Below are 54,720 nucleotides of genomic sequence, written 5' to 3'. Positions count from 1 at the left end.
CCGGGAGAGGACGACGAGCCGGTCTTCCAGGGCTACGAGGTGCCGCTGATGACCGACTGGGCCGTGCTGGACGGGCTCAACTACATCAAGGACCAGCTCGACGGCAGCCTGTCCTACCGCTGGTCGTGCCGGATGGGCGTGTGCGGCTCGTGCGGCATGACGGTCAACGGCGAGGCCCGGCTGACCTGCGGCACCTTCCTCGGCGAGTACGGCGGGGGCCCGGTCAGGATCGAGCCGCTGAAGGGATTCCCGGTCATCAGGGACCTGGTCGTGGACATCGACGGCTTCCTGGCCAAGCTGTCGTCGGTGCGGCCGTGGCTGATCAGGGAGGGCGAGGAACTGCCGCTGACCACGGAGTACGCCCAGACGCCCGAGCAGTTGGAGGCGTACAAGCAGTACAGCATGTGCATCAACTGCCTGCTGTGCTACTCGGCCTGCCCGGTGTACGTGCTCGACCCCGACTTCCTCGGCCCGGCGGCCATCGCGCTGGCCCAGCGCTACAACCTGGACTCGCGCGACATGGGCGACCGCTTCGACGTGCTGAGCCAGGACGACGCGGTGTGGGGGTGCACGTTCGTCGGCGAGTGCACCAAGGTCTGCCCCAAGCACGTGGACCCGGCCGAGGCCATCCAGCGTTACAAGCTGACCGCCGCGCTGCGCTCGGTGCTGCCATGGAGCACACGGTGAAAGCCCAGACCGTGTACCAGCCGCGCCGGGACCCCCTGTGGTTCGCCCGCACCCGCAACTACACCGTCTTCGTGCTGCGCGAGCTGACCAGCGTCTTCGTCGCCTGGACGATCGTCTACCTGCTGATGCTCATCGACGCGGTGCTGGGCGGGAGCCTGGACGCCTTCGTGGCGCTGGCCGCCCGGCCCTGGATGATCGCGATCAACGTGGTCGCCCTGGCCGCGACCGCCTTCCACGCGCTCACCTTCCTGAACCTGGCCCCCAAGGCGGCGGTCGTCCGGCTGGACGGCTACCGGCTGCCCGCCTGGATGATCCAGGGCGGCAACCACTCGCTCTGGCTGGCGGTCTCGGCGGTCATCGCCTTCTTCGTCCTGAGGGGGTTCCAGTGAAGACCCGACGAAGCCCCGAGCCGTACCTGTGGCTGATGTTCAGCGGCGGGGGAGTGGTGGCGGCGCTCGTGCTGCCCGTGCTGGTGCTGCTGTTCGGGGTGCTCATGCCGCTCGGCATCCTGGACTGGCCGGACGCCGCGCACCTGCGCGGGCTGCTGGACAACGTGCTCGTACGGCTCGCGCTCCTCGCGGTGGTCGTGTTGTGCCTCTTCCACGCCGCGCACCGGATCCGGCACACCAGCGAGGAACTGCTCGGCATCGCCAGATTCGACCTGCTGATAGCGCTGCTCTGTTACGGAGGGGCCATCGCGGGCGGAGTCGTCGCCGGAAGTTTGATGTTCTGAATGTCGTAGTTTGATCACGTTTCAACAACGTACTTTACGACCGGTTGAGGCACCATCTAGCGTCCGGCATTGCATACCTCATGGCCATGCGCCCGGCGATCCCGGGCAGAGAGGGTTCCTGGTGCCCAGCACAAAGCGTTTGTTAGCAACGTTCCCGGCGGTGGCCCTTCTCGGCGCCGCCCTGTCCGTGCCGGCCGCGTCCGCGTCCTCGGTCGCGAACTACCAGCCCACGGCCGCCGACTACTACATCAACTACGCTCCGCCGCAGGTCCAGAGGGACGGCAAGGAGCCGACGCTGGTCAACGACAATGCGCGCTCGCTCACCCCCGCGCAGAAGTTCGACCGCAAGTTCAACAGCGGAAACCCGACGGCCGGCCGTGTTCTCGCCGCACGCGAGAACCAGGCCATCAAGACCGGCCGCAACCCCGCTGAATGGATCTTCAAGAATTCCAAGCAGGTCCGCACGGCCAAGCTCCTCACCGTCCTGGTCGAGTTCAACGAGCAGGCCAACGACGACTTCTCCGGCTACAACCGGCTGCGCACCGTCAACAGCGGGCCGGACGACTGCGTGGTCGAGCCGGCGGGCACGCTGCTGAACGGCCCGCTGCACAACAACATCCCCGACCCCGCCAAGCTGCCCGCCAAGGACAACAACTCCTTCTGGGTCAAGGACTTCAGCACCGAGCACTTCAACAAGATGCTCTACACCGACAAGGGCATCACCGAGCGCGTGCGCCCGGACCTGAAGGACCCGCGCGACGGCAAGCCCGGCATCGACATCTCCGGCTTCACGATGAAGAAGATGTACGAGGAGATGTCCAAGGGCGCCTACTCCGTCACCGGCTCGGCGGTCGGCTGGATCAAGGTCCCGCACTCCGAGGCCTGGTACGGCGCCGCCAAGTGCGGCGGAGCGCCCCAGGACATGTCCGGCCACCCCGACAACCCGCTCGGCGCCCAGCAGCTTCCCATCGACACGGTCGAGGCGCTGGCCAAGGCACAACCCGACTTCCCGTGGGCCGACTACGACGTCGAGGACGTCTCCGACGCCGACGGTGACGGCAACCACGCCGAGCCCGACGGCGTGATCGACCACCTGGTGCTGGTGCACGCCGGCAAGGACAAGTCCTCCGACGGCGGCGCCGAGGGCACGTACGCGATCTGGGCGCACTCCAGCGCCGTCGCGGGCGGCTACAAGGTCCCCGGCACCGACAAGAAGATCTCCAACTACATCGTGCAGCCGGAGGACTCCGGCGTCGGTGTCTTCGCCCACGAGTACGGCCACGACCTGGGTCTGCCCGACCTGTACGACACCTCGGGCGCGGCCAGCTCCGCGGTGGACTTCTGGGACCTGATGTCCAGCGGCTCCCACTCCGGGCCGATCTTCCAGTCCATGCCGTCCCACATGGGACTGTGGGACAAGTGGGTGCTCGGCTGGGCCAACCCGAAGACGTTCGACCCGGGCGACGCCGCCAAGATCGTCACGGTCGGCCAGTCCTCGCGCACGCCCAAGCTCACCCAGGACGGCATCCGCGTCAACCTGGCCTCGCAGCCGGTCAAGATGATCGACGTGCACAGCGGCTCGAACGCCTGGTGGAGCGGCCTGGACCAGGACTGGGCCAACCTCACGCTCACCCGTGACGTGCCCGTGCCCGCCGGATCCGACGTGCGGTTCTGGATGTGGAACAACTACGTGATCGAGCAGGACTGGGACTTCGGCTTCGTCGAGATCTCCACCGACGGCGGCGAGACCTGGGCCCAGCAGAAGGTCCACGACGAGGCCGGCAACGAGGTCAGCACCCCTGACGACTACCCGGACCCGAACAACAACCTCGCCGCGTTCGGCAACAAGAAGTACGGGCTCACCGGCGACAGCGGCGGCTGGCGGCACGACTACGTCAACCTGACGCCGTTCGCCGGGCAGACCGTCAAGCTGCGGCTCGCCTTCAACACCGACGCCGCCTTCCAGGAGCGCGGCTGGCATGCCGACGACTTCGAGCTCACCAGCGACGGCACGTCGGTGTGGAGCGACGACGTCGAGGGCGGGGACAACGGCTGGAAGCCCGTCGGCGGCACCTTCACCAACACCAGCGGCGCCGGCTGGACCCGCAACAACGGCGAGCGCGAGATCTCCCGCTTCTACCTCGCCGAGTGGCGCAACTTCGACGGCTTCGACAAGGGCCTGCAGTACACCTACGACACCGACTACATGCGCGAAGGCGCGTGGAAGGTGCAGAAGGTGAAGTACAACGCGCCGGGGCTGCTCGTCTGGTACCGCGACTCGACGTACGTCAACAACAACATCGCCTCCACCATCACCCAGGCGCCGAGCATCGGCCCCAAGGGCAGCCTGCTGGTCGTGGACTCCCACTACGAGCCGCTGCGCAGGACCGGCGCCGCGGCCGAGAAGGACCCGACCGTGCAGAAGAACCTGCAGGGACGCGTCCAGACCTCCAACGCCGCGTTCGGGTTCGGTAGGACCTATCCGTTCAAGGAGTGCCTGGAGGCGGCGGACGAGCCGTACAGCGAGTACTGCACGGACTTCCCCGCGCAGAAGGGCGTGTCCACCTTCACCGACGCCAAGACCTGGTACCCGGGCATCGAGCTGATCGGCAGCAGCCTGTACTACCGGGACGCCGACGCCTCGGTGGTCGTGCCGTCGAAGGGTGATCAGCGTTACACCACCCGCGCGGTCAACCAGGACGGCACCCCGGCCACGCAGCTCTACGGCCAGGTGGTCCAGGGCTCGACGCTCGGCACCGGCAACCCCGGTGACGAGGGCAAGGCGCTGGGCGTGCAGCTCAAGCTTCTCAGCCCGCTGCCGGGCAACCTGGGTGCGATCGTGCACGTGGTCCCGCCCAAGAAGTGACCTCGGGATGACATCTCGATGACTGCTTTTCGCCTGGGGTCGGCCGCCTTTCGCGATCGACTCCAGGCCCCCCTCTTTGCACCTACGATTGATGACCATGAGCGAACTGCGCACCAAGGATGAGCACACCGAGGCGATCCGGCGGGATCGCCGGGTGGCGGTGGTGGTGAACACTCGCTCGCGCCGCGGCCGCCGCCACTACTTCGAGGTGATCGAGCAGATCCACAACCTCGGTTTCGAGCCGCTGGCGGAGTTGTCGGTCTACAACCCCAAACGGCTGCGCGAACTGCTCGACACGGCCCTGGCCACCGACCCCGACCTGCTCATCGTCGGCGGCGGCGACGGCACGCTGTCCTCGGCCGTACGGCACGTCGCCCACCGCGACGTGGCCCTGGGCGTGCTGCCGCTCGGCACCACCAACAACTTCGCGCGCAGCCTGGGCCTGCCGCTCGACCTGGCGGGGGCGATCAGGGTGTTCGCCACCGGCAAGGTGGCCGACATCGACCTCGGCATGGCCGACGACCGGCCGTTCGCCAACCTGGCCAGCTTCGGGGTGTCGGTCGAGGTGGCGGGCAAGGTCAAGCCGTGGCTCAAGCGGGTCGTGGGCCGCCCCGCCTACCCGCTCACCGCGCTGACGATCCTGCCGGGCCACCGGCCCTTCCGCGCGTACATCACGGTGGAGGGGGAGCGCCACGAACTGCTCACCCACCAGCTCAACATCGCCAACGGCCGCTTCCACGGCGGCTGGCAGGTGGCCAGGGACATCAGCATCGACAACGGCATGCTGGTGGCCTACCAGCTCGGCTCCGGCAAGAAACTGCGCCTGCTCGGGGAGACCCTGCTCAGGGCGACGACCGGCCGCTGGCGCAGCCTGGCAGGGGGGCCTTTCGTGATGGGCCGGGAGATGTTGCTGGAGACCGACCCGCCGATGGCCGCCGACGTGGACGGCGAAGTCCGGCTACGCACCCCGATCAGGCTCCGCGTGGTTCCGAACGGGGTGCGTGTCATGGTGCCCGCGGCCTTCGAGGACCGCTGAGCTCAACGGTTCAAGTCCAGGAAAATCCCATGCTCCCACCCTTTCCGTGCGTTACAACTCCTCCTACTTAAGGTAATCGAGCAATCGCTGTACGTCACGGGCAGGGAAAGTGCAACAGGGGCGTGATTACGCGTCCGCGAACTTCTCGTACGCCGGGGTGAGCGCCTGCCCGAGGTCGCCGGGCGGCGGAAACACCCGCAGGAGCAGGTCGGGAGCGGCGGCCGGGTGGCGGCGTTCCGGGCGGTGCGCGGTGGCGCCCGGGGCGTAGAAGTCGGCCAGCCGGTCGGCGAACGGCACGTCCGCCACGGCCAGCGGATCCGCCGCCGCCTCCGTGGCCAGCGAGCCGAGCAGTTGCTCGCGGGTGCGCCCGCGCCAGGCCAGCACCAGGAACGGGTCGTCGTCGAACGACTCGGCCAGCAGGTACAACACCGCCGACAGGTGCTTGCAGGGAAATCCCCAGTCGGGGCACGAGCAGTCCATGTCCAGGTCGCGCGGGAACAGGTCGATCCCCATCGAGGCGAACAACTCCTCGATCTCGGCCGGCATCTCGCCCGCCAGGAGCTTGGCCCGGTAGACGGCCTGCGCCGCGATCGACTCCTCGATGGCCTCCCAGAGGGCGTCGCCGTACACCTCGATGTTGATCGTGATCTTGTACGGGGTGCTGCGCGACCCCTGCACGGCGGCCCTGACCCGGCCGGCGGCCAGGTCGATGGACAGCACCTGACCCTGGCGGGCGTAGGCCCGGCCGCGCGTGAGGCGGCCCTTGTCGCAGATGCGCTCCAGGATGTCGATGAAGCGGCGCGACCACCAGGTGGAGCCGATGCTGCCGCGCTGCGAGCGGGCCCTGAGCCCGCCCTCCACCTTGATCGGCTGGGGCCGGTCGTACCACCAGTCGGCCATGGCTCAGCTCACCCTCTCGTCCAGTGGCCGCACCCCTTCGGCCGTCAGTTTGAACACCTCACGCAACTCCTCGGTGGACAGGTCGGTCAGCCAGTCCTCGCCGGTGCCCACGACGCGCTCGGCCAGCGCCTTCTTGCGCTCGATCATCTGGTCCACGCGCTCTTCCAGGGTGCCCGCGCAGATGAGCTTGCGCACCTGCACGTTCCTGCGCTGCCCGATGCGGAACGCGCGGTCGGTGGCCTGGTCCTCGACGGCCGGGTTCCACCAGCGGTCCACGTGGATGACGTGGTTGGCGGCCGTCAGGTTCAGCCCCACGCCGGCGGCCTTGAGCGAGAGTACGAACAGGGTCGGCTCGGAGTCGTTCTGGAACCTGTCCACCAGGCGGTCGCGGGTCTTCTTCGGCAGGCCGCCGTGCAGCCACAGGACCGGGCGGTCGAGGCGCTGGGCGAGGTAGGGCTGCAGCAGCGTGCCGAACTCCGCGTACTGGGTGAACAGCAGCGCCTTCTCACCCTCGGCCAGGATCTCCTCGCAGAGTTGCTCCAGGCGGGTCAGCTTGCCGGACCTGCCCGTCAGGCGGGAGCCGTCCTTCAGCAGGTGGGCGGGGTGGTTGCAGACCTGCTTGAGCTTGGCCATGGCCGCCAGCACCAGGCCGCGCCGCTCGATGCCCTCACTGTCGTTGATCTTGGACAGCATGTCGTCCACGACCGCCTGGTAGAGCGTGGCCTGCTCGGTCGTGAGCTGGCACCACTCCTTGACCTCCAGCTTCTCCGGCAGGTCGGAGATGATGGACTTGTCGGTCTTGAGGCGGCGCAGGATGAACGGGCCCGTCGCCCGTTTCAGCGCGCCGGCCGCCTGCTCGTCCTGGCGGGCCTCGATCGGCTCCTGGAAGCGAGTCCTGAACCGCGAGCGCGGCCCCAGCAGGCCCGGGTTGGCGAACTCCATGATCGACCAGAGCTCGGCCAGGTGGTTCTCCACCGGCGTGCCCGTCAGCGCGAGCCTGGTGCCCGTGGGGATCGACCGTACGGCCCGGGCCTGCAGCGTGCCGCTGTTCTTGATCGCCTGGGCCTCGTCGCACACGACCCTGCGCCAGTCGAAGCGCTTGAGGGTCTCCAGGTCGCGGTGGGCGGTGCCGTACGTGGTGATCACCAGGTCGGCCTCCTCGATCCCGGCGGCGTCGCGCCCGCTGCCGTGGTGCACGTACACCCGCAGCCCCGGCGCGAACCTGGCAGACTCGCGCTGCCAGTTGCCGATCAGCGACATCGGGCACACCAGCAGGGTCGGCCTCTCGGCGCGCTCGTGCACCAGCAGCGCCAGCGTGGTGATCGTCTTGCCCAGCCCCATGTCGTCGGCCAGCACCCCGCCCAGCCCGAGCTCCGACAGGAAGCTCAGCCACGCCAGCCCCCGCTCCTGGTACGGCCGCAGCGTGGCGTCCAGGCCCACCGGCGTCGTCAGCGGGGTCAGCCGCCGCTCGGCCTGACCGGACAGCAGGTCGCCGAGCACGCCGTCCGCGTCGATCCTCAGCAGCGGCAGCTCGTCGTCGCCCTGCACGACCTGCCGCAGGATGTCGGCGGCGCTCGCCTCGCCCGCGCGGCCGTCCTCCACCGCCCGCAGCGCCGCCTTGAGCTGCCGGTCGTCCAGCTCCACCCACTGGCCCCGCACCCTGACCAGCGGCACCTTGAGCCTGGCCAGCTCGGCCAGCTCCTCCTCGCTGATCGTCTCCTCGCCCACCGCCAGGTCCACCCGGAAGTCGACCAGCTCCCGCATGCCGAACCCCTGGCTCGCGGCCGCCGACTGCTGCGGCTTCGTGCGCGTGGTCAGCTTCAGGCCCAGTTTGGTACGGCCCGCCCAGCGCGGCAGCTGCACCCCGAACCCGGCCGCCTGCAGCAGCGGCGCGGCCTGCCGCAGGAAGCCGAACGCGCCGGCCGTGTCCAGCGCCAGCTCGCTCGGCTCCGGCACGCGCAGGGCGTGGTCCAACTCGGGATACAGCCTCACCGCCCGGCCGAGGCCGGTGAGCAGCTCCCGCTCCGGCGTGCCCGGCAGACCCGTCGCGCCGGCCCAGACGTGCGTGGCCGGGACGTACAGGCTGGGGTCGTCGGCGGCCTGCAGCGCCAGCTCCACCCGCCAGTCGTCGGTGTCGGCGGGCTCCAGCAGGCGGAAGCACACGCGCGTCGCGCCGCCCTCGGAGGCCGCCACCGTGTCGTGCCACTTCTCCAGCTCGCCCCTGAGCTCCGGGGCGTCGGGGCAGGCCGGGTCGTCGCCGGTGAGGGCGGCCAGCCAGCGTTCCCGCTCATTCTTGGGCCGCGTGGTGCTCAGCGGCTCGGTAAGGGTGCGGCGGACCAGGGCGTCGGCGAACGCTTCGAGCGCCTCGCGCAGGACGCCGGCGGAGGGGCGTTCGGTGCGGGAGGTGCGGCAGGCGGGCGGCATGGCCAGGGCCAGGTCCCTGAAGTACGCGGCGTCGGCCCCGGTCAGGATCGGCCGCCACACGGCCCGCGCCCCGTCCCCGTTTGGCGTCAGTTGCGGGATGAGGCGGCCACGGCGTACCAGGTCGCGGGCGAAGGCGGCGACGGCGGCCCAGTGGCGCATCGTCGCGGTGCCGGTGTGCCGGGGCAGCACCGGCAGCGCGTCGGCGGTGGCCGGGAGGATGGCGGGCACCTGCCACAGGCGCAGCCGGGGGCGGGCCACCTCCGCCAGCCGGCCGGTCTCGGGGGAGGGCAGCGGCTCCTTGGCCGAGCCGGGCAGCAGCAGGGCCAGCGTGGGTGATGGCGGTGGGGCCGGGGCGTCGAGGCCGAGCGCGGCGGCGACGGCGGGCGCCGGAGCGGCGAACGGATGAGGGCGCTCTCCCGCGGACGTGGCACGGCGAGAGGACATCTTGGAGGTGGAGCCGGGATCGGTGTCGGTGGTCTCCGCCCAGAATGCGAGCCCGTCCGCCGTCCAAACCCCGTGTACCAGCACTCCGGCAGATTACCTCCGCAGGCCGGAAGATCGGGCCGCCTGGCTGAGCCCGCGAGGAGGCCGCCGCTTAGGATCATGGCATGAGGTTCTCGGGCGCGGAGGGCAAGTGGCGTGCGGGGCTGGGCAGGTTGCGGGACGTCGTACGGCAGGAGCTGGTCACCCGCCAGCTCGCCGAGCACGTCCCCGCCACGCCCTGCCGCATCCTCGACGTCGGCTCGGGCCAGGGCACCCAGTCGCTCAGGATGGCGGCCAGGGGCCACCACGTCACCGCGCTCGACGCCTCCCGCGAACTGCTCGACCTCCTTGAGGCGGGCATCCAGCCGGGCATGCGCGTCAGGACCGTGCGGTCGCCGGCCGAGCGGCTGGATGAGCTGTTCGGGCCGGGCAACTTCGACGTGGTGCTCTGCCACGGCGTGCTCATGTACTTCGACGACCCCGACCCGCTCCTCGCCGCGCTGGCCCGCATGCTCGCCCCCGGCGGCCTGCTGTCGCTGCTCGTGCGCAACGGCGACGCGCTGGCCATGCGGCCCGGGCTGCTGGGCGACTGGGAGGGGGCGCTGCGCGCGTTCGATGGGGTGGGCTACGTCAACCGGCTCGGCGTTGCGGCCAGGGCCGACCGGCTGGGCGAGCTGACGCGACGGCTGGGCGCACAGGGGCTGGAGGTACGGCAGTGGTACGGCGTGCGCGTGCTCAGCGACGCCGCGCCCAACGACGCGCCCATCCCCGATGACCTGGACGAACTGCTGGCGGCCGAGGAGCAGGCGGGCAGGACGGATCCCTACCGTGCGCTTGGTGCATTGACCCACCTCATTTGCCATCGGAAGACGTAGACTGAGGCTATGAACACTCCCGGATCGTGGTGTGAGCGGCCGAAGCCGCAGGCTCCCTCGTGCGAGCTCCCATCCCCGTGGAGCAAGCCGAAGAAGCCCGACAACTGGTGCGAAGTTCAGAAGGACCCCGTGGTCAACGTCCTGGGGTTCCTGCTCAGGGCTGCCAAGCGGCGATAAGCCCGCGAAGCGGCCAAAACGGGTGATAGAAGGCTATTTGTTCGGGTAGTCGCCTTCCTCAGCGGAGGAGGCGACAGTCGTGACAGACACCCAAAAACTGGTCAGCGACCTCTCCGAGCAGGTCTCCCGGCTCGTCAAGGATGAGCTGCGCCTGGCGCGGATGGAGCTGACCGAGAAGGGCAAGCGCGCCGGATTCGGTGCGGGCCTGTTCGGCGCGGCGGGAATCGCCGCGTTCTTCGGCGGTGCGGCCCTGGTGGCCGCCGTCGTCATGCTCCTCGCCCTGGTGATGCCCGGCTGGGCGGCCGCCGCCATCGTGGCGGGAGCGCTGTTCGTTGTCGCCGCGCTCCTCGGGCTTTTCGGCAAGAACGAGGTCAAGCGGGCCACGCCGCCGGTCCCCAGCGAGACCATCGCGAGCGTCAAGGCCGATATCGACGCGGTCAAGGACAGCGCCAAGGAGAGGACACGGCGATGAGTGAGACCGATCCGGGACGCAGCGAGCAGCACGCAGGCGACGTCGGCGCCCACCGGGCGACGGTGGGCACGCCGACGGAGCGCGAGTCCATCAACGTGCCGCCGACCAGGCAGGGCGCGGCGGACAACGCGCGGCGGGCCGAGCGGGCCCGCCAGGAGCACGAGACGTTCATCCCCGAGGCCCCCGTACCGGATGAGCGGTCGGAAGCGGCCGCGCATCAGCGGACGGAAGAGGAGTCCATGCGCGGGGAGCGCGGGGAAGGCGACGACGAGGAGGAAGAGGACGACGTGCGCAGGGACATCAAGGAAACCCGACGACAGATGGGCGAGACCGTCAGCGAGCTGGCGGGCAAGGCGGACGTGAAGGGCCGGGCGAGCCACGCGGCCGAGACGGCCAGGGACAAGGCCGGTCACGCCGCGGAGAGCGCCAGGGACAAGGCCGGTCACGCGGCCGAGAGCGCCAAGGAGATGGCGAGCCACGCGGCGGAGACCGCCAGGGACAAGGCGGCCGACGCGGCCGAGGTCGTCAGGCACAAGGCGTCCGAGGTGGCGGTCAAGGTCCGCGAGGGCACGCCGGAGCAGGTCAAGGACGCCACGGCCGAGGCGAGGAAGCGGCCCGTGATGCTCATCATGGTCGCCGGCGCGGTAACCGCCTTCGTGGTACGCCGGATGATGCGGCGGCGCAGGGCCAGGTAAGTGCCCGTGCCCGCGTGGTGAGGTGGCGCAGGACCAGGTGAACGGTGAGGAGGGGGCGCCGAGCCCGGTAAGTGTCCGTGCTTGGGGATAACCTGCCAGGGTGATGCGTCGAACGGCCGCCGTTGGCCTGCACGCCCTGCTCGTCCTGCTCGTGGCGGGATGTGCCGCCGGATCGGCGGTGAGCGACTACGGCAAGGTGACCAAGGGGGCCAAGGGCGCGACCGTGCGGGTCGAGGTGGGCCCGGGGCAGCGGTTCTCGCTGGCCGTCGCCGACAACCCGTCGGAGGGCGACGGCTGGGACCTGGTGGAGGTGCCGGACACGAAGGTGGCCTCGTACATCAGCGAGGAGCACGAGAGCGACGGCGGCGGGCCGGGCTCCGGCGGCACCACCTACTTCGTCTTCAACGGCAAGCAGCCGGGCACGACCGAGATCAGGCTGCGCAACTGCTGGCGGTGCGGGCAGGCCAGGACGCCGTCCACCGAGGAGAGCAGGCGGCTGTCCGGCGAAGCGATCTTCGCCGTGACCGTCGCCGGCCGGCCGGCCGCTGGTTAGGCTGGCAGATCATGGACTTCATCCGGGTGCGCGCCTCCTCCGACGGCGCGGAGACGATCTCGTACTGGACCGGCGACGTCTACGGCTGGCAGGACGACGACGGGCCGCATCACCTGTTCGGGTTCGAGGGGCTCAACGCGGCCAGGGCGGTCGAGTCGCCCGACGGCGGGTGGCGACTGCTGACCAGGGAGGCCGCCCTCTACCTCGATCCGGCGAGCCGGGAGGTGCTCGACACCTGGCACAACCCGCTCACCGGGCGCGAGGTCGAGGTGCAGCACGTCTTCAACGACCCGGTCAACCAGCGGCTGGGCGGATATCCGGTGCCGCGGACGCGGCTCGGCGGCCAGGTCGTGTTCAACGTGGACGTGCGGCTGGCCTACCCGTCGCCGCTGAAGGTGGCCGACTATCCGGACAACTCCGCCAGTGACACCTACCGGGCGATGGAGTTGTTCCAGTTCTTCGTCTCGGCCGCCGATCTGGACTCGGGGGTGCCGGACGTGAGTTGCGTGTTCTCCTGGTGCCGGGTCTCGCCGTGGTTGCCGTGGATGGCGATGGCGCAGCGCGGGGGCGGGCTGGTCTACCACTGCCGGGGCGCGAAGGTGCCGGTCGGCGAGGTGCCGGAGCGGCTGCGCGAGCGGGTGGGCGAGCACTTCCTGCACGCGCCCGCCGAGTTCTCCGCGCCCAACATGTCGAGCTGGACGGCCTTCGCCGGCAAGGCCGCCCGATGAGCACCGACCTGTTCTGCGAGATCATCGCCGGTGAGCGGCCCGCCCATGTCGTGGGCTCCGACGAGGTGGCGTTCTCCTTCCTCGACACCCGGCCGGTGTTCAAGGGCCACGTGCTGGTCGTGCCGCGCGTGCACGTGGAGACGCTGGCCGACCTGGGCGACGTGGGGCCGTTCTTCGAGCGCGTACAGGCCATGGCGCGGGCCGTGGAGCAGGGGCTGCAGGCCGGCGGCACGTTCGTGGCGATGAACAACCGCATCAGCCAGAGCGTCGCCCACCTGCACGTGCACGTGGTGCCGCGCAACAAGAAGGACGGGCTGCGCGGCTTCTTCTGGCCGCGCACGAAGTACGAGTCCGCCGAGGAGGCCCAGTCGTACGCCGACCTCATCTCCAAGGCGCTCCCCTGAACGGCTAGGCTCTGGCCGCGTGGAGTACCTGGTCGGCGCGGCCGTCGTGGCGGTGGTCGTCGGTGTGCCCTCGATCGTGCTGTGGCGGGTCATGCGGGGCCGCCGCGAGCTGGGCACCAGCCCGGCGGAGCGGGCCACGTTCGAGACCCTGCACACCGCCTCGCTGGCCGGGCCGCCGCTGCGGGCCGGCCTGACCGCCGACGGCGCCCAGCGCGCCTCGCGGCACCTGCGCGCCCTGCTCGGCTCGGCGGCCCTGGCCGTCACCGACGGCGAACGGCTGCTCGTCTACGACGGGGCCGGCGACGACCACCACGCCGAGCAGGCGTTCGAGCACGCGGCGGCGACCCTCAAGGACGGCCGCACACAGGTCCTGACCATCCACTGCGACCTGCTGGAATGCCCCATCAGGCACGCCGTGGTGGTGCCGCTGACGACCGACGACCGGGTGGTCGGGGCGCTGGCCGCCTACGGGCAGAACGCCTCCGCCGGGCTGGTCAGGGCCGCGCAGGAGGTGGCCGGCTGGGTGGACTCACAGCTGGAGCTGGCGGAGCTGGACCGCTCGCGCACGCTGCTCATGGAGGCCGAGGTGCGGGCGCTGCGCGCGCAGATCTCGCCGCACTTCATCTACAACTCGCTGACCACCATCGCCTCGTTCGTGCGCACCGACCCGGAGCGGGCCAGGGAACTGCTGCTGGAGTTCGCCGACTTCACCCGCTACTCCTTCAGGCGGCACGGCGAGTTCACCACGCTGGCCGAGGAGCTGCGCTCCATCGACCGCTACCTGATCCTGGAGCGGGCCAGGTTCGGCGACCAGCTTCAGGTCACGCTGCGCATCGCGCCCGAGGTGCTGCCGGTCGCGGTGCCGTTCCTGTGCCTGCAACCGCTGGTCGAGAACGCCGTACGGCACGGGCTTGAGAGCAAGGACGGCGTCGGCCGCATCACGATCATCGCCGAGGACGCGGGCGCGGAGTGCCGCATCAGCGTCGAGGACGACGGGCTCGGCATGGACCCCGAGCGGCTGCGCCGCATCCTCGCAGGTGACATCGCTCCAGCGGGCGGCGTCGGGCTGGCGAACGTGGACGAGCGGCTGCGTCAGGTGTACGGCGACGAGTACGGCCTCGTCGTCGAGACGGCCCGCGGCGCGGGCACCAAGGTCAACATCAGGTTGCCGAAATATCACCCTGGTGTCTCCGCCCGTTGACCTCGATCTTTGTTGTCGGTTTCATCACTGTCTATGGCACAACTCCGGGTCCTCGCCGTCGATGATGAGTTGCCCGCCCTCGAAGACCTGTCCTACCTCCTGCGCGCCGACCCCCGCATCGGCGAGGTGGCCACGGCCAGGGACGGCGCGGCGGCGCTGCGGCTGCTGGACCGCGCCATCGCCGACGGCCGGCCCATCGACGCCGTCTTCCTCGACATCAGGATGCGCGGGCTCGACGGCGTCGTGCTCGGGCGGCTGCTGTCGCAGTTCGCCAACCCGCCCCGGGTGGTGTTCGTGACCGCGTACGAGGAGCACGCGGTGGACGCGTTCGAGATCAAGGCCGAGGACTACCTGCTCAAGCCGGTACGGCCGGAGCGGCTGGCGGAGGCGATCCGGCGGGTCGCCGTCTCGGCGGACGTTCCGGCGGAGGGCGGCGAGAGCGACACGATCCCGGTCGAGCTCGGCGGGGTGACCCGGTTCGTCTCCAGCGCCGACGTCATTTACGTGGAGGCGCACGGCGACTACGCTCGCCTGCACACCGCGGCCGGCAGCCATCTCGTGCGCATCCCGCTGGCCACCCTGGAGGAGCGGTGGTCGTCGGCGGGGTTCGTCCGGGTGCACCGCAGCCATCTGGTGGCCGTCAAGCACATCGAGGAGCTGCACATCGATTCCGGCAAGTGCACGGTCAGGGTCGGCGACACCGAGATCCCGGTGAGCCGGCGGCACACGCGCGAACTCCGGGACCTGCTGGTACGGCGGGCCAGGAAGGGCAGGAACGAATGAGTCCGGAACCGGAGCAAGGCCCCAAACCGCCGCCGCGTCCCGGCCGCCGCGCGTCCCTGCCACGCTCCGACGCCTCCCGCCGGAGCGACGTCCCCCGGCGGGTCACCGTCACCAGCCCGCGCACCGCCGCCGCCCGCCGGCCCCGCTACCCCGCCACCCGGGAGATCGACGAGCAGACCCGGCTCGGCGAGGTCTACATGCACTCGCTGCTGCGCACCCAGTTCCGGCTGGCGTTGTTCGTCTGCACGGCGCTGGCCTGCGTGATCGGCGGGCTGCCGCTGCTGTTCCTGCTCATCCCCGAACTGCGCGAGGTGCACCTGCTCGGCGTGCCGCTGCCGTGGGCGGTGCTGGCCGGGCTCATCTACCCGGCCTTCGTCATCGGCGCCTGGCTCTACGTCCGCCAGGCCGAGCGCAACGAACGCCACTTCGCCGAACTGGTCGACCGCCGATGAGGCGGCACCCGTGAGGCCCCCGATGAGGTGGCACCCGTGAGGCCGCCGATGAGGTGGCACCGGTGAGGCCGCCGATGAGGTGGCACCGGTGAGGGCGCCGATGAGGTGGCACCGGTGAGCCTGACCGCCGTGCTGGTCGTGGTGGTGGCGGCCGTGCTCATCGGGGCGTTCGGGATCCGCTTCTCGCGTACCACCTCCGACTTCTACGTCGCCTCCCGCACGGTCAGCCCGCTCTGGAACGCCTCGGCCATCGGCGGCGAGTACCTGTCGGCGGCCTCGTTCCTGGGCATCGCCGGGCTCATCCTGTCCTTCGGCGTGGACATGCTCTGGCTGCCCGTCGGCTGGACCGGCGGGTACCTGGTGCTGCTGGTGCTGGTGTCGGCGCCGCTGCGGCGCTCGGGGGCGTACACGCTGCCGGACTTCGCCGAGGCCCGGCTGGAGTCGATGGCCGTGCGCCGCACCGCGAGCGTGCTCGTCGTGCTGATCGGCTGGCTCTACCTCATGCCGCAGTTCCAGAGCGCGGGGCTGGTGCTGCGCACGATCACCGGCGCGCCCGTGTGGGTGGGCGGGCTGCTGGTCGCGGTGGTCGTGGCGGTGAACGTGTTGTCGGGGGGCATGCGGTCGATCACGTTCGTGCAGGCGTTCCAGTACTGGCTCAAGCTGACCGCGCTGGCCGTGCCGCTGGTGTTCCTGCTGCTGGCCTGGCAGGCCGACGGCGCGCCCGGCGTGAGCGCCGCGGACCGGGCCGTCTGGCAGGTGCCGCTGGCCGGGGCCAAGGAGTACGGGCTGTACTCGACGTACTCGCTGATCCTGGCCACGTTCCTGGGCACGATGGGGCTGCCGCACGTGCTCGTGCGCTTCTACACCAACCCGGACGGGCGGGCCGCGCGCCGTACGACGCTGGTGGTGTTGTCCCTGCTCGGGGCCTTCTACCTGCTGCCCGCCGTGTACGGCTGGCTCGGCCGCCTGTACGTCCCCGGCCTCGTGCGCACGGACACGGTGGTGCTCACGCTGCCCTCGCTCATGATCGGCGGCACCCTCGGCGACCTGCTGACCGCGTTCGTCACGGCGGGCGCGTTCGCCGCGTTCCTGTCCACCTCCTCCGGCCTGACCGTGTCCGTGGCGGGGGTGATCGCCCAGGACCTGCTCAAGGGCGGGGTGCGCTCGTTCAGGATCGCCACGCTGATGGCGGTGGCGGTGCCGCTGGCCCTGGCGTTGTGGGCGCGGGCGCTGCCGGTGGCGGACGTGGTGGGGCTGGCGTTCGCGGTGGCGGCCTCGTCGTTCTGCCCGCTGCTGGTGCTGGGCATCTGGTGGCGGAGGTTGTCCACGACGGGCGCGCTGGCCGGGCTGTTCGTGGGCGGCGGGCTGGCCTGCGCGGCCGTGCTGGTGACGATCGTGGGCGGGCCGAGGGACGGCCTGGCGGGGGCGCTGCTGGCCCAGCCGGCGGCGTGGACGGTGCCGATCGCGTTCGCGGTGATGGTGTCGGCGTCGTTCCTTACCCCGCACCGGGTCCCGGCCGGGGTGGCCAGGACCATGGTCAGGCTGCACGCCCCGGAGAACCTGGACCTGGACCGCGGCGACTGGCGGCCCCGCTCGTCATGACCCGCCGGTCATGACCCGCTCGTACGCCGCCACCAGGTCGTCCATGGGCAGCACGGGACCCTCGGGGTCCTTGGCGTCGTCGTCCCAGCGGCGCAGCGCGACGGCGTCCTGCGACCAGTCGTGCGACTCGAACGCGGCCACCTCCTCCGGCGACATCGGCCCGCCCTGGACCCGCAGCGAGCGCACCGAGACCGGGCTCAGCGTGTCGTGGTAGGCGGGGTCCACGGCCACCAGGTACCGCTTGGCGGCGACGTGCTGCTCGATGGCCCAGGCGGAGCGCTCGGTGAGGTGGTCGCGGGCGAAGGCGGCCCCGGCCTGCTCGTGCGGCATCCCGCGGTGCAGGGTGGCGACCTGGCGGGCGCGGCCCACGTCGTGGAAGGCGGCGGCCAGGATCAGTTCGTCGTCCGCGCCGGCGGCCCGGGCGTGCGCGGCGGTCTGGAGGGCGTGGGTGCGCTGGTCCACGACCTCGCCGCCGTACGGGAGGCCGGCGAGACCCTCGAAAAGGTCGTGAAGTTCGTCCCTTGAAAGCATTATGCGTCCTCTTTCAGGCGATTTATCTAAGGAATCAGAAACCGCTCAGATGACCCGGCGACGACGACACGGTGGACGGACACCGGCGGACGAGTGACGGGCGGGTTGCGGCGGGGCGGGTTCGCCGGGAGTTAACCCCCCGGTTCGTGCACAGTCAGGCGCGTCTGGCCTGCTCATCACCGTCGGCGGCGACTGTGACGAAAAACAACCGCCCACCTGCGACAAGTCCGGAGACCTGACTGTGAAACGTACCCTGACCGCCCTGGCCATGATCGGCGCGCTCGCGGCGGCGGGCTGCTCATCCTCCGCCGGCGGTGCCGCGGAGGACGGCGAGGTGTTGCGCTTCGCCGCCGTCCCGACCGAGCAGAACATCGATCCCACGGCCTCCTACAAGGACATCATCGCGCTCATCGAGAAGAACACCGGCAAGAAGGTGGAGTTCGTGCGCTCGACCGACTACAACGCGGTCATCGAGGGCATGGTGTCGGGCAAGATCGACCTGGCCGAGTTCGGGCCGTTGTCGTATGTGCTGGCCAAGAGCAACGGCGCGAAGATCACGCCGATCGCGTCCATGGTCGAGAAGGGCGGCAAGCCCACGTACGAGAGCTACGGCATCGTCCCCGCGAACAGCAAGATCACCGACATCAACGGGTTCAAGGGCGCCAAGGTGTGCTTCGTCGACCCCGGCTCCACCTCGGGCTTCCTGTTCCCGAGCCAGGGGCTGATGGGTGCGGGCATCGACCCGAAGACCGGCGTTCAGGCGGTCATGGCGGGCGGGCACGACAACTCCGTGTTGTCGGTCGTGGACGGCAAGTGCGAGGCCGGCTTCTCCGAGAGCGGCATGGTCGACCACATCCTCATCGACAAGGGCAAGCTCAAGGAGGGCCAGGTCAAGGTGGTCTGGAAGTCCGAGCCGATCCCCATGTCGCCGGTCGCCATGCGTGACGACCTGCCGGCCGACGTCAAGACCGCGCTCCAGCAGACCTACACCAAGGACGCGAACAAGGACCGCATGGTGCAACTCGGCATCTGCAAGGACACCGAGAACTGCGCGGTGACCAACGACGCCGCCGTCTGGAGCTTCCAGGCCGTCACCGACGCGACCTTCGACTCCGTACGCGAGGTGTGCACCGCCACCAAGAACGAACAGTGCGGCAAGGCATGACGGCGGTCGTCAGGACGCAGGGCCTGGTCAAGGCGTTCGGCGAGGTCACCGCGTGCGCGGGCATCGACCTGACCGTGGAGCGCGGCGAGATCGTCGCCCTGCTGGGGCCCTCGGGATCGGGCAAGTCGACGCTGCTGCGCCATCTCAACGGGCTGGCCAGGCCGGACTCGGGCCGGGTCGAGGTGCTGGGCGTGGACGTGGCCGCCGCCAGGACGGCCGAGCTGCGCGCGTTGCGGCGCCGGGTCGGCGTCGTCTTCCAGCAGTTCAACCTCGTCGGCCGGCTCACTGTGATGGAGAACGTGCTGCACGGCGCACTCGGCCGGGTACGCGGGCCGCGCTACGGCATCATCACCTGGCCGAAGTCCGTACGCGCCGAGGCGTTCGAGCACCTGGACCGGGTCGGCCTGGCCGACCGGGCCTACCAGCGGGCCGGCAGCCTGTCGGGCGGGCAGCAGCAGCGCGTGGCCATCGCGCGGGCGCTGCTCCAGCGGCCCGAGCTGATGCTCGCCGACGAGCCCGTCGCCTCCCTCGACCCCGAGACCGCCTCCTCCGTGATGGACCTGCTGGTGCGCGTCTGCCGCGAGGACGGCCTGACCATGGTGTGCACGCTGCACCAGATCGAGCTGGCGCTGGAGTGGACGCGGCGGGTGGTCGGGCTGCGGCTCGGCGAGGTGCGCCTGGACGAGCCCACCGAACTGCTGGACGCCGTACGGCTGCGCGGGCTGTACCTGTCCAACCCCGTGACGGTGCCATGACGGCGCCAGGCATCCGCCTCGCCCCCGAGAACGAGACCGTGGTCGCGACCCGCGGGGGAGGCGGGCCCGCGACCGCCGGCGAGCAGGCGCACCGGGCCTCCTCCGCGGTGGGAGGCGGGTCGGCGAACGGCGGCGGGGGTGGTGGGCGGCGACGGTACGGCGGCGGTGGCGGCGGCGCGGTGGGCGGGGACTGGCCCGGCCCGCCGCGCACCGCCCGCCGGGTGGCCGCGTGGACGTTCCCCATCGTGTCCGTGGCACTCGGCATCATCGCGCTCAACTACCTCGGCGTCGGGATCGGCGGCCTCGTCGCCGGGTTCGGCGAGGTCGTCGCCCTGCTGGTCAGAGCCTGGCCTCCGACGCTGAGCGACCCCGCCACGACGTTCGCGCACGTGCTCGACACGCTCTGGATGGCCGTCGCGGGCACCGCGCTGGCCACGGTCCTGGCCGCCGTGCTCGGCGTGCTGGCCGCGGGCGGGCAGGAAACCGGCTCGTCGCGCAAGGCCGTAAGGTCGGGCGCGCTGGCCGTGATCGTGGCCTGCCGCGCCATCCCCGACGTCGTGTTCGCCGTCTTCTTCGTGGCCGCCATCGGCATCGGCCCGCTGCCCGGCGTGCTGGCCCTCGGCCTGCACTCCGTCGGCATGCTGGGCAAGCTGTTCGCCGAGGCGGTCGAGGGGGCCGACACGGGCGTGCGCGAGGCCGTGGCCGGCACCGGCGCGGGACGCGTGCAACGGCTGCTGGCCGGGGTGCTGCCGCAGGTGGCGCCCGCCTGGGTGGCCGCCATCCTGTACCGGCTCGACATCAACTTCCGTGGCTCTGTGCTGCTGGGCGCCGTCGGCGCGGGCGGCATCGGGCTGGACCTGAAGACCGCGTTCGGGTTCACCGACTACCAGGAGGCCACCGGCATCGCGCTGGTCACCGTGACCGTCGTGCTGCTGGTGGAGGCCGTCTCCGTGGCGCTGCGCGGGCAACTGCTCGGCGCGGGCCGCGGCCGGGGCGTCCCGCCCGTGCGGGGCGTCAGGGTGCCGTGGACGCGCGGCCGGGTCGCGGCCCACCTCGCGGGATGGGGCGGGCTGGTGCTGGCCGCGGTCGCGTTCTGGCGGGTCGGGGCGAGCCCGGCGGCGCTGGGCGAGGCCGCCGCCGGTTCCGCGCAGGCGCTCGGCGAGTTCCTGCCGCCCGACTTCGAGCCGGTCGCCGACCTGCTCGGCGAGGGGCTGCTGGAGACGGCCGCGATCGCGCTCGGCGCCACCTTCCTCGGCACGCTCGCCGGCATCCCCCTCGGATTGACCGCCGCCCGCGCGGTCGCGCCGAACAACGGGGTGCGCCTGGCCGCCCGGGGGCTGCTCGTCGGCCTGCGTTCCATTCCCGACCTGCTGCTGGTGCTGATGTTCGTGGCGGCGTTCGGGCTCATGGACGGGCCCGTCGCCGGCACCCTGGCGCTGGCCGTGTTCACCGCGGCCCTGGTCGCCAAGCTCGTCGCCGACGACGCCGAGGAACTGCGCGCCGGGCCCCGCGAGGCCGTGCTGTCGGCCGGGGCGGGGCCCGTACAGGAGCTGAGCGTGGCCGTGCTCGGCCAGCTCACGCCGCGCCTGACGGGCACCGCCCTGTACGCGCTCGACGTCAACCTGCGGGCCTTCTTCATCCTGGGCATCGTGGGCGCGGGAGAACTCGGCTACGCGCTCAGTCAGAACATCAGGGCGCTGGAGTACGACGTGGTGACCGCCATCGTGCTGCCGGTGTTCGTGCTGGTCCTGGCCGTGGAGGCGATCTCGTCCCGGCTCAGATCCGTCCTTCGTTGATGACCTGTGCGCTCGTGCGGCGTCGCCCGCCGTTCACCTCCCGGTCAGATGGAGCGCCGAGGCTGCTTGTCATGACAAGCACGCAGCGCTACCTGGAGATGGCCGACATCCTGGAGGCGGAGCTGGCCCACGTGCCCGTGGGCGCGCAGGTCCCCAGCGAACACGTGCTGGCCCATCGCTTCGCCGTCAGCAGGCCCGCCGCCCGCGCGGCCCTGCAGGAGCTGGAGCGGCGGCTGCTGGTGCGCCGCGTCCAGGGTGTCGGCACCTTCAGGCGGGGGCGGGTGGAGTACCTCATCTCGGCGCACTTCCCGCCCTCGTTCAGCGAGACCGTGCGCATGGCGGGCGCCGAGCCCGGTGCGCGGCTGGTGAGCTGCGGCGTGCGCCGGGCGGTCGAACAGGAACGCACCAGGCTCGGGCTGGCCGCCGGCGCGGCCGTGTGGACGGTCGAGCGGGTGTTCAGCGTGAACGGCGAGATCGCCGCGTACGCCACCAGCGTCCTGCCCCGCCGCCCCCTGCTGAACCTGGACAGGGAACTCGGCGACGAGGTCTCCCTGCACCAGGTGCTGCGCCGCCGCTACGGCCTCAGCGTCGTCCGGGCCCGCTACCGGATCAGCCTCGACGTGCCGCCGCCCGGCATCGCCGACCACCTGACCGGCGGCAGCCGCGGGCCCGTCTGGCTGGCCGAGAGCGTCAACCGCGCCGCGAACGGCGGCCCGTACATCGAGTACGCCCGCACCTACCTGCGGCCCGACGTGCTCGACGTCACCTTCGAGATCGAAGAGGAACCACATTGACCGACGTGATCACCAGGGAGGCGCGCGCCGAGTTGCTGGCCGCCGCGACTCCCGACGAACTGCTGCCCCTGGCCGAGCGGCTGCTCCAGTCCGGCGACCTGGGTGAGCCGACCGTGTTGCACCCGCCCGAGACCGGCATGGTGATGCTCACCGTGCGCGAGCCGGTCGCCGAGGAGCGCTTCCACCTCGGGGAGGTGCTGGTCACCTCGTGCACCGTCGAGGTGGCGGGCACGGCCGGCTGGTGCATGCGCGGCGGCGTCGACCGCGTGGCCACCCTGGCCGCCGCCCTCCTGGACGCCGCCGCGGCGGCCGGGCTGCCCGCCGCCGGTGACGTGCACGCCCTGTGCGCGGCCGTGGCCGAGCGGCGCGAGCGGGAGGACGCCGCCGAGTGGGCCGAGGTGTCGATGACCCGCGTGGCTTTCGAGGAGCTGACATGACCACCGTTGTAGAGGGGATCGGCGTCCACGTCAGGGCGGTCACGCCGACCGCGGCGCGGGCGCAGGCCGACTTCCGCGCGCTGCTGAACGTGTTGTCCAGGCCCGGCGAGCTGGACACCGTCGGGCGCGGGGACGGCTCGGGAAACGGCCGCGCCCGCGGGGACGGTCCCGCCGTGCTGGCCGTGGCGGCCGGGCTGGCGGACGTCGAGGTGCCGACGGCCGTACTGACCGCGCCGGGGGATGAGCACTGGGAGCGCGCCCTGCACCTGGGCACCTCCGCGCCGCCCGCGCCGCCGCACGAGGCCCGCATGGTGGTCGCGCTGCGCCCGCCGGCGGCCGCCGAGATCGCGGCCCTGACCAAGGGGGACGCCCTGCACCCCGAGCACGGGACGCGGCTCCTGATCGCCGTCGAGGGTCTGTCGCGGGCGGATGGGAACGTTCCCGGCGAGGTCGTCCTGACGCTCAGCGGGCCCGGCGTGCCGGGGACGCGGCGGCTGCGCGTCGGCGGGCTGCCCCGCGAGGTCTTCGAGGCCCTCGTCGAGGCCAACGACGGCTTCCCCGCGGGCATCGACACCTTCCTCGTCACCGCGGACGGGACCGTCGCCGGGCTGCCGCGCAGCACCCGCATCGAGATCGAGAACGGAGAGCACTGATGGGGTACTCAGGTGCCAGCGGCGGCCATGAGGCCATCCTGGCGGCCGAGAAGCTCGTCGAACGCCGCCGCTACGGCGGGGCCAGCGACTGGCTCGGCATCGACCAGATCACCGACCGGCTGCGGCTGGCCGTGGACCGGATCATGGGCGAGGGCGGCCTGTGGGCTCCCGAGCTGGCGGCCAGGGCGCTGCGCCAGTCCGAGGGTGACGTGCAGGAGGCGGCGCAGCTCATCAGGGCGCACCGCTCGACGCTGCCCAGGGTCGCCTACTCCGAGCCGGTGCACGCCGACGAGCTGAAGGTCTCGCGCCGCATCTCGCCCGCCTTCCGCAACCCGCCCGGCAGCCAGCTCCTCGGCAGGACCCTCGACTACGTGGGCCGCCTGCTGGACCTCATGCCCGAGGAGCAGGCCAAGGCCCGTCTCCAGGAGGAGCCGGAGCCCGCGGTCAACGGCCACGGGCACGGCCACGGACATGGTCACGGCCATGGGCACGATGGGGAGGACCCCAGGAGGCCGCCGCGCCTGCTCGGCCTGCTCCGCTCGATGGACATGCTGGTCGACAGGCGGCAGGACGGCGACGCGGAGCCGTACGACATCACCCGGTCGCCCGTCCGCCCGGGGATCCCGCGTTCGGCCCGCCTGACCGCGATGGCCAGGGCGGAGACCGGCGCGCTGGTGCACCTGTGGTACTCCAACACCTTCCAGCCGGGCCGCCACAACCACGAGTTCCCCGGCGAGGTGCGCCACGGCACCCTCCCGGTCCGCGTCCGCCACCCCCTGACCGGCAACCCGGTCACGGTCGCCGACGTACGGGTCACCGAGGTGGAGACGATCGACGACCTCGACCGCGCCGAGGAGGACCGTACCCGGCTCGACCTGGGCTACGGCATGTGCTTCGGGCACAACGAGCGCAAGGCCATCGCCATGGCCGGGCTCGACCTGCTCGTCCACCGCGAGGCCGGGCGCGGCGACCTGGAGCAGGAGGTGCTGCTGACCCTCGACGGCATCGAGGCCTCCGGCTTCCTTGAGCACCTCAAGCTGCCCCACTACGTCGACTTCCGCTCGGTGCTCGACCGCAAGCGAGCGGTACGCGCGGCGGCGGAGAAGGAGGCCGTCCGATGAGGACGATCACGGACCTGGCCGGCGACGGTGGCCCCAGGGGCATCTTCGACGAGTTGTCCAAGCGCGAGGTGCGCAGGGCCGCGCTCACCGCCGTGGCCGTGCCCGGCTACCAGGTGCCGTTCGGCTCCCGCGAGATGCCGGTCGCGCGCGGCTGGGGCTCCGGCGGCCTGCAGGTGACGCTGGCCCTCGTCGGCCCCGCCGACAAGCTCAAGGTCATCGACCAGGGCGAGGACGGCGGCGTGAACGCCTCCAACCTGCGCCGCCTGGTCGTCGGCCACGTCGGCTGCGAGGAGGAGAGCGACACCCGCGAGGCGAGCCTCATCCAGTCCAGGCACCGCATCCCCGAGACGCCGCTGCGCGCCGACCAGACGCTGGTGCTGCAGGTGCCGGTGCCGGAGCCGCTGCGCGCCGTCGAGCACGACGTGCGCGAGCAGCGCAGGATGCACGCCGAGACCGACTACTCGCGCATGTGGGTCGGCCTGTACGAGGACCTCGTGCGCAACGGCGTCGTCACCAAGAGCGCCGGCTACCCCTGCATGGTGGGCGGCCGGTACCTGATCTCGCCCACCCCGATCCCCAGGTTCGACGTGCCGAAGCTGAACCAGGCCGAGCACCTGACCCTGTTCGGGGCGGGACGGGAGAAGCGGATCTACGCGGTGCCGCCGCACACCGAGGTGGAGCCGCTGGTCTTCGAGGACATTCCGTTCGAGGTCGAGCACACCCCGGGCGCGGCCTGCCGGCACTGCGGCTCGCGGGAGTCGTACCTGGTGGAGGTGCCCGCCACGGACGGGTCCGTGACCTGGGTGTGCAGCGACACGGACTTCTGCGTACGCAACAGGGAGAAAGAGCAATGAGCTGGGCGTTGAAGGTGGAAGGGCTCGGCAGGGTCTACGGCGACCCGGGTCCGCGGTCGCTGACCGGCACCGGGCCCGAGCACGGCACCTCGGTCTCGCCCGCGACGGGGGCCGTGGTGGCCGCCTGGGACGTCGGGTTCGAGGTGGCGCCGGGCGAGGCGCTGGGCATCGTCGGCGAGTCGGGTTCTGGCAAGTCCACGGTCATGCGCTGCGTGGCCGGTGACGAACGCTCCGACCGGGGCAGCGCCTACCTGCGCGGTTACGACGACGGCCAGACCGACGTGCTGGCGCTCGACGACAGCGCACGCAGGCGGCTGCGCGTCGACCGCGTGTCCGTCGTCTACCAGGACCCGGCCTACGGGCTCGACCTGGACACGAGCGCGGGCGGCAACATCGCCGAGCGGCTCACCGCCGCGGGTGGCCGGCACTTCGGCCGCATCCGCGAGCGGGCCACGGAGCTGCTGGAGCTGACCGAGGTGCCGCTGTCGCGGATGGACGATCCCGTACGCACGTTCTCCGGCGGCATGCGCCAGCGCGTGCAGATCGCCAAGGCGCTGGCCAACCGCCCGCCCGTGCTGCTGCTCGACGAGCCCACCACCGGCCTGGACGCCTCCGTCGCGGCCGGCGTGCTCGACCTGCTGCGCAACCTGCTCGAACGGCTCGGCGTCGCCGCCGTGGTCGTCTCCCACGATTTCGGCGTCATCGAGATGCTGACCAGGAGGGTGATGGTGATGCAACACGGCCGCGTCGTGGAGACGGGCCTGACCGACCAGTTGCTGGAGGACCCGCAGCACCCCTACAGCCAGCGACTCGTGGCGGCGGCGCGCGGATGAACGTTCTACGGGTCAGGGGACTGGTCAAGTCGTTCACCCTGCACACCATCGACGGCCGTACCGTGGGGGCCCTGCGCGGCGTGGACCTGGACGTGGCCGCCGGCGAGCACGTCGCGCTGGCCGGCTCGTCCGGGGCGGGCAAGTCGTCGCTGCTGCGCTGCGTCTACCGCACCTACGTCCCGTCGGCCGGGCAGATCCTGCTGCGCACCTCCTCCGGCTCGCTCGTGGACCTGGCCGGGCTGCCCGACGCGCAGGTCGCCGACCTGCGGGGCAGGGAGCTGGGCTACGTCTCGCAGTTCCTGCGGGCCGAGCCGCGCCGCGCCGTGCTGGACGTGGTGGCGCGCGCCGGGGCCGCCCGCGGCCTGGACACCGACGCCTCCCGCGACGCCGCCGCGGCCGCGCTGCGCAGGCTCGGCATCGACGAGCGCCTGTGGGCCATGCACACCACCGTCCTGTCCGGCGGCCAGAAGCAGCGCGTGAACCTGGCCGCCGGCACCATCTCGCCGCCCAGGCTGCTGCTGCTCGACGAGCCGGTCTCCGCGCTCGACCCGGTCAACAGGGAGGCCGTGCTGTCCATGATCGCCGACCTGACCGGCGACGGCGTGGCCGTCCTGTCGGTCTTCCACGACCTGGACGCCATCGAACGGCTGGCCACCCGCGTGGTCGTGCTGGAGGACGGGGTGGTGGCCGCCGACGGCTCACCCGCCGACGTGCTGCGTGAATCGAACCTGGAGGTTGCCCGATGAAGGTGCTCGCCCACGCCCGCGCCGTACTGCCCGACCGCGTCATCGACGACGCGCTCGTCGTCACCGAGCACGGCCTGATCACCCACGTCGGCCCGGTCCGTCCCGGCGCGGTGCCCGCCGAGGCCGTGGACGTGCGCGGCGCGCTGCTGCTGCCCGGCATCGTGGACACCCACTCCGACGGCCTGGAGACCGAGCTGCGGCCACGGCCCGGCGCGGAGTTCGAGGTGGCGTTCGGGGTGTCCAGCTTCGAGGGCCGGGTACGCGCCGCCGGGATCACCACCGTGTTCCACGGGGTCGCCTTCGAGTCGCACAACCGCAAGGGCCGTACCGTGGATCGGGCGCGCCGCCTCGACGCCGCGCTCCGCGACCGCGCCGCCTCCGGCCACGCGCTGGTCGACCACCGCCTCCTCTACCGCCTCGACGCCCGCGACGCCGAGGGCCTGGCGGCCCTGGAATCCTGCCTGGCCGGTACGCCGGAGCCGCCGCCGCTGGTCTCCTTCGAGGACCACACGCCGGGGCAGGGACAGTACCGGGACTCGGCCGTCTACCGTCGCTGGCTGGAGGGCACCGAGGGGATCTCCGCCGAGGAGGCGCAGCGGCGGGTGGAGACGCTGGTGGCCGAGCGCGACACACGCATCGGGCACCGGGAGATCGCGCTGGGACGGCTGGCCACGTTCGCCGCCGAGGGCCGGGCGCGGCTGCTCGCGCACGACCCGGTGACCGCCGACGAGGTCGATGTGGCGGTGGCCAACGGGGTCGCGGTCGCGGAGTTCCCGACCACGCCGGAAGCCGCGAAGGCCGCTCGCGAACGCGGGCTGAAGGTGGTGGCAGGAGCGCCGAACATCCTGCGCGGCGGCTCCCACTCGGGCAACGTCTCGGCGGCGGAACTGGTCGCGGCGGACCTGGTGGACGGGCTGTCCAGCGACTACCTGCCCTCCGCCCCGCTGGCGTCGGCGCTGCTGCTGGCCGAGCGCGGGGTCGTCCCGCTGCCGCGCGCCGTCGCGCTGGTCACCTCCGGGCCCGCCTCCGTGGCGGGGCTGACGGATCGGGGCGGGCTGGTCGAGGGGCAGCGCGGGGACCTGGCCGTGGTGACCATGGACCGGGGGTGGCCGACCGTGCGCATGACCGTCACGGCGGGTGACTCCGCGCTGCTGATGGGGGTAGGACGATGACGCGGGCGCTCGGCGGAGAGGGGACTGCGATGAAGGGGTGGGGCTCCGGGATTCCCGCGCAGGCGCATCCGGCCCTCGCCGCGGCCGCCTCGGCGGCGCTGGACGCCTACACCGCCGCCACCACCGAACACGACCGCGCCAGCCTGGCCGCCGTCGTGGCGGACGGCGCGGACGGCACGCCCACCATGCGCATCGACGTGCTCGTCGAGAACGCGATCCTGGCCGCCCTGTCCCGGCACCCGGTCAACGTCCTCAGCGAGGAGACCGGCTGGGTGGACACCGGCTCGGCGCTGACCCTGGTCATGGACCCGGTGGACGGCTCGGCCAACGCCGCCGCCGGCGTCCCGCTGTCCGCCTTCTCGGCGGCCGTGGCCGAGGACGGCGTCTTCACCGAGGCGCTGACCGTCTGGCTGGAGACGGGCCGTAGCTGGTGGGCGCGGCGGGGAACGCCGTCCCCGCTGCGTACGAGCGGCCGCCGTGAACTGGCGGGCGCCGCCGTCTCCCTCCTGCGCCCGCACCCCGCCAACCCGGGTGCGGCGTCGGCTTGGTGGGAGGTGGCGCGGCGGGCGGCCCGGGTGCGGATCCTGTCCACGAGCTGCCTGGAGGGCGCACTCGTGTCCCAGGGCGCGACGGACGCCTTCGCCGACGCCGCCACCGACACCCACCGCCTGGTGGACATCGCCGCGTCCGTGGTGCTGGCGGAGGTGGGGGGTGGAGCGGTCAGGGACGTGTTCGGGCGCGACATCGGGCTGGACACCGACCTGACCAAGCGCTGGAGCGGGGTCGTGGCGGCCACCCCGGACCTGGCCGACGAACTGGCCTCGGTCCTGCGTGACGCCTACGAGGCCGGACGCGCCGGCTAGGGGAGTGGTTCGTCGGGGCCGGCGGAGTCTGCGGGCTCTTTGGGCTGCGTGGGGTCGGCGAGTTTGGCGGCTACGCGGAAGTCGATGCGGATGTCCCGGTAGGTGACGCCCGCCACCACCTGGTCGGGCAGGTTCGTCCGGGCGCTGCCCGAGACGCACTCGCCGCCCGGCTCCGCCTCGGCGTGCACCGTCACCTCCGGCCGCTCACGGAAGCGCAGTTCCCTGGCCGTGACGGAGGCGCTGATCTGCACGTCGGCGTCGTGCGGGTGTTCCGGTTTCGGCATGGTGCCCGCTCAATCCTCGCGCGGTTCCTGGCGACGCGGCCGGTGGTGGCGGTGGGTCGATCGGGCGATCCGGGGCCGTCGCTTGCGCGGCGGCTCGTCGGCATCGCGGCCATCCTCCGGCCGCTCATCCTCGGGCCGCTCATCCTCGGGCCCGCGCTCCTCGGGCTCGCCGTCCAGGGAAGCGGCTCCCGAGCCCACATCCCGTACGACACCGCCGGCATCCACCACGGCGTCACCGGCGCCCGCTCCGACGTCTCGCACCGCACCTCCGGCCCCGGCGCCCACGTCCCGTACCGCGCCCCCGGCTCCCGCGCCCACATCGCGCACGGCACCTCCGGCCCCGGCGCCCACGTCCCGCACCGCGCCCCCGGCTCCCGCGCCGACATCGCGCACGGCGCCCCCGGCCCCGGCGCCCACGTCCCGTACGGCGCCCCCGGCCCCGGCGCCCACGTCCCGTACGGCGCCTCCGGCTCCCGCGCCGACGTCCCGCACCGCGTGCCCGGCCCCGGTGCCGACGTCTTCGACGGCAGAGCCGAGGCCACGGGTGATGTTCGCCAGGATCTGCGGGTTGGTGTCGATCGTCTGCAGTACCCGGTCGATGATGCGCGCCACGTTGTCCAGCCGCACCTGAAGCACCGCCTGCGCCTCCACGCCCTTGATCGTGAGGCTGACGCTCCCCAGGAACACGTCGGCCCCCACGTTCAGCCTGAGCAGGTCGAGCACCTCCGCCTGCAGCGACACCTTGGCCCGCAGGTCGTGCACGTCCAGGTCGATCTCCTCGACCTTGAGCAGGGGCACGTCGAGGTAGACGTCCGGATCGGCGGCATCGCTCTCGGACATGATCTTCTCCTTGAGCCGGCCCCGAGTCGTACAGGCGTGTGGTTACCCCGCGCCGCCCCGGCTCAGTCGCGGCCATATGGAGACCTGAACCCCTCTTGGGGCAATCAGGCGGGCGGCAGCTCGCCCGAGCCGCGCGCCACCAGCTCCACCGGCACCTTCATCCTGCGCGCCGCCCGCGAGGGGTTCAGCAGCAGGTCCACCGCGGCGCGGGCCAGGCGGGCGGTGTCGTAGCGGACCACCGTCACCCCGGGGCTGAACACGTCCGCCAGCGCGAAGTCGTCGAACCCCACATAGGCGGGCCGCTCGGGACGTTCCCGCAGGGCCTGCAAGATCCCGATCGCGGCCCGGTTGTTGGTCGCGAAGAAGGCGGTGGGCGGCGCGGGCAGGTCCAGCAGCCTGGAGACCTCGTGGGCCGCCCGCCGCGGCTCGAACACCCCCCGCACCACCAGGGACTCGTCGGCCGCCACCCCGGCCCCGGCCAGCGCCGTACGGTAGCCGGTAGCCCGGTCGTGCACCGAGCTGACCCCGTCGTCGTCGGAGATCAGCGCGATCCGGCGGTGGCCGTGCGACAGCAGGTGCTCGGTGGCGAGCCTGCCGCCCCACACGTCGTCGAGCAGCACCACGTCGGCCGCCTCCAGGCCCGGCGGCACCCGGTCCACGAAGACCGTGGTCAGGCCGGCGTGGGCGGCCAGCCAGCCGTGGTCGGCCGCCGACGGGACGATGATCATGGAGTCCACGCCGCGCGCGTACATGGACTCGATCAGCATGCGCTCCTTCTCGGCGCTCTCCTCGTAGGAGCCGAACACCACCAGCGCCTCGTGCTCGGCCGTGGCCGACTCGACGGCGGCGGCCAGGCGCGAGTAGAACTCGTTGGAGATGTTCTCCATCACCAGCCCCAGCGTGAGCACGGACGCGCCCCTGGCCAGCCGGGCGGCGGCCTCGTTGCGGCGGTAGCCGAGCGCGTTGATCGCGGACTGGACCCGCTGCTGCAACGAGGCCCTGACGTGGGGCTCCTGGTTGACGACCCGGGAGACGGTCTTGAGGCTCACACCCGCGTGCCTGGCCACGTCCGCCATGGTCGGCTTGCGCGTGCTCAAAGCCTCCTGGCTGCCGGGTTGCCGCACTGTCATATGGTGCCCCCATGGAAGACGAATGGATCTGTGGCCGGTTTGGCGAGGACGAGCCCTGGGCGCTGGGCGCGGTCAACCCGCCGGTGTTCGAGAACTCGGTGTTCACGTTCGCGACGGCGGAGGAACTCGGGGAGGCCATCAGGAACGAGGACGAGCGGTACGTCTACTGGCGGGGGACCAACCCGACGGTCGATCTCGCCCAGCGTAAGCTTGCCGCCCTGGAGCGGGGAGAGCGAGCCAAGTGTTTCGGCTCGGGGATGGGTGCGATCTCGGCGACCATCTCCTCGCTGGTGTCGGCGGGCGACCACGTGCTGGTGCTCGGCGCGGTGTACGGGCCCACCACCCAGTTCCTGCGCTACCTGGAGAAGTTCGGGGTCACGCATACGCATGTCGGGGACCTCGCGGCAGGTGACAGCGCTATCAGGCCGAACACCCGCCTACTCTACTTCGAGTCCCCCTCCTACATGGCCTACCAGGTGGTGGACATCGCCGAGGTGACCGGGTGGGCGCGGGAGCGCGGGCTGACGACCGTGATGGACAACACGTGGTCCACGCCGCTGTTCCAGAAGCCGCTGACCATGGGCGTGGACCTGGTGGTGCACTCGTTGTCGAAGTACATCGGCGGGCACAGCGACCTGGTGGGCGGGGTGGTCGTGGGGCCTTCGCGGCTGATCAGGCCGCTGGCGCTGAAGGAGTACCAGCTCTACGGGGCCGCCATGTCGCCGCACGACGCGGCCAAGGTGATCAAGGGGCTGCGCACGCTGCCGGTGCGGATGGCGGCGCACCAGGAGCGCGGGCTGGCCGTGGCCGCCTTCCTGAGCGATCATCCGGCGGTGCGGGCGGTGAACCATCCGGGGCTGCCGTCGCATCCCGGGCACGCGACCGCGCTGCGGCAGATGTCGGGCTTCTCCAGCCTGTTCAGTTTGGTGCTGGACACGGAGTCGCGGAAGGAGGTCGGCGCCTTCCTCGACAAGTTGCGACATTTCAGGATTGGGGTGTCCTGGGGTGGGTTCGAGAGCCTGGTGAACGCGCCCGCGTTGTCCACCGAGGAGAGCGTGCGGGCCACGATGGGCATTCCCGTCGGCCTCGTACGCCTGTCGGTCGGCCTGGAGCCCGCGGACACATTGATCAAGGATCTCGGTCTGGCGCTGGAGGAGTTGCGCGCCTAACGTGATTGACAGCGCTGTCTGAACCGCTGTCCGAACATCGCGGGAGGCTCGTCATGAGCGTCATGAGAAAGCCCTTCCTGGCCGTCACGGCCGCGACCGTGCTGGTGCTGGTGCTGGCCGGCTGCGGCTCCCAGGAGGGCTCCTCCGGGGAGATCCGGCTGCGGATGATCGAGAGCCTGACCGGGCCGGAACGCACGAAGCTCATCAAGTCCCTGATCGCCGACTTCGAGAAGGCCAACCCGGGCGTCACCGTCGAGCTCATCTCCCCGCCGCTCGACAGCGCCGACCAGAAGATCACCCAGATCCTGCAGACCAAGAAGGACCTGGACGTGCTGGAAGTACGCGACCACACGGCCAAGTCCTTCTCCAACAACGGCTGGCTGGCCGAACTGCCCACCACGGACTGGGCGGGCTGGCCGGCCCTGACCGAGCTGGCGCAGAAGAAGGCGGTGGAGGTCGGGGGGAAGGCGTACCTGTATCCGTACGGGTTCTACCAGCGGACGCTGTTCTACCGTACGGACTTCGGCCTGGCCAAGCCCCCGGCCACCTGGCAGGAGTTGTACGAGGCCGGCAAGGGGATGACCTCCGGCGACCGCTTCGGCTACTCTTTCCGTGGCGGCAAGGGCGGCGCCGACTACGCGGTGATGATGATCAGCGCGTACAACGGCGAGGCGCTGAACCCCGAGAAGTCCTTCTACCTCAAGGACAAGCGCACGATCTTCGCCACCCCCGAGGCGGCGCAGGCCCTCGACCTCTTCGTCAAGATCTTCAAGGAGGCGTCGCCGCCCGACTCCGTCTCCTGGGGCTACCCCGAGATGGTCCAGGGCTTCACCTCCGGCGTCACCGGCATGCTGATCCAGGACCCCGAGGTGATCAAGACCGTCGAGGAGAGCGGCGTGACCGCCTGGTCCACCGCCCCGATCCCCAAGGGCCCCACCGGGTACGCCTTCCAGCCCGTCGGCTACGCCGGCTGGGGCGTGACCTCCTTCACCAGGCACAAGCAGGAGGCGCTGAAGCTGGTGCAGTTCCTGTCGGAGGCCAAGCAGAGCATCGCCTTCGCCAAGGGCAACTCGCTCATCCCCATCTCCAAGGAGGCCCAGAACGATCCGCAGTTCTCGCAGGGGGCGTGGAAGGCGTACCTGCAGGCCCAGGAGGACCCGAAGCAGGTGATCACGATCAGGCCGGTGGACTATCCGGGCTGGAGCCAGTTCATCGTGGACTCCGACCGTGACATCCAGGCCCTGATCACCGGCAAGAAGAGCACGGCGGAGGTGCTCAAGTCGTGGGACGCCTTCTGGGTGGACCAGGCCGGGAAGGTGTCGTGAAGCCTGCCTTCACCCTGCGCAGGGCCAGGTTCATCGCGCTGTGCCTGCTGCCGGGCGTGGTGTTCGTGGCGTTGTTCACGTACTTCCCGATGATCCGTGGCGCGGTGATCGCCTTCCAGCGCTACAACCTGTTCGACCTCACCTCCACCCCCTTCGTCGGCCTGGAGAACTTCCGCGCCGTGCTGGCCGAGGACCGGTTCTGGACCGCGCTGCGCAACACCGGCACGTGGGTGGCCGTCTCGCTGTTCTTCCAGTTCTTCCTCGGCTTCGGGCTGGCGCTGCTGCTGCGGCGGCACTTCCGGGGCCGGGGCCTCTACCAGGCGTGGGTGTTCTTCCCGTGGGCCATGTCGGGGTTCCTGATCGGGTTGTTGTGGCGGTGGATGTTCAACGGGCAGTTCGGCGTGATCAACGACCTGCTGCTCAAGGTGGGCCTGATTGATGAGCGCATCGGGTTCCTGGCCACCCCGGGCTGGGCGATGACCTCGGTGATCGTGGCGAACATCTGGTACGGCGTCACGTTCTTCGCCATCATGATCATGGCCGCGCTGCAGTCGGTCCCCAAGGAGTTGTACGAGGCGGCGGCCGTGGACGGGGCCTCCCGGCTGCGCCAGTTCTGGCACGTGACGCTGCCGCACATCCGGCCCACCCTGGCGCTCATCGTGCTGCTGCGGATCATCTGGATCCTGAACTTCCCCGACCTGATCTACTCGATGACCGGCGGCGGCCCGGCCGGCAGCACCGACATCATCACCACGTTCCTCATCCAGCAGGTCATCGGCGGCGACTACGGCCGGGCGGGCGCGGTGGGGCTGCTCATCCTCGGGCTGCTGCTGTCGTTCAGCGTCTTCTACCTCAACGCCACGAGATTCGAGAAGGCACGATGAAGCGACTCGCGCTCGCGCTCAAGGTGCTCGTGCTGGGCGTCTGGCTGCTGATCACCCTGTTCCCGCTGTACTGGATCGTCGTCACCTCACTCAAGCCCAAGTCCGAGATCTTCGCGGTGCCGCTGCGCTACTGGCCGGCGAACGTCACCTTCGAGCACTACGCGGAGTTGTTCGAGTTCGCCGACTTCGGCGCGTACCTGCTCAACTCCCTGCTCGTCTCCCTCGTGGCCGCCGCCGCGGTGACCGCGATCGGCGTGCTGGGCGGCTACACCCTGGCCCGCTTCGCCTTCCCCGGGCGCGCGGCGCTGATGCTGGCGTTCCTGGTCACCCAGATGATCCCGCTGTTCATCGCGCTCGGGCCGCTCTACCTGCTGATGTCCGACCTCGACCTGCTCAACCGGCTGGCCGGGCTGATGCTGGTGTACGTGGCGATGCTGGTGCCGTTCGCCACGATCATCATGCGCGGCTTCTACGAACGGGTCCCGGTGGCGCTGGAGGAGGCCGCGCAGGTGGACGGGGCCTCGCGGCTGACGGCCATGGTGCGGGTGGTGATCCCGGTCATGCTGCCGGGGATCGCGGCGACGTTCATCTTCGCGTTCGTGCAGTGCTGGAACGAGTTGTTCCTGGCGATCACGTTCATCGACAGCGAGGACGCCAAGACCATCCCGGTGGCCATGAATTCCTTCATCACCCAGTACGACATCGACTGGGGCTCGATGGCGGCGGCCACGGTCGTCTCGGTGGTGCCCACGCTCATCCTGTTCGCCGCCATCCGCCGGTACATCGTCGAAGGGCTGACTGCGGGGGCCGTAAAGGGGTGAAAGGGATAGCCGACCGCTCATCGCGCGATAAGGACCTTTCACCGCAGGCCATTCCCAACTAATCGCCGGACGGCAGCGGCTCGGCGAACAACCCTCCTGGGGATCTCCACGAAGGGTAGGTTGCCCTCTTACGTTGGGCGTGATCCGCATCACAGTGGAGGTCTCGTGACTACAAGAGAACATGACGCATCGGTCTATGAAGAGGTACAGAGCAGCAGTGAGTTCCAGGAGCTGAAACGGGCGTTCCGCCGCTGGACGTTCCCCATGACCGTGGCGTTCCTCGCGTGGTACCTGCTCTACGTGGTGCTGTCCGGATGGGCGCGCGGCTTCATGGCGATCAAGCTGCTCGGTGAGATCAACGTCGGCCTGGTCCTCGGTCTGCTGCAGTTCGTCTCGACCTTCCTCATCGCGTGGGCCTACTCCAGGCACGCGGAGAAGAAGCTCGACCCGATCGCCGACAAGCTGCGCCACGAGGTTGAGGAGAAGACTCAGTGAGCTCGACAACTCTGGGGATGATCCTCTTCCTCACCTTCGTGGCCGCCACCCTGGGGATCACGTTCTGGGCGAGCCGTCAGACCAAGACGGCCGCCGACTACTACGCGGGTGGCCGCTCGTTCAGCGGCGTGCAGAACGGCCTGGCGATCGGCGGCGACTACATGTCGGCCGCGTCCTTCCTCGGCATCGCGGGCATCATCGCGCTGTCCGGCTACGACGGGTTCCTGTACTCCATCGGGTTCCTGGTCGCCTGGCTGGTGGCGCTGCTGCTGGTGGCCGAGTTGATGCGGAACTCCGGCAAGTTCACCATGGCCGACGTGCTGGCGTTCAGGATGAGCCCGCGCCCGGTCCGTACGGCGGCCGGCGTGTCCACGATCGTGGTCAGCATCTTCTATCTGCTGGCCCAGATGGTCGGCGCGGGCGCGCTGGTCGGCCTGCTGCTCGGCATCGACACCGAGGCCGGCAAGATGTGGACGATCGTCGGCGTGGGCGCGCTGATGATCGTGTACGTCGTCTTCGGCGGCATGAAGGGCACCACCTGGGTGCAGATCGTCAAGGCCGTGCTGCTGATGAGCGGCGCCGCGCTGGTGACGGTGCTGGTGCTGGCCAAGTTCGGCTTCAACCTCTCCGGTCTGCTCGGCCAGGCCGCCACGGTCAGCGGACCCAAGGCCAACCCCGAGAGCTTCCTCAGCCCCGGCCTGAAGTACGGCACCGAGGCGCAGGGCCTGGCCGGCAAGATCGACCTGATCAGCCTGGGCCTGGCGCTGGTGCTGGGCACGGCGGGCCTGCCGCACATCCTGATCCGCTTCTACACCGTGCCCACGGCCAAGGACGCCCGCAAGTCGGTCCTGTGGGGCATCGGCATCATCGGCGTGTTCTACCTGCTGACCCTGGTCCTCGGCTTCGGCGCGGCGGCCCTGGTCGGAAAGGACGCCATCGTCGCGGGTGACAAGGCGGGCAACACCGCGGCGCCGCTGCTGGCGCAGCAGATCGGCGCGGACATCTTCGGCCCGGTCGGCGGCACGATCCTGCTGGCGCTCATCGGCGCCGTCGCCTTCGCCACGATCCTGGCGGTGGTGGCGGGCCTGACCCTGGCCTCCTCCTCCAGCTTCTCCCACGACCTGTACGCGCACGTCTTCAAGCGCGGCCAGGCCAGCGAGCGCCAGGAGGTCGTGGTGGCCCGCGTCTCCGCCTTCGTGATCGGCGCGGTCGCGATCGGCCTGGGCATCCTGGCCCAGGGTCAGAACGTGGCGTTCCTGGTGGCGCTGGCGTTCGCGGTGGCGGCCTCGGGCAACCTGCCCGCGATCCTCTACAGCCTGTTCTGGAAGAGGTTCAACACGGCCGGCGCCGTGTCGGCCATCTACGGCGGCCTGATCTCCGCCCTCGTGCTGGTGATCTTCTCGCCGGTGGTCTCCGGCGGCGAGACGGCGCTGTTCAAGACGGCCGACTTCGTGTTGTTCCCGCTGAGTAACCCCGGCATCGTCTCGATCCCGCTGGGCTTCCTGTGCGGCTGGATCGGCACGATCCTCAGCAAGGAGTACAACGCCGCCAAGTACGCGGAGATCGAGGTCCGCTCGCTCACGGGCGTCGGCGCCGAGAAGGCCACCGAACACTGACGTCCGCTCCAACCACAAGAGGCGCCCGCCCCTGCCCCAGGGCGCCTTGCCCATATGAGGGCCCGGCCGGTTCGCACCGGCCGGGCCCTCTCATGCGGATGGGTCTCAGATGACGGGCTTGCCCAGCAGGAAACTGCCCGCCGCGTCCAGCCCCTCGAAGCTGTAGAACTGGCGGACCACCTTCCTGAACTCATCCACCGTCACGGCGCCGTCGGCGTTCAGGTCGAGTTTCCTGTAGCCCTCCATGACGGCCGCTTCATCGGTGGTCGTGGCCGCGTAGAAGGCCAGGTAGTCCTCTTTGCTGATGATGCCGTCGCCGTTGCGGTCGGCCGCGTGGACGAGGGCGTCCACGATGCGCGTGACGACCCGGTCGTAGAACTCGTTTCCCGCGTCCAGGCCGGTGCGGATCGCGTTGGTGAATTCGGCTACGCCGACCGGTCCCTTGCTGTTGTCCTCCAGGTACCGCCACAGGGCCTGCATGGACTCGGACAGCTCACGCTCGCGATCGGCGTCGCAGCGCAGCCGCTGAGCGGTCTCCTTGCTGTAGGCCTCGAGGTCCGCGCTGCTCATCCGCCCGGAACCGGACACGTTGAGCGCCTGGAACGCCAGCGCGATCTTGGCGTCCCGAATGTCGGCAGGTTTCACGACGACTCCTTTCCAGGTCTGCGGAGGACTTTGCCCACTCATGGAACGCCTCGCGGGAACGGTGGTCAACGGTCCTCATCCGGCCATCGCCGATGGATTCCGCATCCCGATCCCGGCCTTGGCCCGGGCACTGTCCCCTACCTGGAAGGGCGGACCGGGAGGTGTTACAAGTACTCTCTTCTTATGCGGGTATTCGTAACAGGCGGCACCGGGGCGATCGGCCGCCACACGATTCCGGCGCTGCTCGAAAGCGGCCATGCGGTGACGGCGCTGGCACGTACCCCCCAGAAGGCGGCCCTGCTGCACGCGCGGGGCGCACGCCCGGCGATGGTGTCGCTGTTCGATCGGGCGGAGCTGGCGCCGGCGTTCGCGGGTCACGACGCGGTGCTCAACCTGGCGACCTCGATTCCGCCGATGAGCCGCTTCATGAGCGCCGCCGCCATGCGCGACAACTACCGGGTGCGTACGGAGGGCTCGGCCGCCGTCGTGGACGCCGCCCTGGAGGCCGGGGTCGGCCGGGTGGTGCAGGAATCGGTCAGCATGCTCTACCGCGACCAGGGCTCCCGCTGGATCGGCGAGGACGCCCCGGTGGACCACTACCCGCTGACCCGCGGCAACTTCGCCGCCGAGGCCGGCGCGCACCGCTTCACGGAGAGCGGCGGGGGAGCGGGCGTGGTCCTGCGCTTCGGATGGTTCTACGGTCCGGGCGCCGAGCACAGTGAGCAGCTGTTCGCGCTGGCCGGGCGCCATATCGGCACGGTTCTGGGACGGCCCGGCGGTTACGTCTCCTCGATCCACCTGGCCGACGCCGCCTCCGCGGTGGTGGCGGCGCTGGAGGTGCCTGCGGGGACGTACAACGTGGTCGACGACGAGCCGCTGACCAAGCGCTCATACGCCTTCGCGCTCGCCCGCGCGGCCGGCGCCACCGCCTGGCTCAGCGGCCCCGGCCGCGCGGCCTGCCTCCTGGGCGACCGCCTCACCTCCCTGACCCGCTCGCTGCGGGTGAGCAACGCGCGCTTCCGCGCGGCGGCCGGCTGGGCCCCGCGCTACCGCAGCGCCCGCGAGGGCTGGCTGGCGACGGCAAGCGTTCTGCGCACCTAGCCTCGCTTTCCGGGTTCCTGACCCCGTGGCGGCAGGTCCTTGACGAAGACGATCCCGTCGGTTTCCGCCAGGTGCTCGGGGTTGAGCGGGAAGTAGCCGTAGTTGTTCGCGATGTCGGTGCGCGGGACCGGCTTCACTCCCGCGCCGTCCAGTGCGGCGGTCAGGGCGCGGGAGTCGACGACGTGCCGGTTGCCCGGGAGCGTGGACAGGACGCCCTCGATGGTCTCGGGGTGCGGGAGGGGCAGGCCCTGATGGTGTACGGCGCCGAGGGCGGAGGCCAGGAAGGCGTACCCGTCGCCGAGCCGCGCCGAGACGATGGCCCCGGCGCTCCACCACTCCAGCGCCATGCCGGCCAGCTGCCAGGTGCTCTTCTCCCGCTGGAGATGGCGGTTGTGGGCGAAGACCAGGGCCGGGCCGTGGTCGGCGACGTCCAGGAGGTTCTCGGCCATCATCGCGTCGCGCAGGGCCATCAGCCGCCACACCCGCTCCGGGGAGGTGCCGGCCATGCCCGCGTGGTAGCGCAGCAGTCCCGTGGCGGTGCGCCCGTACAGGCGGGCCCGCCGCCACTCCTCCCGCGAGGTCGCGGAGACCAGGTGCGGCTCGTACGCGGTGAGCAGCACCACCAGGTCGTCCGCGAGCAGCCGCAACTCGGCGACCTCGGGGGAACCGCCCACCGACTGGGACGGATCCATGGCCGCCGCCTCGTTGACCCACCGCTCGTCGGTCCCGAGCAGGCGGTCGAGGGTCTCCAGGGTGCAGGGGAGCGGGACGGGGTGGGCCGACAGATAGCCGTGCAACCCGGTGAGGGCCCGGCGGGGGCTGGCGGCCCACATCATCTCGATGGGCGCGTCGAAGCCGAAGAAGCGCAGCCGGTCGGCGGCGGGGTGGTGCTCGTTGTGGGCGCGCATCCAGCGTACGAGCTCGCGGGTGGCCGCCGACTCCCCGAATTGGTGGCTGAAGCCCGTACGCAGGACGTCGTCCAGCGAGCCTGCTCCCGTACGGACGTAGGCGTCCACGGCCAGGCCGGCCAGGCAGTCGCTCTCGATGGCGAAGGCACGGTAGCCCTCGTGCTCGACCAGTTCGCGGAAGATCTCGTTGCGCAGTTCCCCGATCGGCTCCTCTAGGTGCATGGCCTCGCCCAGGCCGAGCAGGCGCGGGCGGGCCGGCCGCGAACGGAGGAGCCGGGTGACTGCCGCGGGGCCCTCCGCGTCGAGGTCGCGGGCGGTGTCGCGGATGGGCGGATCAGCAGGCATGAGCGTTCCCGTTCTTCTCGCCGACGCTGACATCCTCAACGGTATCGTTGAATCTTTTGTTGAAGGTTTCCCATGAAAATCTGGTGGTTACTGGGACAGAACCTTAAATCATGTGGAGAATCTGTCGGTGCCGCCTGGCATGCTCTCCAGCCATGGACACCGCACACTTCTGGCAACTGGTGGAGCAGGCCCGTGAAGGGGCCGGCGACGACCAGGAGGTTGTCTCACGGGCCACCGCTCTGCTGGCGGCCCGCATGCCGGCCGACATCGTGACGGCGCAGCAGGTCCTGTGGGATCTCATGGCCGCCTCCTACCGCGCCCCGCTCTGGGCCGCCGCCTACCTGATCAACGGCGGCTGCTCCGACGACGCCTTTGAATACTTCCGCGGCTGGCTGATGGCACAAGGGCGTGCGGTGTTCGAGCGTGCCGTCCTCGACCCGGACTCGCTCGCGGACCTGCCGGCGATCCGGGAGGCGGCGGCCGAAGAGCTGGACATCGACTGCGAGGAGATGTTGTCGATCGCCTACTGCGCGCACCTGACCGCGACCGGCGAGCAGCTTCCCCCCGACTGCTTCACCATCCGCTATCCCGGCCTCGACCTGGACTGGGACTTCGACGACAGAACCGAGATGACCCGCCGCCTGCCCCGCCTGGCGGCCCTCTACCCGCGCTGACACACCTGCGCTGAAACACCTGCGCTCAAACACGGCGCCGGCCCTCAGCGCCGGCCCTCAGTGGCCCTCTCGCGGCCGCATCGCGTCGATCCCGGCGACCAGCATGTCCAGCACGGTCTCGAACAGCGCGTCCGGCGCCGCCGCGGTCCCATCGGCCGCGCCGGCCCGGCTCAGGTGCGGCAGATCCTCGGTGACCGAAGGCGGCAGGCCGTGCCACGTGCTCGGATCCGCGCCCTCGGGAGGCCGGTCGTGCCAGGCGTCCCAGATCTCCGCGAACCCGGCGACCTGCAACACGGTGACCGCCCACGCCCGGTACGCCTCCCGCGGGGGCAGCCCGGTCTCGATGAAGAACCCCACGAGGGCGTCGTCCGCCCGCAGCAGGTCGGCGGAGCGCAGCGAGGTCAGGTCCTCGGCGCGGGCCAGCGCCAGCAGCCCGGGATAGGACCGGTACCAGGTCCGCAGCCGCCGGCAGTAGTCGCGCAGGCTCTCCTCCGGCCGCCCGGGATCCAGCCGTGGCTCGGGCCGGTCGGCCTGGCTGAGGGAGACGATGAGCTCCAGCAGGTGGGCGCGGTCGGTGACGTAGTTGTAGAGCGCGCGCGGCGACACGCCGAGCCGCAGCGCGACGGCCCTCATGGTCAGCTCGGCGGGCCCCTTGTCGCCGAGGATGTCCAGCGCCGCCCGCGCGATCCCCTCCTTGGTGAGGGTCGGCCGGCCCGAGCGGAACTCCGGACGCCGACGCCGGCGTGCGGGCCCGGGTTCTTCCTGCGTGCTCGCTGGTGACACCGGATCATCCTAGCCACCGCCCTTCAACTTCACACTGTGTTGACTTTAAGGGCCGGGCGAGGACATCCTTAGGCATGCACTGGAACACGACCGTGGCGTACGGCGCCGTGTACGGCCTGGTCATCAGCCTGCTCTTCACCCTCGCCCTGCTGATCGGAGCCGCGATCAGCCGCGACTTCCTCCTGCACGACTACCCGGCCGCCATCCAGGAGCGCTACGGCAAGCCCAAGAGCGCCCGCGGCAGGAAAGTGGCGATCTGGGTGGGCGTGCTCTTCTGGGGAGCGACCTTCCTGCCCCTCCTGACCGTCGCCCTCCTCCACCTCCGCGCCACCATCGGCGGCGACCTGGGCTTCTGGCGGGCCGCGGCCTGCGGCGCGATCCTGTTCGCCACCCTGTCGCTCTACGACCTGGTGGTCCTCGACTGGATCCTGCTGGCCGGCCTGCGCCCCGGCATCATGGTCCTGCCCGGCACGGAGGGCATGAAGGAGTACCGGGACCTGCGCTTCCACGCCGTGGCGGCGCTCAAGGGCAGCCCGCTGATCCTGGTCGTCGCCCTGGTGGCGGGCGGCGCGGTGACGGCCGCGGAAGCCCTCACCTGACTGTGGGCGTCCGCCAATTAGACAATCTCTGAAGAGTCGCGTGACCTTGGCGAACAGCCCATAGTGTGCGGAGCGTGCAACATTCGCTCACCTTCGCGAACCTCCTCGACGACGCCGCCCTGCTCTCCCTGGAGCATCAGGTGCATCTGGAAGAGGTGCTCGCAGACCACGCCTGGCACGTAGACCTGAGACAACAGCACTTCGAGTTCACCGGCAGCCGCACGATCACCTGCACCGCCTTCCATCTGCTCGGCAGCGCCGCCCCCGGTCCGGGCACCTGGTTGTGGGCCTGGGCGAACCCGACCGGCTTCCCCGAAGCGGTGGTGGCGGCCTCCGCGCGGCTGCGCGACTTCGGCCGGCAGTACGGCATCGAGGAGCTGGCCTCCGCCGAGGTCCCGTTCGGCGCCCTGCCCGGCTCCCCGGCGGAGCCGCACCTGGCCGCCGGGCTCCTCACGGAGGCGGCCAAGGCGGTGACCGGCCACTGGACCTCCTACACCGGCGACGCGGGCGGCGGCACGCGGGCCGCGTTCCTGGTGGAGCATCCGGACTTCCAGCTGCCCCCGCCCGAGCCGGCCCGCGTCATGCGCGTCATCCAGCAGGCGCTGGCGGGCCTGCCACTGACCGACCACCGGCGCGCGCTGCACAGCTACGCCGCCAAGCGGGGACTCGGCGCCGAGTTCGACCGCGACCGGGCCAGGCTCACCGGCCCCGGCTTCGAGGCGGTCGCGGACTTCGACGCTCTCGGCCGCGTGGCCGGCATCAAGGCCAGCTTGTCCGGATGAAGGCGCTCGGGAGACGATGGCGGTGGCTTGATCCAAAGACCGAGGGAGACCCATGGCCGTTGAGATCATCTACGAGACGCACGCCACCACCACCGACAACGAGAACGGCATCTCCACGGGCTGGCTGCCGGGCGAACTGTCCGCCAAGGGCCTGCGCGAGGCCAAGGAGCTCGGCGAGCGGCGGCGTGCCGAGGGTGTGGCGGCGGTGTTCGTCTCCGACCTGCACCGCGCCGTCCAGACGGCCCGGATCGCCTTCCCCGACGGCTACCCCCCGATCCACCAGGACCGCAGGCTCAGGGAGTGCGACTACGGCGACTTCAACGGCAGTCCTGCCGCCGTCGTGGCGCAACGCCGGCCCCTGCACATCGACGAGCCGTTCCCCGGTGGCCAGTGCTACCGCCAGATCCTCACCGCCACCGGCGGCTTCCTGCACGACCTGGTCACGGCCTGGGACGGCGCCCGGGTGCTGGTGATCGCCCACACCTCCAACCGGTGGGCGCTGGACTGCCTGCTCAACGGGGCGTCACTGGAGGAACTGCTGAAAGCGCCCTTCGACTGGCAGCCGGGCTGGCACTACACGGTGCCCAGCCCGGCTTCTCATTAGGCGGCGGGAGCCGCGGGCTCAGCTGCCGACCGGCTCGGCGCGGAGCCGGGCCGAGTGTTTGACCAGGGCGATCAGAACCTCCCGGCTCGACTCGCGCTTCCTGGCGTCGCACATGATGATCGGGATCGACGGGTTGAGCTGCAGCGCCAGGCGCACCTCGTCCAGCTCGAACGTCGCCGAGCCCTCGAAGCAGTTGACCGCCACCACGAACGGCGTGCCGCGCCGCTCGAAATAGTCGACCGACGGGAAGCAGTCCGCCAGGCGGCGGGTGTCGGCCAGGATGACGGCGCCCAGGGAGCCCTCGGCCAGTTCGTCCCACACGAACCAGAACCGTTCCTGGCCGGGCGTGCCGAACAGGTACAGGACGTAGTCGTTGCCGAGGGTGATGCGGCCGAAGTCCATCGCCACGGTGGTGGTCCGCTTGGCCTCCACCGAGGTGAGGTCGTCGACGCCGATTCCGCGGTCGGTCAGGACCTCTTCGGTGCGCAGCGGCCGGGTCTCGGACACCGCGCCCACCATCGTCGTCTTGCCCGCGCCGAACCCGCCCGCGACCAGGATCTTGATCGCCGTCGGCAGGCGCGGGCGCTCAGAGCGAGCGAAGGCCATCGAGCACCGCCCTGTACATCTTCATGTCGTGCATGTCCACCTCGGATCGTGGTTCCTGGGCAGAGACGAGTTCACGGTCGAACAGGTCGCCGAGCAAAACCCGAATCGTCCCGGCAGGTAAATTCAGGTATGCGGCTATCTCGGCTACGGACTTGGGTTCGCGGCAGAGCTGGAGGATCCGCAGGTGCTCGGGATCCAGCCCGGCGTCGGGCCCGGGTGGCGGGCCGACCGCCAGGGCCATGGAGATCAGGTCGAACCTGCCATGGGCGGGCTGGGTACGGCCACGGGTGACGACATAGGGCCGGATGATCTCCGGATCCACCCAGTGTTCGTCCGTGGGCTCGTCCATGCCTCTCACCGGTCACTCCTGGCGGCGGCCTCGGCGTTGCGGGCGCCCGAGGTGAGGTACTGGCCCACCCTCGCGACCAGCATCGCCATCTCGTACGCCACCAGCCCGATGTCGGCGTTCTGGGCGCACAACACCGCGAGGCAGGCCCGCTGGCCCGCCGCGGTGACGATGAGGAACTGGTTCTTCCACTCCACGACGGTCTGCCGTACGGGTCCGCCGGAGATGTGGTCCGAGACGCCCTTGGCCAGGCTCTGCAGCCCGGAGGCGACGGCGGACAGGTGCTCCCCGTCGGTGCGCTGCAGCCCGGCGGACGAGGCCATCAGCAGCCCGTCGGACGACAGGACGATGGCGTGCTCCGCCTCATTGAGCCGGCCGACCAGGTCGTCGAGCAGCCAGTTCAGATCGGTGCCCGCGCTGGGGGTCATGTCGCCTCACCTCCCTGTTCCTCCAGCATCTTGGCCGCCTGCGAACGGCCGCGGCGAGTGCCTGACTGCAGAGATCCCATCATCGCGCGGATCTCCTCCGGCGAGCGCTCGTCATCGTCCTCCTCAAAGTCGGGCTGCGTGGGCGTGTCGTCCCGCAGCGCTGGCGCCAGGTTGGCCTGGGGCACCCGGAGGGGGAGCCCCCCTGGAGTGAACTCGCTCACAGGCTGCTGCTCCGGTTCGGCTGGCTTTTCTGCTGGTGGTTCCGGGGCGGGCGCGGGTTCGGGCGCGGGTCTTGGCACGGGCCTGGGCGCGGCTTCCGGCTTGGGCCGGGGCACCGCCGTGGGCCGGGGGGCAGGCGGGGGAGCTGAGACCGGAGCAGGGGGCGGGGTCTGGGTCGGCGCGGGGGCGGGGGCGGGACGGGCGGGCAGCGTCCGCACGTTCTCCCCCGTGACGGGCAGCCGGGCGGCCGTGGCCGTGGCGGCCGGCTGCCTGCGCGGCAGCCGGTCCCGGCGGACGTCGTCCGGCGGCTCCGGCGTGGGGTCGAGCTGGACGAGCTCCTGCGGCAGCAGCACCACGACCGTCGTGCCGCCGTACGGGGACGCCTTCAGCACGACCTGGATGTCGTGGCGCCTGGCGAGCTGGCTGACCACGTACAGGCCCAGGCGGGCGGTGCCGGTGATGCGGAACTCGGGCGGCTCGGCGATGCGCTCGTTGGCCGCGTCCAGGTCCTCGGGCTTCATGCCCAGGCCGCGGTCCTCGATCTCGATCACGTACCCGTTGGCCACGAGCTGGCCGCTGACCTGCACGTTCGTGTACGGCGGCGAGAACGACACGGCGTTCTCGATCACCTCGGCGAGCAGGTGGATGACGTCACCGACGGCCCGGCCGACGAGCACCACCTCGCCCATGGGCATGAGCGAGACGCGGGTGTAGTCCTCGACCTCGGCCAGCGCGCCGCGGACCACGTCGACCATGGGCACCGAGCGCCGCCACGTACGGGCGGGCGCGGAGCCGGACAGGACGATCAGGTTCTCCGCGTTGCGGCGCATGCGGATGGCGAGGTGGTCCAGCCGGAAGAGCTCCTTCAGCTCCTCGGGGTCGGTCTCGCGGCGCTCCATCACGTCCAGGACGGTGAGCTGGCGGTGCACCAGGCCCTGCGTCCTGCGCGCGAGGCTGAGCAGGATGTCGCGGATGCTGCGGCGCAGCTCGGCCTGCTCGGCGGCGACGGAGATCGCGGTGCGCTGCACGGTGTTGAACGCCTGGCCCACCTGGCCGATCTCGTCGTCACCGAAGTCCAGCGCGGGCGCCTCCTTGGCGACGTTCACCTCTTCGCCGTGGCCGATGCGCTCGACGATGCCGGGCAGGCGGTCGTCGGACAGTTCGTGGGCGGCGTCGCGCAGCTTCTGCAGCTGGGCGAACAGGGATCGGGCGGTGGTGATGGACAGCAGGATCGAGGCGATGACCGCGAGCAGGCCCAGACCACCGGCCAGGACCAGGCGGACGATGACGTTGACGGCGACCGGCACGGAGCGGTCGACCACGTTGTCGCCGGCGCCGAGCACCATGGTGTTGAAGTCGGCCAGGAAACGTTCCGTCGCCGACTTCCACTCGTCGGAGGTGAACGGCGGGTTCAGGGCACCCGCGTCATGCTCCAGGACCTGCCTTTCCAGATTCTGGAGCCGGGTGGCCGACTGGCTCTTGGACAGGTTGTCGAAGGCGGCCCTGTCGGTGTCGTTCAGGTCGGACGCCGCCTGCTCGGCGGTGGTCCGCCAGGCGCCCACGGCCTGGCCGAACTCCGCCTGCGTGGCCGAGGTCAGCCGCCCCTCGGACAGGGCGCCGGCGAGCAGCGCGTCCTCCCTGGTGAGCAGCTCTCTGGCGCGGCTCAGGGTGAGCAGGGAGCGGACGTCCTTGGCGAGCTCCTTGTCGTCGAGCGTCGCCAGCGAGCCGTACAGGGCGTAGATGGGGTCGATGACGTCGTTGTACGCGGCCGAGGCCTGGACCTGGTTGAACCGGCCCGCGTCGATGCCCTGACGGAGATCCTTGAGCGAGTCCAGCCGCGCGAGCATGTCGGCGAGCCGTTCGTCGCCCTGGTCGTCCAGCGCCAGGTCGACCGCCCCGGAGATGGCCGACTCGCGGAAGGCGCCATGCAGGCGGTCGGTCAGTTTCCGCTGGGTCTCAAGCTCTTTGCGGGTTTGGACGGTCTTCTCGCTCAGCCTGACGTTGGAAAGCCTGCGCTCGTCCTGTAGCGCGAAGAGCAGCGGGTCGCTGGGGCTCGACACAGCGGAGTCAAGTTGGGACACCCACAGGAGGTTGACCCCCTCGCGGAGGGTGACCCACGCGGCGAAGACCCACAAGGCCGCCAGGGAGAGCAGCATGGCCGTGATCTTGGTCCGCAGCCGCGTCTTGCGGAAGCGCATTATACCCACCTGTGAAAGTCACATGTTGTGGTGTCCGCCACCTACAACGTGCGGGTGATGCCGGACACCGTATCGATCAAGGAACTCTAGCGTACGGGCAAAGTGCTCTCAAGCACGGCAAAAACGGGTTTTTCCTGACGTTGACCCAATTAGTCAAGTTTGTCCAAAATGCGGCAAAATCAGTATTCTTGCCAAGTGAACGATCATACCGCCGCTTATTTCGACATCCGCAATGACCTCGCCGACCGCCTCCTTGAGCAGTCACATCAACTGGCCGGTGTGCCCGAGCAGGATCGTGGCGACGTACTGCGGGCGGCACTTGACTCCGTCCCTGACGCGGCGCGGCTCCTGCGCCCCTATGGCGCCCTCTTTCCAGACGGCAACAGCGCCGCCAGCCGGCTGGCCTTCAGCTGCCTGTCGGCCGCGGCCACGTTCCCGCGCGCCGGGAAGGAGCAGATCACCGACCTCGGCACGCTGAGCACCATCCTGTTCGGCGTCGACGACATCGCCGACAACGTCGCGGGGGACTGGACCGATCGCGACATCGTGGCGCTGTTCGGGCGCCTGTCCGGCGCGCTGTCCGGCGAGCGGCCAGAAGCAGGCTCCGGGGCACTGCCGATGGAACAGGCCATGGAGGCGTGGCAGGCGTGGTGCGACCGCTGGCGCGCGTACGGCGGCGCCGGCGGCTACGCGCCAATCCTGGAGCACCAGCTCGAACGCACGGGTGCGGCCATGGCCCGCGAGCGTGTCTGGGCGACGGGCGGCGAACCCTGGCCGTCCTACGAGGAGTACCTGCCCAACGCCACCCTCACCTTCCTGTACCACACGTGGTGGGCGGCGGCCATGGGGATCAGCGACCCGGACTCCGACGCCGACGCCTCCTGGCGATCCGTCGGGCCGGTCACCGATCTCGGCGCCGCGTGCCTGCGGCTGGCCAACGACGTCAGGACGTTCGAGCGGGAGAGAAGCGAGGGCAAGCCGAACTCGGTGCTCATTCTCGAACGCGCCGGAATGAGCACCGAGGCGGCGGTCGAACGGGTGATGGCGCACATCCGCGAACTCAACGCCGAATTCGCCACGGCGATCGCCGGCCTGCCCGCGGAGCTGGGGTGGGCCGCGGAAGGCCAGCACAGGTGCGTGACCTTCGGCGGTGGCTGGTACATGGCCAGGGACACGCACGCGTACACCGTTCGTGATCTGGCCGCGGATGTGGACGCCCATCGTCGTTAGACCGCCTGCGCCTGTGCCCGCGCCCGCTGGATGAGGTGCGTCGAGGCGAGCACCGCGGCGCGGGCCACGGCGCGGGGGACGTACAGGTCCTTGTCATGCCAGAGCGGAGGGTGGTCGCCGCCGGTCGAGTTCGACAGGTACACGTGGCCGCGGTCCACCGCGCGCAGGCGCCGCGGATCCGTGTTGCCCCTGGTCAGGAGCAGGATCTGGATCGCGTACGCGGTCTCTTCCGCGGTGCCATCCCAGCGGCCCCATGAGCCGTCGGGCCGCTGGGTGCCGAGCACCCACTCGGCGGCCGCCGCGAGCACCGGCTCGCGCGCGGCCTGCCCGCCGAAGTCCTCCAGCGCCAGCGAGCAGCTCGCGGTGGCGTAGTACGGCGAGGCGTGCCACCGATCGGTCCAGCTTCCGTCCGGCTGCTGCTGGTCGCGGATCCAGGCGGCCAGTTCCGCGATGGTCTCCTCGTAGCGCGGTGCGGCGGCGGGCCTGCGGCGGATGTACTCCCCGAAGGCTTCCAGCACGTGCGCGTTGACGCTGACCGAGACGCCCTGCTCGCCGGGCCAGGTGGAGAAGTGGGTCCCGGACCGGAATCCCCACAGGCTGTCCGGCTCGTGCGGCGCGTCGAGCAGCGCCAGCGCGTACAGCGCCACGGACGTCGTGTCGGCGTCGGCGGGCAGTCCGGGGCCCGCGGGCGTGCCGGCCGGGCCGATGGCCGACCTGATGTCGGCCACCATCTCCGGCGGGACCTCGATGGACACGCCCGCCCGCAGCAGCCAGCTCAGCACCCATCCCCGCTCGAACACGGTGATGGGCAGCCCGACGGGCACGGGGCCGCCGTACAACCGGGCCACCGCCTCCAGGTGCCCGTGGGCCGGCTCGTGCGCGTCGTGCTCCCCGCGCTCGCCCAGCCAGGCGGCGGTCGCAGCGGGAGAGGCGCCGATGCTGCCGATGGAGGTGGGGCGGATGCCCGGCGCCCCGGCGGCCGCCTCGGTCGCGATCTCCAGGGCGTGCAGCAGCTTCTCCGGCACCTCCATCCCGGACTTGACCCGGGACCTGACCATGCGGAGCGTGTCGTAGCTCATGCTCGCCGGCAACGGGATCGGCGCCCGGTCCGGCAGGCCCTCGGCGTGCTGGTTGATGCGGTCGATGAGGGAGGGCACGATGTGCTCGATCGCCGGCATGTCGGGCAGGTCGAGCGGGTCGCTCAGCCAGCCGGTGAGCACCCGCAGGCCGCGGTCCGCCGCGCGGGTGAGCCGCTCGCGGTCCGTACCCGGATCTTCGCGCGTCAGCGCGGCGAGGATGCCCTCGGTGGCGCTCAGCGTCGGCACCATGCCGTAACCGTCGGGTGCGCCCCAGGCGCCGTCCGGCCCTTGTGTATCGAACAGATATTCGATACGTTCGAGGTGGCCGGTCAGCCACGGGGCGAGCGAGACCAGCCGGCCCGTCTCATAGACCGAGGGGGAGACCTGCCCCCACGGCCTGAGCATGAGGCTGGTGACCAGTTCGCCCGCTTCCGTGGTGATGTCCGGGGCTTCGTTGATGCTCACGCCGTACGATTCCGTTCGTTGGGGTGCACCCGGAGGTAGAGCTTCTGCTTGGGCCTCAAGGTGGCCCCTCCCGGTACGGGCCGCAGCTTCTGCGGATTGGTCAGGACCAGCCGGTACCTGCTCATCATGTTGGCGATCACCAGGGACGCCTCGACGTAGAACAGGTGCTGGCCCAGGCAGACGTGCGGGCCCACGCCGAAGGGGATGAACGCGTAGCGGTGCCGGCGCTCGGTCTTCTCGTTGGCCCAGCGCTCGGGGTTGTACTCCAGCGGCCGGGGCCAGAACTCCGCCAGCCGGTGGGTGGTGTACGGGCTGATCAGCACCTGCGAGCCGGCCTTGATCGGAACTCCGCCGATCTCCGTGTCCGCCACGGTCTGGCGGGGGACGACCCAGGCGTTCGGATAGACCCGCAGAAGTTCCTGAAGGACCATGCGCAGGTAGGGCATCTCGGCGACGTGCGAGGGCCGCACCGGGTCGCCGCCCACCACGCGGTCGACCTCCTCCTGCAGCCGGGCGTGCACGTCCGGGTGGTCGTGCAGCACCTGCCACAACCAGATCAGCGACATCGCCGTGGTCTCCGAGGCGGCGCCGTAGATGTTCACCAGATCGTCACGGACCTGCCGCAGGTCGGCCCTGCCCTCTTTCTCGAGCCTGGCGGTGAGCAGCGCCGAGACGATCTCCTTGCCGTCGTTCCGCTCGTGCCGCGCCTGCTCGATGAGGGGATAGACGATCTCGTCGATCTTCTTCGCGGAGCGCAGGAAAGCCTTGTCGCCCGGCACCCTGAGCGAGTACGGCGCGAAGGGGAAGAGCATCCGGAAACCGATCGAGGTGGCGCACGTGGCGAACTCGGGCGCCAGTTGATCCGCGGTCTCGGGCGAGATCCGGCCGCCGAACAACACCTTGATGACGGCCTCGTTGACGATCGAGGTCATCTGGTGTTCCACGTCGATCGGCCGGCCCGCGCGCGCGAACTCGTCGAAGGCGGCGATGCGCTCGGCGATGGTGTCGGCCATGTCCTCGGCCAGCGAGGCCGTGTAGCGCGCGGTGAAGAGCGGCTGCAGGATCTTCCTGGCCGACGCCCAGCCTTCGCCCTCGCCGAGGATGCTCTGGCCGATCAGCCGCTGCAACGGCCGCCAGAACACGCCCTCGCGGACGAAGTTGGTCCAGTCCGTCACGAGGATCTGCTGGACGTGGTCGGGGTGTGAGATGAGGTAGGGACGGAAAGGCCCGAGGTGGAGCCGGACGACCTGTCCGTCGGCATCGGTGCCCATCTTGGCCAGTTGGGTGACCGGGTCGTTCACGAGCCGGGGTATGGCTTGGTGGGTGGGAACGATGTGGGGGCTGGTCGCGGAGGGCCCCCTGACGTGCGACATGACGGCAATCCCCGATTCGGATGCGATACGCGCGGGAGGGTTTTGACGGGCGCGGGACATCAGTGATGCCCACATTGAAGCTGAATTTAGGTCGAGGTTTGCTGATTCCGGGGTGGCGGCTCACGTGGTGTCGTTACGACGATGTGGCGGCGGCCTGTCTACGCTGGAGATCTATGGGCCGTGTGGCGTACGTCCCGTAGGTGCTCGTGTGGCACATTCATCGGCAGGGGCTCCGATTGCCACTGGTGATCCTTCCATCGCGTACGGTACACGTCTCACATCGCGGACATTTCCTGACAAAGCTATCCGGTGGGTGGAGTATCACATGCTTCTGCATGTAGATTCAAGATCGTACCTGGGTAGGAGCACCATTGAATCTCAACCATCCCGGCGGCGTCAGCGCCCGCTATCGACGCCTGCTCGACCCCGCGCTGCGCGAGGCGGTCTCGGTGCTGCACCCGGACGGCGCCAGGATGGCGGCGTTCGCGATGGGCTGGGCGGACGTGGACGGCAGAGCACGGTTCGGCGACGGCGGCAAGGCACTGCGGCCCGCGATCGCCCTGCTCAGCGCCGAGGCCGTCGGCGCTCCCGCGGAGTCGGCGCTGCCCGCGGCGGTGGCGGTGGAATTGGTGCACGCGTTCTCGCTGGCGCACGACGACATCATCGATCGCGACGAGCTGCGCAGGCACCGGGACGCCCTCTGGAAGGCCTACGGCGTGGGCCACGCGCTGCTGACCGGGGACGCGCTCCTGGCCCTGGCCGTCAGCCAGCTCGCCGACCGGCCCGAGGCGATGCCGTACCTGTCGGCCGCGCTGATCGAGCTGGTGCAGGGCCAGAGCGCCGACATGGCCTTCGAGGACCGGCCCTGGCAGGGGCCCGGTGAGGTCACGCTCGACGAGTACGCCGAGATGGCCGCGGGCAAGACCGGCGGCCTGCTGGCCGCCGCCGCGGCGGCCGGCGTGGCGCTGGGCGGGGCTCCGGAGCTGGCCGACCGCATGTGGGGGATGGGCCGTGACCTCGGGGTGGCCTTTCAGATCGTGGACGACATTCTCGGCATCTGGGGCGACCCGCTGGTCACCGGCAAACCCGTCTACAGCGACCTGCGCAGCGAGAAGAAGACGTTGCCGGTGCTCGCCGCCCTCGCCTCGGGCGGCCAGGCCGCCCACGAGTTGTCGGACGTGCTGGGCGCCACCGACGAGGACTCCGTACGGCACGCGGCCCGGCTGGTGGAGGAGGCGGGCGGGCGGGAGCGGGCGCGGGCGCTGGCGGACCGGTACGTCTCATCGGCGCTCGGCGTCCTCGACGAGTTCCTGCCGGACGCCCATGAGCTGCGCGCCCTGTGCCACTCCCTGGTCGATCGGGTCAACTGAGACTGAGTCAGTCGGCGGGGCGGGCGCCGATCGCGGACATGAGCTCCGGATAGGCCCGGTGCAGTTCCCGCTGCCACGACGTGTGATCGTGCCCGCCGCGGTGGAAGTGTGTGCGTACCGGGATGCCCAGCTCGCGCAGCCGTCCGGCGAACGACCTGGCCGCCCGGTTCGCCAGGTCCTCCACCACGTCGCCCTCGCCGGCGGCGACATACAGCTCGACCCCCTTGAGCCGCTCCGCCAGGTCGTGCGGATTGTGCGCGCGCCAGACCTCGCGCTGCCGCTCCGGGTCGCCCCAGATGCGCTTCCAGTCGGTGCCGAAACAGCCGATGGTGGTGCCCGCCATCACGGCCTGCGGGACGCCGGGGCCCAGGATGTGCAGGGCGCCGCTGAACGAGGCCGCCGCCTCGAAACCGCCCCTGGCCGCGTACAACATGGCGCCCTGCCCGCCCATCGAGTAGCCCGCCACCGCGCGCCGCGGTCCCGCCCGGTAGCGCTCTTCGAGCAGCGGCAGCAGCTCCTTGAGGTGGTAGGTCGCCCAGCGCGGCGGCCCGCCGTCGCCGCCGTTCCACCAGTCGGAGTAGCTGCCGCATTTGCCGCCGTCCGGCATCACGACGAGCACGCCGGTGTCGCGGGTGAGGGCCTCGACGTCGGTCTTGGCGGTCCAGGAGGTGTGGTCGTCGAGCCCGCCGTGCAACAACCACAACACGGGCCAGTCCGTACGTGACTCCCAGCCGCGCGGCAGCAGCAGGCGCACCCTCGTGGTGGCGTCCAGCGCCTCCGACCTGATCGTCAGCTCCATCCTGCGCTCGTCGAGCCGCCGCTCCGTGACGATCGGCGGCCGTTCCGTGGGCACCGCCGACGGGCCGGTCGGCGGCCGTTCCGTCGGTCCGGGTTTCGGTCCGGGCGGAACGTCTCCTTCCGGCCTCACCATCAGCACCGCCAGGAACAGGCCGCCGGCCACCACCGCGCCGACCAGGCATCCACGTAACCGGGGCCGCATCGCAGTCTCCTTTTCGGGTGCGCGGATAATAGCGAGATGAGATCTATCGGCACTACGGACCTGTCCGTGTTCCCCATATCGCTCGGCACCAACGTCTTCGGCTGGACCGCGGACAAGGAGACCTCGTTCGCGGTTCTGGACGCCTACGTCGAGGGCGGCGGCAACTTCATCGACACGGCGGACGTCTACCCGGCCTGGGTGACCGGGGAGTCCACCTCCGAGACGATCATCGGTGAGTGGCTGGCGTCGCGCGGCAACCGCGACTCGATCGTGCTGGCGACCAAGGTCGGCATGCTGGAGGGGCTCAAGGGGCTGGCGCCCGGCACGATCAAGACGGCGGTCGATGACTCGTTGCGGCGGTTGCGTACCGATTACATCGACCTCTACTGGGCACACGTGGACGACCACGACACGCCGATGGTGGAGACGCTGGCCGCGTTCGACGGGCTGATCCGCGATGGCAAGGTCCGCCACGTGGGGGCCTCCAACCACCAGGCGGCGCGGCTGGCCGAGGCGCTCAAGATCTCCGATGAGGAGGGGCTGGCCAGGTATGTGGCGCTGCAGCAGCCGTACAACCTGGTCGAGCGCGGCTACGAAGGTGAGCTGCGGG

The 54,720-nt window shown here is 70.8% G+C and carries 57 protein-coding genes (2 of these 57 running past the window's edge); 41 read left to right on the top strand and 16 right to left on the bottom strand.

Features of this window, described 5'->3' with window-relative positions; translation table 11 throughout:
• From sdhB to AB0I81_RS06530, 5 genes are all read left to right on the top strand, one after another.
• On the top strand, positions 1-687 hold the 3' portion of the coding sequence (sdhB, locus tag AB0I81_RS06550) for a succinate dehydrogenase iron-sulfur subunit (RefSeq protein ID WP_360651003.1). The gene continues 75 nt to the left of window position 1, outside the view; only the last 687 of its 762 coding nucleotides appear in the window; its start codon lies off the left edge, out of view; its stop codon occupies positions 685-687.
• Positions 684-1,076 carry a hypothetical protein gene (locus AB0I81_RS06545; protein WP_360651000.1) on the top strand — a complete coding sequence of 131 codons (393 nt, stop codon included), beginning with the start codon at positions 684-686 and terminating at the stop codon, positions 1,074-1,076. The genes sdhB and AB0I81_RS06545 overlap by 4 nt, the downstream gene beginning before the upstream one ends.
• A complete protein-coding gene (gene frdD / locus AB0I81_RS06540) occupies positions 1,073-1,420 on the top strand; it encodes a fumarate reductase subunit FrdD (RefSeq protein ID WP_360650997.1) in 348 nt (115 codons plus the stop codon). The genes AB0I81_RS06545 and frdD overlap by 4 nt, the downstream gene beginning before the upstream one ends.
• Positions 1,421-1,580: 160 nt before the next feature.
• Positions 1,581-4,286, top strand: coding sequence for an immune inhibitor A domain-containing protein (locus AB0I81_RS06535; RefSeq protein WP_360650994.1), 2,706 nt, complete (start codon positions 1,581-1,583; stop codon positions 4,284-4,286).
• A gap of 97 nt (positions 4,287-4,383) precedes the next feature.
• Positions 4,384-5,322 (top strand): diacylglycerol kinase family protein, encoded by a 939-nt coding sequence (locus tag AB0I81_RS06530; RefSeq protein WP_360650991.1) that lies wholly within the window; start codon positions 4,384-4,386, stop codon positions 5,320-5,322.
• A 126-nt stretch (positions 5,323-5,448) separates the two neighbouring features.
• On the opposite strand, the gene AB0I81_RS06525 is transcribed toward AB0I81_RS06530, so the two are convergent.
• Both AB0I81_RS06525 and AB0I81_RS06520 read right to left on the bottom strand, forming a co-directional pair.
• Entirely contained in the window at positions 5,449-6,222 is a 774-nt protein-coding gene (locus tag AB0I81_RS06525; protein WP_360650989.1) for an SWIM zinc finger family protein, read from the bottom strand.
• A 3-nt stretch (positions 6,223-6,225) separates the two neighbouring features.
• Positions 6,226-9,090, bottom strand: coding sequence for a DEAD/DEAH box helicase (locus AB0I81_RS06520; protein ID WP_360652027.1), 2,865 nt, complete (start codon positions 9,088-9,090; stop codon positions 6,226-6,228).
• Between the two features lie 164 nt (positions 9,091-9,254).
• Here AB0I81_RS06520 and AB0I81_RS06515 point away from each other — a divergent pair, with 164 nt between their 5' ends.
• From AB0I81_RS06515 to AB0I81_RS06470, 10 genes are all read left to right on the top strand, one after another.
• Complete coding sequence (locus tag AB0I81_RS06515) at positions 9,255-10,004, top strand: methyltransferase domain-containing protein (RefSeq protein WP_360650986.1); 750 nt, start codon at positions 9,255-9,257, stop codon at positions 10,002-10,004.
• A gap of 256 nt (positions 10,005-10,260) precedes the next feature.
• Positions 10,261-10,653: a phage holin family protein gene (locus tag AB0I81_RS06510; protein WP_360650983.1), complete on the top strand. Its 393-nt coding sequence runs from the start codon at positions 10,261-10,263 to the stop codon at positions 10,651-10,653.
• Positions 10,650-11,348 carry a DUF3618 domain-containing protein gene (locus tag AB0I81_RS06505; RefSeq protein ID WP_360650981.1) on the top strand — a complete coding sequence of 233 codons (699 nt, stop codon included), beginning with the start codon at positions 10,650-10,652 and terminating at the stop codon, positions 11,346-11,348. The genes AB0I81_RS06510 and AB0I81_RS06505 overlap by 4 nt, the downstream gene beginning before the upstream one ends.
• Before the next feature lie 103 nt (positions 11,349-11,451).
• A complete protein-coding gene (locus tag AB0I81_RS06500; protein WP_360652024.1) occupies positions 11,452-11,901 on the top strand; it encodes a protease inhibitor I42 family protein in 450 nt (149 codons plus the stop codon).
• Between the two features lie 11 nt (positions 11,902-11,912).
• Entirely contained in the window at positions 11,913-12,629 is a 717-nt protein-coding gene (locus AB0I81_RS06495; RefSeq protein WP_360650978.1) for a DUF1838 family protein, read from the top strand.
• On the top strand, positions 12,626-13,033 hold the full coding sequence (locus tag AB0I81_RS06490) for an HIT family protein (protein WP_360650975.1): 408 nt from the start codon (positions 12,626-12,628) through the stop codon (positions 13,031-13,033). Before AB0I81_RS06495 ends, AB0I81_RS06490 begins: the two co-directional genes overlap by 4 nt.
• 19 nt (positions 13,034-13,052) lie before the next feature.
• Positions 13,053-14,234, top strand: a complete 1,182-nt coding sequence (locus tag AB0I81_RS06485; RefSeq protein ID WP_360650972.1) for a histidine kinase — start codon at positions 13,053-13,055, stop codon at positions 14,232-14,234.
• Positions 14,235-14,267: 33 nt separating this feature from the next.
• A complete protein-coding gene (locus tag AB0I81_RS06480; protein WP_360650969.1) occupies positions 14,268-15,017 on the top strand; it encodes a LytTR family DNA-binding domain-containing protein in 750 nt (249 codons plus the stop codon).
• Positions 15,014-15,469: a hypothetical protein gene (locus AB0I81_RS06475; protein WP_360650966.1), complete on the top strand. Its 456-nt coding sequence runs from the start codon at positions 15,014-15,016 to the stop codon at positions 15,467-15,469. Before AB0I81_RS06480 ends, AB0I81_RS06475 begins: the two co-directional genes overlap by 4 nt.
• 114 nt (positions 15,470-15,583) lie before the next feature.
• The gene (locus tag AB0I81_RS06470) at positions 15,584-17,071 is read left to right on the top strand and encodes a cation acetate symporter (RefSeq protein WP_360650963.1); all 1,488 of its coding nucleotides are present in this window, start codon (positions 15,584-15,586) and stop codon (positions 17,069-17,071) included.
• On the opposite strand, the gene AB0I81_RS06465 is transcribed toward AB0I81_RS06470, so the two are convergent.
• Positions 17,066-17,602, bottom strand: a complete 537-nt coding sequence (locus AB0I81_RS06465) for an HD domain-containing protein (protein ID WP_360650960.1) — start codon at positions 17,600-17,602, stop codon at positions 17,066-17,068. The genes AB0I81_RS06470 and AB0I81_RS06465 overlap by 6 nt on opposite strands.
• A 241-nt stretch (positions 17,603-17,843) precedes the next feature.
• On the opposite strand from AB0I81_RS06465, the gene AB0I81_RS06460 reads away from it, so the two are divergent.
• The 12 genes from AB0I81_RS06460 to AB0I81_RS06405 all read left to right on the top strand — a co-directional run bounded on the left by AB0I81_RS06460 (position 17,844) and on the right by AB0I81_RS06405 (position 28,791).
• Positions 17,844-18,767 carry a phosphate/phosphite/phosphonate ABC transporter substrate-binding protein gene (locus tag AB0I81_RS06460; protein WP_360650958.1) on the top strand — a complete coding sequence of 308 codons (924 nt, stop codon included), beginning with the start codon at positions 17,844-17,846 and terminating at the stop codon, positions 18,765-18,767.
• The gene (phnC, locus tag AB0I81_RS06455) at positions 18,764-19,522 is read left to right on the top strand and encodes a phosphonate ABC transporter ATP-binding protein (protein WP_360650955.1); all 759 of its coding nucleotides are present in this window, start codon (positions 18,764-18,766) and stop codon (positions 19,520-19,522) included. Before AB0I81_RS06460 ends, phnC begins: the two co-directional genes overlap by 4 nt.
• Complete coding sequence (locus AB0I81_RS06450) at positions 19,519-21,318, top strand: ABC transporter permease subunit (RefSeq protein ID WP_360650953.1); 1,800 nt, start codon at positions 19,519-19,521, stop codon at positions 21,316-21,318. The genes phnC and AB0I81_RS06450 overlap by 4 nt, the downstream gene beginning before the upstream one ends.
• 71 nt (positions 21,319-21,389) lie before the next feature.
• Positions 21,390-22,112 carry a GntR family transcriptional regulator gene (locus AB0I81_RS06445; protein WP_360650950.1) on the top strand — a complete coding sequence of 241 codons (723 nt, stop codon included), beginning with the start codon at positions 21,390-21,392 and terminating at the stop codon, positions 22,110-22,112.
• A gap of 5 nt (positions 22,113-22,117) precedes the next feature.
• On the top strand, positions 22,118-22,549 hold the full coding sequence (gene phnG, locus AB0I81_RS06440; protein WP_360652022.1) for a phosphonate C-P lyase system protein PhnG: 432 nt from the start codon (positions 22,118-22,120) through the stop codon (positions 22,547-22,549).
• On the top strand, positions 22,546-23,202 hold the full coding sequence (gene phnH / locus AB0I81_RS06435; protein WP_360650947.1) for a phosphonate C-P lyase system protein PhnH: 657 nt from the start codon (positions 22,546-22,548) through the stop codon (positions 23,200-23,202). The genes phnG and phnH overlap by 4 nt, the downstream gene beginning before the upstream one ends.
• A complete protein-coding gene (locus tag AB0I81_RS06430; RefSeq protein WP_360650944.1) occupies positions 23,202-24,323 on the top strand; it encodes a carbon-phosphorus lyase complex subunit PhnI in 1,122 nt (373 codons plus the stop codon). Before phnH ends, AB0I81_RS06430 begins: the two co-directional genes overlap by 1 nt.
• Positions 24,320-25,177, top strand: a complete 858-nt coding sequence (locus AB0I81_RS06425; protein ID WP_360650941.1) for an alpha-D-ribose 1-methylphosphonate 5-phosphate C-P-lyase PhnJ — start codon at positions 24,320-24,322, stop codon at positions 25,175-25,177. The genes AB0I81_RS06430 and AB0I81_RS06425 overlap by 4 nt, the downstream gene beginning before the upstream one ends.
• Positions 25,174-26,010 carry an ATP-binding cassette domain-containing protein gene (locus AB0I81_RS06420; protein ID WP_360650938.1) on the top strand — a complete coding sequence of 279 codons (837 nt, stop codon included), beginning with the start codon at positions 25,174-25,176 and terminating at the stop codon, positions 26,008-26,010. Before AB0I81_RS06425 ends, AB0I81_RS06420 begins: the two co-directional genes overlap by 4 nt.
• Complete coding sequence (locus tag AB0I81_RS06415) at positions 26,007-26,756, top strand: ATP-binding cassette domain-containing protein (RefSeq protein WP_360650935.1); 750 nt, start codon at positions 26,007-26,009, stop codon at positions 26,754-26,756. The genes AB0I81_RS06420 and AB0I81_RS06415 overlap by 4 nt, the downstream gene beginning before the upstream one ends.
• Complete coding sequence (locus tag AB0I81_RS06410; RefSeq protein WP_360650932.1) at positions 26,753-27,928, top strand: alpha-D-ribose 1-methylphosphonate 5-triphosphate diphosphatase; 1,176 nt, start codon at positions 26,753-26,755, stop codon at positions 27,926-27,928. Before AB0I81_RS06415 ends, AB0I81_RS06410 begins: the two co-directional genes overlap by 4 nt.
• A gap of 29 nt (positions 27,929-27,957) precedes the next feature.
• Positions 27,958-28,791, top strand: a complete 834-nt coding sequence (locus AB0I81_RS06405) for an inositol monophosphatase family protein (RefSeq protein ID WP_360650929.1) — start codon at positions 27,958-27,960, stop codon at positions 28,789-28,791.
• On the opposite strand, the gene AB0I81_RS06400 is transcribed toward AB0I81_RS06405, so the two are convergent.
• The 3 genes from AB0I81_RS06400 to AB0I81_RS06390 form a co-directional block, all read right to left on the bottom strand.
• Positions 28,788-29,075, bottom strand: a complete 288-nt coding sequence (locus AB0I81_RS06400; protein WP_360650926.1) for a hypothetical protein — start codon at positions 29,073-29,075, stop codon at positions 28,788-28,790. The two genes, AB0I81_RS06405 and AB0I81_RS06400, sit on opposite strands and share 4 nt — an antisense overlap.
• Before the next feature lie 9 nt (positions 29,076-29,084).
• Complete coding sequence (locus AB0I81_RS06395) at positions 29,085-29,915, bottom strand: hypothetical protein (RefSeq protein WP_360650923.1); 831 nt, start codon at positions 29,913-29,915, stop codon at positions 29,085-29,087.
• Between the two features lie 104 nt (positions 29,916-30,019).
• Positions 30,020-31,045, bottom strand: a complete 1,026-nt coding sequence (locus tag AB0I81_RS06390) for a LacI family DNA-binding transcriptional regulator (protein ID WP_360650920.1) — start codon at positions 31,043-31,045, stop codon at positions 30,020-30,022.
• 11 nt (positions 31,046-31,056) lie between these two features.
• On the opposite strand from AB0I81_RS06390, the gene AB0I81_RS06385 reads away from it, so the two are divergent.
• The 6 genes from AB0I81_RS06385 to AB0I81_RS06360 all read left to right on the top strand — a co-directional run bounded on the left by AB0I81_RS06385 (position 31,057) and on the right by AB0I81_RS06360 (position 37,355).
• The gene (locus AB0I81_RS06385) at positions 31,057-32,214 is read left to right on the top strand and encodes a PLP-dependent aspartate aminotransferase family protein (protein WP_360650917.1); all 1,158 of its coding nucleotides are present in this window, start codon (positions 31,057-31,059) and stop codon (positions 32,212-32,214) included.
• Positions 32,215-32,267: 53 nt separating this feature from the next.
• Positions 32,268-33,539 (top strand): sugar ABC transporter substrate-binding protein, encoded by a 1,272-nt coding sequence (locus AB0I81_RS06380; RefSeq protein ID WP_360650914.1) that lies wholly within the window; start codon positions 32,268-32,270, stop codon positions 33,537-33,539.
• Positions 33,536-34,423: a sugar ABC transporter permease gene (locus AB0I81_RS06375; RefSeq protein ID WP_360650911.1), complete on the top strand. Its 888-nt coding sequence runs from the start codon at positions 33,536-33,538 to the stop codon at positions 34,421-34,423. Before AB0I81_RS06380 ends, AB0I81_RS06375 begins: the two co-directional genes overlap by 4 nt.
• Positions 34,420-35,244, top strand: a complete 825-nt coding sequence (locus AB0I81_RS06370) for a carbohydrate ABC transporter permease (protein WP_360650907.1) — start codon at positions 34,420-34,422, stop codon at positions 35,242-35,244. Before AB0I81_RS06375 ends, AB0I81_RS06370 begins: the two co-directional genes overlap by 4 nt.
• 165 nt (positions 35,245-35,409) lie before the next feature.
• Positions 35,410-35,739 (top strand): DUF485 domain-containing protein, encoded by a 330-nt coding sequence (locus AB0I81_RS06365; protein ID WP_360650905.1) that lies wholly within the window; start codon positions 35,410-35,412, stop codon positions 35,737-35,739.
• Positions 35,740-35,756: 17 nt separating this feature from the next.
• Positions 35,757-37,355: a cation acetate symporter gene (locus AB0I81_RS06360; RefSeq protein ID WP_360652019.1), complete on the top strand. Its 1,599-nt coding sequence runs from the start codon at positions 35,757-35,759 to the stop codon at positions 37,353-37,355.
• A gap of 105 nt (positions 37,356-37,460) precedes the next feature.
• Here the strand turns inward: AB0I81_RS06360 and AB0I81_RS06355 are convergent, their stop codons facing one another.
• A complete protein-coding gene (locus AB0I81_RS06355) occupies positions 37,461-38,000 on the bottom strand; it encodes an EF-hand domain-containing protein (protein ID WP_360650902.1) in 540 nt (179 codons plus the stop codon).
• A gap of 183 nt (positions 38,001-38,183) precedes the next feature.
• Here AB0I81_RS06355 and AB0I81_RS06350 point away from each other — a divergent pair, with 183 nt between their 5' ends.
• Positions 38,184-39,101 carry an NAD(P)-dependent oxidoreductase gene (locus AB0I81_RS06350; protein WP_360650899.1) on the top strand — a complete coding sequence of 306 codons (918 nt, stop codon included), beginning with the start codon at positions 38,184-38,186 and terminating at the stop codon, positions 39,099-39,101.
• On the opposite strand, the gene AB0I81_RS06345 is transcribed toward AB0I81_RS06350, so the two are convergent.
• Complete coding sequence (locus AB0I81_RS06345) at positions 39,098-40,354, bottom strand: erythromycin esterase family protein (RefSeq protein WP_360650896.1); 1,257 nt, start codon at positions 40,352-40,354, stop codon at positions 39,098-39,100. The genes AB0I81_RS06350 and AB0I81_RS06345 overlap by 4 nt on opposite strands.
• A 152-nt stretch (positions 40,355-40,506) precedes the next feature.
• Between AB0I81_RS06345 and AB0I81_RS06340 the strand changes: the two genes are divergently transcribed.
• The gene (locus tag AB0I81_RS06340) at positions 40,507-41,028 is read left to right on the top strand and encodes a DUF4240 domain-containing protein (protein WP_360650893.1); all 522 of its coding nucleotides are present in this window, start codon (positions 40,507-40,509) and stop codon (positions 41,026-41,028) included.
• A 57-nt stretch (positions 41,029-41,085) separates the two neighbouring features.
• Here AB0I81_RS06340 and AB0I81_RS06335 read toward each other — a convergent pair whose 3' ends face one another.
• A complete protein-coding gene (locus tag AB0I81_RS06335; RefSeq protein ID WP_360650891.1) occupies positions 41,086-41,811 on the bottom strand; it encodes a TetR/AcrR family transcriptional regulator in 726 nt (241 codons plus the stop codon).
• A gap of 74 nt (positions 41,812-41,885) precedes the next feature.
• Between AB0I81_RS06335 and AB0I81_RS06330 the strand changes: the two genes are divergently transcribed.
• The 3 genes from AB0I81_RS06330 (at position 41,886) to AB0I81_RS06320 (ending at position 43,796) form a co-directional block, all read left to right on the top strand.
• Entirely contained in the window at positions 41,886-42,410 is a 525-nt protein-coding gene (locus AB0I81_RS06330) for a hypothetical protein (RefSeq protein WP_360650888.1), read from the top strand.
• A gap of 74 nt (positions 42,411-42,484) precedes the next feature.
• A complete protein-coding gene (locus AB0I81_RS06325) occupies positions 42,485-43,192 on the top strand; it encodes a DUF6882 domain-containing protein (RefSeq protein ID WP_360650885.1) in 708 nt (235 codons plus the stop codon).
• 52 nt (positions 43,193-43,244) lie between these two features.
• Positions 43,245-43,796 carry a histidine phosphatase family protein gene (locus tag AB0I81_RS06320; RefSeq protein WP_360650882.1) on the top strand — a complete coding sequence of 184 codons (552 nt, stop codon included), beginning with the start codon at positions 43,245-43,247 and terminating at the stop codon, positions 43,794-43,796.
• Between the two features lie 18 nt (positions 43,797-43,814).
• Here AB0I81_RS06320 and AB0I81_RS06315 read toward each other — a convergent pair whose 3' ends face one another.
• Genes AB0I81_RS06315 through AB0I81_RS06300 form a run of 4 tightly spaced genes read right to left on the bottom strand, consistent with a single transcriptional unit; the run spans position 43,815 to position 47,593 of the window.
• The gene (locus AB0I81_RS06315; RefSeq protein ID WP_360650879.1) at positions 43,815-44,402 is read right to left on the bottom strand and encodes an ATP/GTP-binding protein; all 588 of its coding nucleotides are present in this window, start codon (positions 44,400-44,402) and stop codon (positions 43,815-43,817) included.
• Positions 44,383-44,751 carry a DUF742 domain-containing protein gene (locus AB0I81_RS06310; RefSeq protein WP_360650876.1) on the bottom strand — a complete coding sequence of 123 codons (369 nt, stop codon included), beginning with the start codon at positions 44,749-44,751 and terminating at the stop codon, positions 44,383-44,385. The genes AB0I81_RS06315 and AB0I81_RS06310 overlap by 20 nt, the downstream gene beginning before the upstream one ends.
• A 5-nt stretch (positions 44,752-44,756) precedes the next feature.
• Positions 44,757-45,176 carry a roadblock/LC7 domain-containing protein gene (locus AB0I81_RS06305; protein ID WP_360650873.1) on the bottom strand — a complete coding sequence of 140 codons (420 nt, stop codon included), beginning with the start codon at positions 45,174-45,176 and terminating at the stop codon, positions 44,757-44,759.
• A complete protein-coding gene (locus AB0I81_RS06300) occupies positions 45,173-47,593 on the bottom strand; it encodes a nitrate- and nitrite sensing domain-containing protein (protein ID WP_360650870.1) in 2,421 nt (806 codons plus the stop codon). The genes AB0I81_RS06305 and AB0I81_RS06300 overlap by 4 nt, the downstream gene beginning before the upstream one ends.
• 195 nt (positions 47,594-47,788) lie before the next feature.
• Here AB0I81_RS06300 and AB0I81_RS06295 point away from each other — a divergent pair, with 195 nt between their 5' ends.
• On the top strand, positions 47,789-48,823 hold the full coding sequence (locus AB0I81_RS06295; RefSeq protein WP_360650867.1) for a hypothetical protein: 1,035 nt from the start codon (positions 47,789-47,791) through the stop codon (positions 48,821-48,823).
• On the opposite strand, the gene AB0I81_RS06290 is transcribed toward AB0I81_RS06295, so the two are convergent.
• Positions 48,820-50,367 carry a prenyltransferase/squalene oxidase repeat-containing protein gene (locus AB0I81_RS06290; protein WP_360650864.1) on the bottom strand — a complete coding sequence of 516 codons (1,548 nt, stop codon included), beginning with the start codon at positions 50,365-50,367 and terminating at the stop codon, positions 48,820-48,822. The two genes, AB0I81_RS06295 and AB0I81_RS06290, sit on opposite strands and share 4 nt — an antisense overlap.
• Positions 50,364-51,668, bottom strand: coding sequence for a cytochrome P450 (locus AB0I81_RS06285; RefSeq protein WP_360650860.1), 1,305 nt, complete (start codon positions 51,666-51,668; stop codon positions 50,364-50,366). The genes AB0I81_RS06290 and AB0I81_RS06285 overlap by 4 nt, the downstream gene beginning before the upstream one ends.
• Before the next feature lie 443 nt (positions 51,669-52,111).
• Between AB0I81_RS06285 and AB0I81_RS06280 the strand changes: the two genes are divergently transcribed.
• Complete coding sequence (locus tag AB0I81_RS06280) at positions 52,112-53,110, top strand: polyprenyl synthetase family protein (protein ID WP_360650857.1); 999 nt, start codon at positions 52,112-52,114, stop codon at positions 53,108-53,110.
• A gap of 7 nt (positions 53,111-53,117) precedes the next feature.
• Here the strand turns inward: AB0I81_RS06280 and AB0I81_RS06275 are convergent, their stop codons facing one another.
• Positions 53,118-54,110 (bottom strand): alpha/beta hydrolase-fold protein, encoded by a 993-nt coding sequence (locus tag AB0I81_RS06275; protein WP_360650854.1) that lies wholly within the window; start codon positions 54,108-54,110, stop codon positions 53,118-53,120.
• A 36-nt stretch (positions 54,111-54,146) separates the two neighbouring features.
• Between AB0I81_RS06275 and AB0I81_RS06270 the strand changes: the two genes are divergently transcribed.
• A protein-coding gene (locus tag AB0I81_RS06270) for an aldo/keto reductase (protein ID WP_360650851.1) crosses the window boundary here: on the top strand, positions 54,147-54,720 show its 5' portion. 356 nt of this gene lie beyond the right edge of the window; 574 of the gene's 930 nt are visible here — the first part of the coding sequence; it begins with the start codon at positions 54,147-54,149; the stop codon falls past the right edge of the window.

The organism is Nonomuraea sp. NPDC050404 (genome assembly GCF_040655495.1).
GTDB lineage: Bacteria > Actinomycetota > Actinomycetes > Streptosporangiales > Streptosporangiaceae > Nonomuraea.
This window is presented reverse-complemented; position numbering and strand designations above follow the sequence as displayed.

Excerpts from the sequence above, each read along its gene's own strand:
- AB0I81_RS06530 (WP_360650991.1), top strand. The coding sequence starts at position 4,384 with ATGAGCGAACTGCGCACCAAGGATGAGCACACCGAGGCGATCCGGCGG.
- AB0I81_RS06525 (WP_360650989.1), bottom strand. The coding sequence starts at position 6,222 with ATGGCCGACTGGTGGTACGACCGGCCCCAGCCGATCAAGGTGGAGGGC.
- AB0I81_RS06520 (WP_360652027.1), bottom strand. The coding sequence starts at position 9,090 with ATGTCCTCTCGCCGTGCCACGTCCGCGGGAGAGCGCCCTCATCCGTTC.
- AB0I81_RS06515 (WP_360650986.1), top strand. The coding sequence starts at position 9,255 with ATGAGGTTCTCGGGCGCGGAGGGCAAGTGGCGTGCGGGGCTGGGCAGG.
- AB0I81_RS06505 (WP_360650981.1), top strand. The coding sequence starts at position 10,650 with ATGAGTGAGACCGATCCGGGACGCAGCGAGCAGCACGCAGGCGACGTC.
- AB0I81_RS06500 (WP_360652024.1), top strand. The coding sequence starts at position 11,452 with ATGCGTCGAACGGCCGCCGTTGGCCTGCACGCCCTGCTCGTCCTGCTC.
- AB0I81_RS06495 (WP_360650978.1), top strand. The coding sequence starts at position 11,913 with ATGGACTTCATCCGGGTGCGCGCCTCCTCCGACGGCGCGGAGACGATC.
- AB0I81_RS06490 (WP_360650975.1), top strand. The coding sequence starts at position 12,626 with ATGAGCACCGACCTGTTCTGCGAGATCATCGCCGGTGAGCGGCCCGCC.
- AB0I81_RS06480 (WP_360650969.1), top strand. The coding sequence starts at position 14,268 with ATGGCACAACTCCGGGTCCTCGCCGTCGATGATGAGTTGCCCGCCCTC.
- AB0I81_RS06475 (WP_360650966.1), top strand. The coding sequence starts at position 15,014 with ATGAGTCCGGAACCGGAGCAAGGCCCCAAACCGCCGCCGCGTCCCGGC.
- AB0I81_RS06465 (WP_360650960.1), bottom strand. The coding sequence starts at position 17,602 with ATGCTTTCAAGGGACGAACTTCACGACCTTTTCGAGGGTCTCGCCGGC.
- phnC (WP_360650955.1), top strand. The coding sequence starts at position 18,764 with ATGACGGCGGTCGTCAGGACGCAGGGCCTGGTCAAGGCGTTCGGCGAG.
- AB0I81_RS06450 (WP_360650953.1), top strand. The coding sequence starts at position 19,519 with ATGACGGCGCCAGGCATCCGCCTCGCCCCCGAGAACGAGACCGTGGTC.
- AB0I81_RS06445 (WP_360650950.1), top strand. The coding sequence starts at position 21,390 with ATGACAAGCACGCAGCGCTACCTGGAGATGGCCGACATCCTGGAGGCG.
- phnH (WP_360650947.1), top strand. The coding sequence starts at position 22,546 with ATGACCACCGTTGTAGAGGGGATCGGCGTCCACGTCAGGGCGGTCACG.
- AB0I81_RS06430 (WP_360650944.1), top strand. The coding sequence starts at position 23,202 with ATGGGGTACTCAGGTGCCAGCGGCGGCCATGAGGCCATCCTGGCGGCC.
- AB0I81_RS06425 (WP_360650941.1), top strand. The coding sequence starts at position 24,320 with ATGAGGACGATCACGGACCTGGCCGGCGACGGTGGCCCCAGGGGCATC.
- AB0I81_RS06420 (WP_360650938.1), top strand. The coding sequence starts at position 25,174 with ATGAGCTGGGCGTTGAAGGTGGAAGGGCTCGGCAGGGTCTACGGCGAC.
- AB0I81_RS06415 (WP_360650935.1), top strand. The coding sequence starts at position 26,007 with ATGAACGTTCTACGGGTCAGGGGACTGGTCAAGTCGTTCACCCTGCAC.
- AB0I81_RS06410 (WP_360650932.1), top strand. The coding sequence starts at position 26,753 with ATGAAGGTGCTCGCCCACGCCCGCGCCGTACTGCCCGACCGCGTCATC.
- AB0I81_RS06405 (WP_360650929.1), top strand. The coding sequence starts at position 27,958 with ATGAAGGGGTGGGGCTCCGGGATTCCCGCGCAGGCGCATCCGGCCCTC.
- AB0I81_RS06400 (WP_360650926.1), bottom strand. The coding sequence starts at position 29,075 with ATGCCGAAACCGGAACACCCGCACGACGCCGACGTGCAGATCAGCGCC.
- AB0I81_RS06395 (WP_360650923.1), bottom strand. The coding sequence starts at position 29,915 with ATGTCCGAGAGCGATGCCGCCGATCCGGACGTCTACCTCGACGTGCCC.
- AB0I81_RS06390 (WP_360650920.1), bottom strand. The coding sequence starts at position 31,045 with ATGACAGTGCGGCAACCCGGCAGCCAGGAGGCTTTGAGCACGCGCAAG.
- AB0I81_RS06385 (WP_360650917.1), top strand. The coding sequence starts at position 31,057 with ATGGAAGACGAATGGATCTGTGGCCGGTTTGGCGAGGACGAGCCCTGG.
- AB0I81_RS06380 (WP_360650914.1), top strand. The coding sequence starts at position 32,268 with ATGAGCGTCATGAGAAAGCCCTTCCTGGCCGTCACGGCCGCGACCGTG.
- AB0I81_RS06370 (WP_360650907.1), top strand. The coding sequence starts at position 34,420 with ATGAAGCGACTCGCGCTCGCGCTCAAGGTGCTCGTGCTGGGCGTCTGG.
- AB0I81_RS06360 (WP_360652019.1), top strand. The coding sequence starts at position 35,757 with ATGATCCTCTTCCTCACCTTCGTGGCCGCCACCCTGGGGATCACGTTC.
- AB0I81_RS06350 (WP_360650899.1), top strand. The coding sequence starts at position 38,184 with ATGCGGGTATTCGTAACAGGCGGCACCGGGGCGATCGGCCGCCACACG.
- AB0I81_RS06345 (WP_360650896.1), bottom strand. The coding sequence starts at position 40,354 with ATGCCTGCTGATCCGCCCATCCGCGACACCGCCCGCGACCTCGACGCG.
- AB0I81_RS06340 (WP_360650893.1), top strand. The coding sequence starts at position 40,507 with ATGGACACCGCACACTTCTGGCAACTGGTGGAGCAGGCCCGTGAAGGG.
- AB0I81_RS06330 (WP_360650888.1), top strand. The coding sequence starts at position 41,886 with ATGCACTGGAACACGACCGTGGCGTACGGCGCCGTGTACGGCCTGGTC.
- AB0I81_RS06320 (WP_360650882.1), top strand. The coding sequence starts at position 43,245 with ATGGCCGTTGAGATCATCTACGAGACGCACGCCACCACCACCGACAAC.
- AB0I81_RS06315 (WP_360650879.1), bottom strand. The coding sequence starts at position 44,402 with ATGGCCTTCGCTCGCTCTGAGCGCCCGCGCCTGCCGACGGCGATCAAG.
- AB0I81_RS06310 (WP_360650876.1), bottom strand. The coding sequence starts at position 44,751 with ATGGACGAGCCCACGGACGAACACTGGGTGGATCCGGAGATCATCCGG.
- AB0I81_RS06305 (WP_360650873.1), bottom strand. The coding sequence starts at position 45,176 with ATGACCCCCAGCGCGGGCACCGATCTGAACTGGCTGCTCGACGACCTG.
- AB0I81_RS06300 (WP_360650870.1), bottom strand. The coding sequence starts at position 47,593 with ATGCGCTTCCGCAAGACGCGGCTGCGGACCAAGATCACGGCCATGCTG.
- AB0I81_RS06275 (WP_360650854.1), bottom strand. The coding sequence starts at position 54,110 with ATGCGGCCCCGGTTACGTGGATGCCTGGTCGGCGCGGTGGTGGCCGGC.